Raw genomic sequence first — 57,671 nt, forward strand, 5'->3', positions numbered from 1 at the left:
ACGAAGAAGTTTGCGGCAGCCGCCTTACCACCAACATTGGCCGGATCGGCGGGTTCGAGCGCAACTTTACTCCAACTGCATTCCAGAAACTGGAACGCTTCCTCGCAGAATATCCCGGCGTGCTGAAAGAGTTCGAAAACCTCTTCCAGCGCAACCGTATTTTCATGGAGCGTACACAGGGCAGCGGCGCCATCAGTGCCGACCGCGCACTTAACTACGGGTTCACAGGTCCTAACCTTCGCGCAGCCGGTGTCGACTACGACGTTCGGGTACACAATCCATATAGCTCATACGATGATTTCGAATTCGAGATCCCGGTAGGTTCAACAGGCGACAACTACGATCGCTGGCTGGTTCGTAACGGTGAAATGTGGCAGAGCCTTCGCATCATCGAGCAGGCTTACAACAAGATCAAGGAATTCACCGGTGCTGACGCAGAGATCTATCATGCCGATGTTCCCCAGTATTACCTGCCGGAAAAAAAGGACGTATACACCAAGATGGAAGCGCTCATCTGGCACTTCAAGATCATCATGGGTGAAATCGACCTGCCGAAAGGAGAAGTGTACCAGTCAGTGGAAGGCGGTAACGGTGAACTCGGGTTCTACTTTATCAGCGACGGTGGCCGCGCGCCCTATCGCCTGCATTTCCGTCGGCCCTGTTTCATCTATTACCAGGCATATGAAGAGATCACCAAGGGAGCAATGCTCTCCGACGCGATCATCACGCTGAGCAGCCTCAACCTGATCGCAGGGGAAATGGATGCGTAAGGAAGCCCGACACTTTTAAATTTTGACTTTTAAATTTTGACTTTTAATAATGCTATCCCAGGAGAAACTCAATAAAGTACAGGAAATCATCGCCCGCTACCCGGAAGGAAAGCAGAAAAGCGCGCTGATTCCCGTGCTGCACCTCGCCCAGGATGTGTTCGGCTGGCTGAGTGCGGAAACAATGGACTATGTCGCTTCCCTGCTGAAGCTCGAGCCCATTGAAGTGTACGAAGTGGCGACCTTCTACTCCATGTTCAACCTGAAGCCGGTCGGCAAGTACCTTTTTGAAGTGTGCCAGACCGGTCCATGTATGATCAACGGAAGTGATGACATCATCGAATACATCAAGCAGAAACTGAATATCGGTGTCGGTGAAACAACGCCTGATGGACTGTTCACCCTCAAAACTGTAGAGTGTCTTGGTGCGTGCGGTTATGCCCCGATGATGCAACTCGGAAAACATTACCGTGAGCACCTGACAAAGGCCAAAGTGGATCAGATCATTGAGGAATGCAGGAAAAATGCCGGTATCCTGAACTGATTACAACGCCCTAAAATATAAACATTGAAACGTCCTGCATTTTTATTCCTGCTGCTCTTTGTATCGCTGTCGCTGGCAGCACAACAGGTTGATTCATTTTCGCTCAAGAAAACGGCGATGGACCTGAACGCAGCTATGCTTGCGCAGGACTCTGCAAAAGTGAACCAGCTGCTGCATAAGAAATGCAATTACGGACATTCCAATGGCTGGATAGAAAAGAAGAATGAGCTTATCGCCAACATGTTCAATGGCACGCTGAAATACACCAATATTTCGCAGGGCACCATGACAGCGGTAATTGAAGATAAAACCGGGCTTCTCCGCTCCAACATCGAAGTCGATGTGATCCGGAACGGCCAGCCCGCCCACTTCCGGCTTCACGTCCTCCAGGTCTGGATCTGGAAGAACAAAAAAGGCTGGCAACTGCTAGGCCGGCAGGCAACAAGGCTGCCTGATGAAGGGCAGGAGGGGAATAAATGATCAGGTTGAACGTAAATAGGTCGATAAGTGAAAAGGTGAAAAAGTGAATAGGTGAATAAACCCGTTTGAATTTTGAATTTGAAGCAAATGAGTGTGAAATTATTACTTGAAAAAGCCCACGTTGAAGGAATCCGCAGTTTCGATGTTTATCGTCGGGAAGGCGGCTACCGCAGTGTGGAGAAGGCACTTAAGACGATGAGCCCCGATGCGGTTACTGAAGAAGTGAAGAAAAGCGGACTCCGCGGTCGCGGTGGCGCCGGGTTCCCTTCCGGACTGAAGTGGAGTTTCCTCGCCAAACCAGAAGGCGTACCCCGTCACCTCGTTTGTAATGCAGACGAGTCTGAACCCGGTACGTTCAAGGACAGGTACCTGATGGAATTCATCCCGCACCTGCTTATAGAGGGACTAATCGTTTCTTCCTTCGCATTGGGTTCACATGCTACATACATTTATATCCGCGGCGAATACGCCTGGATCCCTGATATCCTCGAGCAGGCCATCGCAGAAGCGAAGAACAATGGCTTCCTGGGAAAGAACATTTTAGGCAGTGGCTTCGATTGCGAGATCTATGTGCAGCGTGGCGCCGGTGCTTATATCTGCGGCGAAGAAACTGCTCTCATTGAATCACTCGAAGGCAAGCGTGGTAACCCGCGTATCAAACCGCCATTCCCGGCCGTAAAAGGTGTATGGGACCGTCCGACCGTTGTAAACAACGTCGAAACACTCGCAGCAGTAGTACCCATCATCAATATGGGCGGTGAAGAGTACGCCAAGATCGGTGTCGGCAAATCAACCGGTACGAAACTGATTTCTGCCTGTGGTAACATCAACAAGCCGGGAGTATACGAGATAGACATGACCATTTCTGTGGAAGAATTCATCTACAGCGACGAATACTGTGGTGGCATCCCGAATGGGAAAAGGCTCAAGGCCTGTATCCCCGGTGGTTCATCCGTTCCCATCCTTCCCGCCAACCTTCTGCTTAAAACAGCAAAGGGCGAAACGCGTTACATGAACTATGAAAGTCTCGCCGACGGTGGCTTCGCAACTGGTTCCATGATGGGATCAGGCGGCTTCATCATTCTCGACGAAGACCAGTGCGTGGTAAAGAACACTTACACCCTCGCACGATTCTATCGTCATGAAAGCTGCGGACAGTGTTCACCCTGCCGCGAAGGAACCGGCTGGATGGAAAAGATCCTTAAAAACATCGACACGGGAAAAGGAAAGATGAGTGACATCGACCTGCTTTGGGATATCCAGCGCAAGATCGAAGGCAATACCATTTGCCCGCTCGGCGACGCCGCCGCATGGCCCGTTGCAGCCGCCATCCGCCATTTCCGTGACGAGTTCGAATGGCACGTAAACAATCCGCAGGAAAGCCAGACCCGTAATTTCGGTCTCGCTCATTATGCGGACCCTATTTACGTCCCCGCGTAATGTAATTTTTGAATTTGAATCTTGACTTTTTATATGGCCGAAGAAAAGAAAGCTGAAGAAAAGAAACTTTTTAAAGTAACCATCGACAACATCACTGTTGATGTTGAGCCCGGTACAACCATCCTCCATGCCGCCCGCATGGTGGGTGGCGACGTTACTCCACCGGCGATGTGTTATTACAGCAAGCTGAAGGGAAGCGGAGGTAAATGCCGTACCTGCCTGGTGGAAGTTGCCGCCGGTTCAACTGCTGACCCGAGGCCGATGCCTAAGCTCGTTGCGAGCTGCCGTACCACCGTTATGGATGGCATGATCGTGAAGAACATCACCAGCGAAAGAGTGCTCGAAGCGCGTGCGGGAGTAGTGGAACTGCTGCTGATCAACCACCCGCTCGACTGTCCCATCTGCGACCAGGCTGGCGAATGTCACCTGCAGGATCTCAGCTATGAGCATGGCAAGGAAGGTACCCGTTATGAATTCAAGCGCCGGACATTTACCCCACATAACCTGGGTGAATATATCCAGCTGCACATGACGCGCTGCATCCTTTGCTATCGTTGCGTGTATACGGCGAACCAGCTTACCAACAAACGCGAACATGGAATTCTCGACAGGGGAGACCATGCAGAGATCGCAACATATATTGAGAAAGCCCTCGACAACGAATTCATCGGTAACGTGATTGACGTTTGTCCCGTTGGCGCCCTCACTGATAAAACCTTCCGCTTCAAGAACCGTGTATGGTTTACGAAGCCGATGGACGCACACCGCGATTGCCCGACCTGCTCCGGCCAGGTGCAGCTCTGGATGCGTGGTGATGAAGTATATCGCGTAACCGCAAGGAAAGACGAATGGGGTGAAGTAAAGGATACAACAGAAGGCAAACCAGGCTGGATCTGCAACGATTGCCGCTTCCACAAAAAGTCGGTGAAGGATTGGGTAATCGAAGGACCAACCCAGGTGAACCGTCATTCCGTGATCTCGCAGGGACATTACGTGAACACCGTAACGCCCAAAGAGACACTGCCTGAAGTGATGGGAGGCCGCGCACCGAAGCTGTTGATGAACATTCATAAAGTCAGTGATGTGAACCGTCCGGAAATTCAACTGTCGAAAATCGAAGGACCGGCACACAGTGACGACTTTAAACCGCCAACCCCTTAAGAACTGTACATTTTTAAATTTTTACTTTTCACTTTTTAATTTGAATAAAGTGTTTGATCTCGCCTTCATAATCGAAAAAGCCGTTCTCATAGGGGGAATAATTACCGTCTCCCTCCTTATTGCAATGTATTCCACATGGGCAGAAAGGAAAGTTGCAGGTTTCATGCAGGACAGGCTTGGACCGAACCGCGCAGGTTGGGGTGGACTTCTTCAGCCGCTTGCCGATGGTTTGAAGCTTTTTATGAAGGAAGAAATTATCCCTAATGCATCAAACAAGACTCTCTTCATACTCGGCCCGGCACTCGCCATGCTCACAGCAATGATGACAAGCGCTGTAATTCCCTGGGGCGGAAAGATCGAAGTCTTCGGACGCACTGTCGACCTGCAGATTGCAGACATCAACATTGGCATCCTCTACATCTTCGGTGTGGTGAGCATGGGTGTATATGGTATCATGATCGGCGGCTGGGCCTCAAACAACAAATTCTCCCTGCTGGCAGCACTGAGAGGTGCCTCGCAGATGATCTCGTACGAACTGGCGATGGGACTCGCTATCATTGCCCTCCTCATGATCACCGGTTCCCTCAGCCTCAAAACTATCGTAGAACAACAGAGCACAGGCTGGTGGAACTTCTTCCTGCAGCCCGTTGGCTTCCTCATCTTCATGGTGTGCGCATTCGCAGAATGTAACCGTACACCTTTCGACCTTCCTGAAGCGGAGAACGAACTCAACTTCGGTTACCACCAGGAGTACAGCTCCATGAAACTGGGTTTCTATCTCTTTGCAGAATACATCAACATGTTTATCAGCAGCGCACTGATGGCTACACTGTATTTCGGTGGTTATGATATTCCATTCGTGAATGACGCAAATCTTGGCGCAAACATCGGGATCAATGCTCTTGCTGCAATTCAGGGAATTACACTCTTCTTAAAAGTCGCTTTCTTCATATTCTTTTTTATGTGGGTTCGGTGGACTATCCCCCGTTTCCGATACGACCAGCTGATGAACCTTGGCTGGAAAGTACTGATTCCACTGGCATTGCTGAATATGCTGGTGACAGGGGCAGTAATCCTCTGGCTGGGCCATTGATAGGGAGCTGGAAACTTGGAGAGAACGAACAATAGAAATAATTTTACGCCGCAATTATGCAAGCATTAACAAACAGAAATAAAGCAGTTGATCGCAAGCCGATGACCTTGTGGGAGAAGATGTACATTCCTTCCATTATGAAGGGGATGTCTATCACCCTGTCGCACTTCTTCAAAAAGAAGCCGACCATCAGCTACCCCGAAGAGAAGCGCCCGTTCAGCCCGGTATTCCGTGGCCTGCATATCCTGAACCGTGACGAAGAAGGTCGCGAGCGCTGCACTGCCTGCGGATTGTGCGCGGTTGCATGTCCCGCAGAAGCCATCACCATGGAAGCTGCCGAACGCAAGCCGGGTGAAGAGAACCTGTACCGTGAAGAGAAATATGCAGCCCGCTACGAGATCAACATGCTGCGTTGCATCTTCTGCGGACTTTGTGAAGAAGCCTGCCCGAAAGACGCCGTTTACCTCAGTGAAACGTTTACCCCGGCCAATTTTACGCGTGAAACCTTTATCTACAAAAAGCAGGACCTCCTGATCCCTGATCCGAAAACAGAACCGGAACAGTACCAGAAAGCCCTGGGATCACGCGCAAAAAAGAACTGACTAACATGAATATCACACAAATACTTTTCTGGCTCCTTACAGTAATGGCAATTGGTAGTGCACTGATGGTGATCGTCAGCAAGAACCCAGTTTACAGCGTTCTCTTCCTGATCGCCACCTTCTTCGCTATTTCCGGGCATTATATCCTGCTGAATGCACAGTTCCTCGCCATCGTTAACCTGATCGTTTATGCAGGCGCCATCATGGTGTTGTTCCTCTTCGTGATCATGCTCATGAATCTCAACACCGAAACCGAGCCGCAGAAAAACAAGTGGCTCAAATTCGCCGGAACCATTGCCGGCGGCTGTTTGCTCCTGGTCCTGGTAGCCGCCTTGCGCGATGCGGATACCCGCACCAGCACTGCCCTTGTGAAAGAAGGTGATATCGGCCTCATTCAAAACCTTGGAAAGACTTTGTTCAACGAATACGTTATTCCTTTTGAGATCAGTTCCGTGCTCTTCCTCAGCGCCATGGTTGGCGCCGTGGTTCTCGGAAAAAAGGAATAACACTAAAGCTCTTTACGCCTCTGCGATCCTTTGTGCCTATGTGTGAAAATCACAGAGTCGCCCTGGACCCGTTTTGAATGTTGATTTTTAACTTTTGAATTCGAATAGATGCCCATAAATCTTTACATCTTTTTGGCTCTCGCCTTATTCTCGATCGGAGTGATCGGGGTACTGACCAGGAGAAACGCCATTATCATTTTCATGTGCATTGAGTTAATGCTGAACGCAGCTAACCTCTTGCTCGTGGCATTTTCAAAGCTTCACCTGGCTGATAAGGCTAACCCTGCCCTTAACGTCGCAACGAATGGTGCCGACGCACAGTTGTTCGTATTCTTTATCATGGTGGTGGCTGCAGCAGAGGTAACAGTGGGATTGGCCATCATCGTTATGATGTACCGCAATACCCATTCGGTTGACGTGAATTTCCTGAACAGATTGAAAAACTAATATGAATAGTATCATTGACTACGTTTGGCTGGTACCCTTCTTCCCACTGGTGGGTTTCCTGCTGAACGGTTTGCTTCGGAACAGTTTGTCAAAGCCGCTTACAGGTATCATCGGTTGCGGAACCATCCTGGCTTCATTTGTGGTGAGTGTGCTGCTTTTCATTGAAGTGAAGAACGGCCACACCGGAACTGTTACCCTGTTCGATTTTATCAGCTACGATAAAACTTCCATCCCGTTCTCTTTCCTGGTTGACCAGCTGTCGGTATTGTTCCTGCTGATCATCACCGGTGTGGGCTTCCTGATCCACCTGTATTCAACTGCATACATGCACGAAGAAAGCGAAATGCATTTCGCGAGGTATTTTGCTTACCTCAACCTCTTCGTGTTCTCGATGCTGCTGCTCGTGCTGGGATCCAATTACGTGATCATGTTCATCGGCTGGGAAGGTGTAGGACTCTGTTCCTATCTCCTGATCGGTTACTGGTTTAAGAATATCGAGTATGGCAATGCCGCGAAGAAGGCCTTCGTGATGAACAGGATCGGTGACCTCGGTTTCCTGCTGGCGGTTTTCTGGCTGCTCGCGAAGATCGGCACCGTCAACTTCGCTGAAGTATTCGACAATGCAAACCTGGAGCTGCTCACGAAGAACGATTTCACCATCATCACGATGCTGCTATTCGTTGGAGCTACCGGTAAGAGTGCACAGATTCCTTTATACACCTGGCTGCCCGATGCGATGGCCGGCCCCACACCGGTATCCGCCCTCATCCACGCAGCAACGATGGTTACAGCAGGTATCTATATGATCGCGCGCAGCAACATCTTATATACGATGGCCCCGCTTACCATGAACGTGGTGGCGATCATCGGTCTCGCTACTGCATTGCTCGCAGCAACCATTGCCCTCAAACAAAACGATATAAAAAAGGTACTGGCCTACTCAACTGTGAGCCAACTCGGCTATATGTTCCTCGGACTTGGGGTAGGCGCATTCACCGGCGCAGTATTCCATGTAATGACGCACGCCTTCTTTAAAGCACTGCTCTTTCTTGGCGCCGGTTCGGTTATCCATGGCATGCACCATGAGCAGGATATCCGTAATATGGGCGGACTCAAAAAATACATGCGCACCACGCACCTGACCTTTCTTATTGGGTGCCTTGCAATCGCCGGTATTCCGGGCTTCTCCGGTTTCTTCTCGAAAGATGAGATCCTGGCAGCAGCATTTGCAAAGAACCCGATGTTGTATATCCTTGGTGCTGCAGGCGCATTGATGACGGCATTCTATATGTTCCGTCTTTACGCCATGACCTTCCAGGGCAAATTCCGCGGTACGCACGAACAGGAACATCACCTGCATGAATCACCTGCTGCGATTACAATTCCACTGGTGGTGCTGGCCATACTGAGTGCATTCGGTGGACTCATCGGCGTCCCTGAATTTATGGCGCACCACGCACACCAGCTTGGTGATTTCCTGGCGCCGGTGTTTGCAAAATCCACCGCGCTTCAGCCAGCACATGAAATTGACCACAACACTGAATGGATGATGGCAGGTGGCTTATCACTGCTGATTATTATTGTGATCGCACTGGCATGGAGCCGTTTCAGCAAATACCAGAAAACGGAGGAAGAAGCTGGCGGTTTCGGTAAAGTGCTGGAGAACAAATGGTATGTTGATGAACTGTACGAAGCAGTGATCGGTCGCCCGACAAATGCTTTCGGACGGATGATGGAGAAGCTGGATAAATATGGTATTGACTGGATAGTGAACGGGGTAGGAAGGAGTGTGCAGTATGCCAGCAGGCAGGCACGTCTCATCCAGAGCGGACAGGTAGGCAGTTACGTGCTGCTGATGGTCATCGGTATGATTATCCTGTTTGCGATACAGGTATTCCTGAAGAAATAATTAAGAAAGAAAGAGATTCAAATAATGGTACCAGTTTTACTGATATTGATCCCCCTGATAACCGGCCTGGCGTTATTTGCCATCAGGCAGGAAAACACGGCAAAAACAATTGCTTTCCTTGCAAGCATCCTGTCCCTGGCCGTGATGCTTGCTGGAATGAGCATTTGGAATGATGCGGCACACCTCACCTACAACGAACAATGGATTGGCGCCCTTAACAGCCGCTTCCATTTTGATCTCGATGGAATGAGCCAGCTGCTCTGCCTCCTTACCACCTTTTCTTTCCCGCTGATCATTTATGGTACATGGGGAAACCGATATGTTGATGCGAACCGTTTCTTCGGCTTGCTGATGTTGTCTCAGGCCGGACTCCTCGGGGTGTTTATGTCCATGGACGCATTGCTTTTCTATTTCTTCTGGGAACTGGCACTGATCCCACTTTACTTCCTTTGCAGCCGCTGGGGCGGTGAAAGAAGGATCGCAGTAACCTTCAAATTCTTCGTATATACATTCCTCGGATCGCTGTTCATGCTGATCGCGATGATCATGTTGTATTTCAAGGCAGGAAACTCATTCGCCTGGGCAGATTTTGTGAAGACTGCGCAGACACATGCAAGTTCCGGCTCTTCGCAAGAGCTGGCCATTTTCCTGATGCTGATGCTGGCTTTCGCCATCAAAATGCCTTTGTTCCCTTTCCATACCTGGCAGCCCGACACTTACGAGCAAACACCAAACGCAGGTACCATGATACTGAGTGCTATCATGGCGAAAATGGGTGTATATGGATTGCTGCGCTGGCTGGTGCCTGTTGTACCTGCTGCGACCTTCCAGTATGGAGATAATATCGCGACCCTGGCCGTAGTGGGAATGCTATATGCAAGTTTCATTGCAATGCAGCAGGACGACCTGAAACGCCTGGTTGCTTATTCATCCATCGCACACATCGGCCTGATGATCCTCGCCATTTTTGTACCGAGCTATAGTGGACTGCAGGGTGTGATGATCCAGATGTTCAACCACGGTATCAATATCCTCGGAATGTGGTTGGTAGTGAATGCGATCGAGCAGCAGTTCGGTACGCGCAAAATCAGCGAACTCGGTGGTATCGCGCAGAAAGCGCCTGTGCTTACGATTTTGCTGGTAGTGGTTGCACTTGCGAATGTATCGTTGCCATTAACGAATGCTTTCATCGGTGAATTCATGATGTTCAATGGAGTACTGGGCTCCACGGCATCGCAGTACAGTGTGATATATGCAGTGGCTGCCGGTCTCACCATTATCCTTGGAGCAGTGTATACGTTGCGAATGATCCAGCGGGTCTTTTATGGTGAGCTGAACACGCTGACCATGAACACGCGCGAAGTTTCCGGTTATGTGCAGGTGGTGCTGTCGATAATTGTGGTAGCGATCCTGGTTATCGGTATTTACCCGAAGCCGCTTTTAACGCTTACGAGTGATGTATCGCAGCAGATCCTGAACAAGATGATTTTAAAATAAGGTAAACGAATCCGAATCTAACGACCTCGATAAATAGTTATGAACGCAATAATACTTTCCGCGATTCTTGGTGTTGTGCTGATGTTCAGTGGCATCATGTTCAAGAATGGCAATACGGTGCGGAATATCGCCATTGCCGGCATGCTGATCCTGCTGTTCGCCAACCTGGCGGAGATGAAAGGCTACCATTTTTTCGATATCAACACGAAGAACCTTCTGTCTTTTACAAGGTTCGGATTGTTGTTTAATAGCATCGCGATCGGCGCTACGCTGATGTACATGCTGGTGTCTTCCCGGGATATCGTGAATGTTGGTATAAATGTGGCCGAGTATTTTGCATTGATCTTTTTCGTGTTGTGTGGTATCGCCGTGATCACTGCGTTCCAGTCATTGTTGATGTTGTTCCTTGGCATAGAAATCGTTTCTATTCCGCTGTATATTCTTACTGGGGCAGACAAGCGTAACCTGAAGAGCAATGAAGCAGCGTTGAAATACTTCCTGATGGGTTCATTCTCCACCGGTATCATGCTGATGGGAATTGTACTGGTATATGGTGCCAAGGCAACCTTCAACATCGAGCTGATGGGCGCCGACGTGAATCCCGGCAGGAATGCCTGGTACCTGTCAGGTTTGTTGCTGCTCCTGATCAGTATGGCCTTCAAAGTCTCAGCTGCGCCCTTCCATTTCTGGACACCCGACGTTTACGATGGAGCGCCCACTGTATTCACTTCTTTCATGGCTACGATTGTAAAGGCAGGTGTGTTCATCGGTTTTGTACGCCTGTTCGAAGGCACATTCGCTAATTCCGGATACCAGTGGCAGCTGATCCTCGCGATCATTACTGCGGCCACTTTGTTCATCGGCAACGTAACGGCTGTTTTCCAGCAGAGTGTGAAGCGGATGCTGGCATATTCCTCTATTGCACAAGCCGGCTTCATGTTGTTTGCACTCTTCAGCTTTAACTCATTGTCGCGCGAAGGCATCATCCTCTATTCGCTCGGCTATTGCCTTGCTACTGTGGGTATTTTCGCTGTGCTGATCCGCATGAAGGATTATACGTTCGAAGGCTTCAACGGTCTCGCACGTTCTCAGCCTGTGCTCGCCGCCACTACTACAATCTTCCTGTTGTCTCTTGCGGGCATTCCACTGACGATCGGTTTCTTCGCCAAATACTTTATGCTTGCTTCAGCAATTAAGAACGGTGCGCATCTCTGGCTCGTATTCTTCGCGATCCTCTGTGCCGTTGTGAGCGTGTACTATTATTTCCGTGTCATCCAGGCCATGTATTTCCGCGACGGTCATGCTGCCATTGAGCCCACGACCCCCGGCTTCCGCTGGATCCTCGTGTTCATGGCCGCCCTCGTGATCCTGCTCGGCATCTTCCCCAACCTGGTGCTGCAGTATCTCTACTTCTAAATTGCAGGTGCGGCAATGCGTAGCATTCGCCCGATCTCAATAATATTTTTATAAGGTTTACGTCAATCGTAAACCTTTTTTTATGCCTGCCGGTTTTGACATGTGAATGGTGGTTATTGACATTTCCCACAGCCCACGGATAATGCAATTTTGCGTCTTCGTTAATCAGAATTTGTAGTTTAAACCAGTATGATATGCGTGAGGAATTAACAAAGCATTGCCGGAAGATCTATCACATTCTTAAGTATCCAACACACACTTTAGCCCATAGACTGAAAGAAATTACCATTGAGGTCTGCATTATTATTTTCGCGGTTTCGCTTTCCATTTGGTTTCACAGCTGGTCCGAATACGGGCATGAGAAAGATGCCGCCAATGCGTTTCTCCGGGGATTGAAAGATGACCTTAGCAATGACCTCGAAATAATTGAGAAGAATAAAAGCCTGGTAACAACCTTGTGCAGGCATTATGAATCCATCCTGAATGTTAAAAAGGATAATCCTGCCGGCAACAAGTACCAGGATTCCGTCATCTCCCGGAATTTCAAATTCGAGATAGTCATGACCCATCCAAATATCGGGAGGTATGAAGGTTTTAAGTCAAGCGGAAAGATAGGCACGATCCAGGACGGGCAGCTTAAAGAACAAATTTTGGCCTACTACCAGCAAACCAACCCAAACCTGGCATTTGGTGAGAACTATATCAATTCGTTACAGCAAAAAATCATGTACCTGGCGGTTGATGGAATTGATAATAAGTCAGTAAGCGATCTCGCCAGGACCCGTAAAATGCAGATCCTGTTCAGGCTTGCCTTACAAAACTTTGCCCTCAACCTTGAGGCCTACTCCGGTGCATCTCACCAGATCAGGTCAATTATTGACGGAATTGATGGACAAAGTTGAAGGCACATCTCGCCCGCGGAGTCATCTTTTTTGTATTTTCAGCCTATGAAAATCACCGATACGCTTTCCTTGTCCTTTCGCACTATCCGCTCCAATAAGCTGCGCACGGGCATTACCGTTGCCATCATTGCATTGGGAATTGCGGCACTTATCGGGATTAACACGGCTATCCAGGCCATTTCACAGAAGTTTATGGAGAGCTTCTCCAGCATGGGAGCAAATGGATTCACCATCCGTTACCGTTCTGCCTTCCGCTTCGACCGGGGAGAACTGAAAAAGGAGAAAAAGGATGGCAAGAAGCTGAAAAAGTCGAACGTCAATAAGCCGATCACCCGCGAGCAGGCAGAAGCCTTCAAACAGCGGTACAACTACCCTGCAAAAGTGAGTTTATCACTGGGCGGTGGCAACAATAATACAGCTGCTTTTGGCAATAAAAAGACTAACCCTACTGTTTGGGTGAATGGCGGCGATGAAAACTACCTGGATCTGAATGGTTACACCATCGCAGCAGGCCGCAACCTGAACGAGCTTGATGTAAGTTCCGGCCGCAATGTTTGCATTATCGGTAAAGATGTGGCAGAAAAGCTTTTCGGCGCCAACACCAATCTTGAACAGCCACTGGAGAAGATCATCAAGGTCAACAGTATTCCATTCCGCGTTATTGGCGTACTGCAGCCGCGCGGTTCCACTTTTGGCCGCAGTCTCGATAACAACATTATCACTTCCTTTAACAGTGTCCGCAGGTTTTTTGCCAACTCAGCTTCCTCATCATTTTCAATAGGGGTGAAGTCGCCTGATATCATCAATATTGAAACTGCAATCGGTGAGGCCGAAGGTGTTTTTCGCGTGATCCGGAAAAATGAGATCAAGGAAGAAAGCAATTTCCTGATCGATAAAAGTGACGCCTTTGCGGAAATGGCCATGCGGCAGATCGGCTGGCTCACTGCCTCCGCCGTTGTGATCGGGTTCATCACACTTATGGGAGCTGCTATTGGTCTCATGAACATCATGCTCGTAGCAGTGACTGAACGCACCAAGGAGGTGGGCCTCATCAAGGCAATCGGCGGGAAGCAGCGCAATGTCCGCTGGCAATTCCTTTATGAATCCATCCTGATCAGCCTGATGGGCGCAGTAATTGGTATTGTTATCGGCATACTTCTCGGCAACATTGTCAGCATGCTCATGAGCACTGGTTTCGTGGTGCCCTGGATCTGGGTTTTCATGGGCGTAATCATCTGCACCATTGTTGGACTTGCCGCCGGCGTTTACCCGGCCTACAAAGCGTCGAAACTTAACCCCATCGAAGCCCTGCGATACGAATAAAGAACAACGAATAAACTAACTTTATAGCCTATTCATTTAACTGCATGAATAGGCTTCTTTCCATACTCTTTGTGTTAGCCACTTCACCTTTGCTGGAAGCACAGGTGACCCCGTCAGTCAATGTAAGTTTCGACTGGGTGAAACAGATGGGTGGCCGCTCCAATGGTAACTTCGGTAATTACGGCACCGACATTGCAATTGATTATTCCGGCAACATTTACACCATCGGCGACTTTACCGCAACAGCAGATTTTGATCCCGGCCCCGGTGTGGTTAACCTCAGTATTCCGCCAGGTAATGACGAAAAACTTAACGTTTATATCCTGAAACTTACTGCAGCCGGTGAGTTTGCGTGGGCCAAACAAATAGGCGGCACAGGTGGTGGCGGCAATCGCGTCTTCAGCAGTACCATTTCACTGGACAATGCGGGCAACGTTTATCTTTCCGGCACATTCAGCGGTACCAACGATTTCGATCCAGGCCAGGGATCATACACCCTTACCTCATTTGGTGACAGGGATATTTTTGTAGTTAAGCTTAACGAAGCAGGCAACTTCGTTTGGGCTAAACAACTGGGTGGTAACGGCGACGAGCAGCCCGGAGTCGCAACCCGTATCGATGGCAACGGCAATATCTACCTCACTGGCGGCTTTCCTGGAACAGTCGATTTCGATCCCGGGCCCGGCATTTTCAATTTAGCCTCCGCAGGCAGCTGGGATATTTTTTTTGTCAAGCTCGATACCGACGGTGATCTGGTTTGGGCCAGGCAGGCTGGTGGCACAAATGAAGATGTCGGGGTCGGCCTCGATATCGACATCGGCGGAAATGTGTACGTCACCGGCGTGTTTCACCAGGACGCCGATTTTGATCCCGGTCCATCCACCTTCACCCTTAGCGCATCAGGTGCAAGCGACATTTTCGTGTGTAAGCTTAACACTGCCGGTAATTTCGCCTGGGCAAAACAAATTGGTGGAACAGAACCGGCTGACTCAGTCGAATCCCCGTACTCACTTACAGTCGATGCCGACGGAAATGCCATAGTAACGGGAAGTTTCGCCAGCACCATCACCATCGATCCCGGTTCTTCCAACTACCGTCTGACCAGCCTGGGCAGCTTCGACATCTTCCTTGCTAAATATAACGCCGCGGGAAACCTCACCTGGGCCAGGCAAATAGGTGGAGCTTCGGAAGATGCCATCTTCGAATTGACAACAGATGCGTCCGGAAATATCTTTGCCATAGGGCAGTTCCGGGACAGGATAGACATTGACCCTGGCCTATGCAAGCTCGAAATGCAGGCGAGCGGTACGGATGTTTTCATCGCACGTTTCAATGTCAGCGGCAACCTCAGCTGGGGTAAACAACTTGGGCGATCTGATAAACCAGATGCAGGCACAGGTGTCAGCGGCTCATCAATTGCCGTAGATGCCACAGGCAATGTGCTTAGCACAGGTGGATTTGGTGGTACTGTCGATTTTGATCCCGGTTCAGGAATCGTATACCAGACAGCACCCGTCCAGGGTGATGTGTTCATTCATAAAATGAGGCCATGTACAGGCAGTACTGCGTCAAATCTTTCCATCGCTGCCTGCAGCCCGTTTACACTTAACTGTCAGACCTATATTACCGGGGGCGTATACACGCAGGTAATCGAAAACACTTCGGGCTGCGACAGCACCATAACATTGCAACTTACTATCCGTAATCAAAACGCTTCAGGCGAAATCAATATCAATGCCTGCTCAAACTACGAATGGAACGGCTATGTACTCACTTCAACCGGCAGCTACACCGATACCTTTCCTTCAGCAAATGGTTGCGACAGTATCATCACCCTTCACCTTACCATCAACTCGCCGGTTTATACAACAGAATTCAAATCCATCTGCCAGGGCCAGCAATTTGAGGGGCATTCAACGGCTGGCACTTATATCGACACGATGGTAACGCGCAATGGTTGTGACAGTATCCGACAGCTTGAGCTCGAAATACTGCAATCACCGGCTCCTTCGCTTGGTCCGGATAAAGTATTGTGCACCGGCGATTCCATAACTCTCACTCCGGGCAGGTTCGACTCTTACAGGTGGCCGGACGGTTCTGCCAACAGCTCTTTTGTTGCCCGCCTTCCAGGAACCTATGGGGTTACTGTCACTAATCTCTGCGGTTCCGCAACCGACCAGGTTGTTGTCGTTGAAGGACAATGTGAAGTCCGTTTCCCTACCGCCTTCTCGCCCAACAATGACGGGATCAATGAATCCTTCAAAGTCCTCGGAAATCATCGCTTCATCATTTTTCAACTCCAGGTCTACAATCGATGGGGCCAGAAAATCTTTGAAAGCACCGAACCCGACGGTGCATGGAATGGTAAGTGTAACGGCAGGGACCAGGCGCCAGGTTTGTACACCTGGACCTGCACGTACACAGATAACACAAACACCTATCCTAAAAAGCTTATGGGCACAATCCTCCTGGTCAGGTAAACCTGTCACTGCTTCCGTTTATTGCAGGCAGGAAACGCCTGTAATGAACCAACTCCATTTCATCTTCACCTGTGATTTACGAGGGCAAAATACATTCTTGAAAGGCTGTTTGTCAAGGGTGTTTTCACCCTTTATGAAAATTAAAATGCAAGTGCAGTCATAAACCACACTTGCAATATTTTTATAGCGCAACTCAGAACGCTAAAGTCCGAACCGCGCAGACCCGCTACTTACTTCTCAACCTTCAACCCCTCTGCAATGCGATCCATCAGGTCCTGCAGGTGATAACGGCTCGCCACATCAGAATAAAAAGGCAACGCAGTCCTGATCTCCGATTGCAGCGCACGCAACGTGCCTTTTGCAAATGACACAGCATCACTGTTACGACCAACAGTTGGCACCAGCGTAATCACAATTCCAGGCTGCGCAGCCGTCGCGCCACCAGTAGCAGGGCGTACAATCCCAAGCAGTCGCTCGACCACTGACTTCTGCAGGTTGCGGCGATAGATATCTATCGGTTTGTGCAATACCACTTCACTGAATGTGTACCGCTTAAGGTCCGACATCAGGTCATTCAAGGTATAGGTGGCACTGCCTTCCGTCGCTTCGGCAGTAAGCAACCTGTTTATCACACCGGCAGACAAAATCCGTGATAATGCCATCTCCTGCATCCGCGAAGTGATCGTTACCCCGCTCAGCCCTATCTTGCTATAGATGTCCTTGTTTAGCAGCCATGTGGGTGTAGTGAACACCTGGCGATTCAGGAACTCCATCGCCTCCCGCTGTGTTTCCTTCGGCACCGTTTCAAACACGGCACCAGGCTGGTCAACAGTCTTGGGTGTTTCCATCAGTCCGCCAATATTCTTCGTCACATGCCCGACATACCGGCCAAACTGGGTAACCACCTCATTATATAAAGTGTTCAGGCTATGATAATCGTGATCAGGCTCGCGGGTCCACGCCTCGAGGTTGGGAATGATGCGCTGTAGGTTCCTGATCCCGTAAGTCCCGGCCTTCATCGCGTTGTCACCCAGGTCCTCGTTCTGCGACCGCGGGTCATCAGGGTTTGTTTCCCGCCCAAACCACAGCCGTTTATTCTTCATCCGCTCCACCGTCATCTTGTTCAGTATCACCTTTTCATCTTCAGCATCCTTAGCATCGGGATACCAGCGATAGCCCCACTCAATAGCCCAGATATCATAGTCCCCGATCCTTGGAAAGATCCCCTTCTCCGAGATCTTGTCCTCCGGCTGGGCCACATAGTTGAACCGCGCATAGTCCATGATCGAAGGGGTGTGCCCATGCTCTTCCACCCATTTCTTATCCCGCAGCTTTTCTACCGGTACCGTGGAAGACGCTCCATAATTGTGGCGCAATCCTAATGTATGGCCCACTTCGTGCGATGACACAAACCGGATCAGCTGTCCCATCAGTTCATCATCAAACCTTGTCGTACGCGCCCGCGGGTCATTGGGCGAGGCCTGTACGAAGTACCAGTTTCGCAGCAACTCCATCACATTATGGTACCAGTTGATATGGCTCTCCAGGATCTCACCGCTCCGCGGGTCATGTACATGCGGACCGCTTGCATTGGGAATATCGGATGGCTTGTATACGATCGCCGAATACCGGGAGTCTTCAAGACTCCAGTTCGGATCATTCGCGGGAGCCTCCTTCGCCATGATCGCATTCTTAAAGCCTGCCTTCTCAAAAGCCACCTGCCAGTCGTTCACGCCCTGGATCAGGTAAGGCACCCACTTCTTCGGGGTAGCGGGGTCGATATAAAATATGATAGGCTTCCGGGGCTCTACCAAAATCCCTCTTTTGTACTTCTCCACGTCCTCAGGCCGCGGCTCCAGCCGCCAACGTGTAATCGTCCTGATATTCTCGATCCCCTGCGGATTGGCATCGAAATCAACATACTCCCTGCTGAAGTATCCCACGCGGTCGTCATAATACCTCGCTTTCATCTGCTCACTCGGCAACAGCAGCATCGAGCTGTTGATCTCCACGGTAAAGGCACCGGAAGATGCTCCGCCCGACATCGTAGCAGGGGAACCCGTTACAGTGCCACCACTCCGCGTATAGGTCTTCACCGTCTTGATCTCCGTATTCATCGGGTACGATTTCACTGAGTTCACATATGACTTGTCCGACTGTAGCGAACCTACGCGGAACAACCGCTTCTGGTTCGCCTCGAAATTCAGGATCTCGTTGTCACTGTTCAGGAAGGAAGTGATCTCCACCACGGCACCGGTGGAGTCATGTCCCGGGGCCGCAATATCAAAGGCCTGCACTATAGGCTGGATATTCGAGTTTGCAACTGCTTTGTACATAGGGTAGGTGCTGTCACGCGAGATCTCATCAAAGGAAATGTTCCGGATAAACACCTTGTTATTCGGTCCCTTGTCGAAGCGGATCACGTTCTCGCCTATAAAATCGCCGGCATAACCAAAGAAGAGGTTACGCATGCCGGCAGCCGCCTTCGACAGCCGGTTCACCACCAGGATGTCGCGCCCGAACAGGGAGTCAGGGATCTCGAGGTAGTACTTGTCCTCCACCCTGTGAACGATGAACAGGCCACTGTCGGTTACGGCCTTCGAGGTAATGACGTCGGTATATGCCTTGGGACCAGGGTGCGTCCATGCGCTTTTGGCGGGACCCAGGGCAGGAGTGATGCCGATCGAATTGGTTACGGATGGCGGTTTGGTTTGGGCTAACAGGGAACCTGTGCTGACCATGAGGAGTAACAACCCGGTCAACGGCACAAACTTTCCCTTCAGGGGAGTTGTTCTCATGTCAAATTCTGTTTAAATTGGTTGCGATAAGGCAAAGTGAACGATTATAACACCCGAACCGGCACAAATGATGGGCCTGGTACAAATTTAAGAAAATGCTGTAAGTGGCTTGCCATGCGGCTTTCAAAAGGGTACCAAGCTAATTTTTTTAATTTGTAGCGCTTTCGGATATTTATTGTGGCAATTTGTACTTTTTATTCTTTTTTTATTTAGACTTGTGTCCCCAAAAAAGACCTAGGGTCAATTCAAGAACAATTAATACCTGTTTTACAAAAAAACTAAAAACAAACGATTATGGCAGAGACTAAACCAACTGCAACCGCGAAGGCAGCATCAACATCTGTTCAGGCGAAAAAAAGAAGCAACGCTATTTCCTGGATTGCCCCATTGTTGTGTGTGATTGGTGGATACCTGATCTGGAGATTTGTAGCCGGTGCAGACAGCGGTTTTACAAACCCCGATCCTAACGGCGGATTCTGGCCTAACCACCAGGGACCCAAAGGCGCATTCAACAAAATGTATGAAGGTGGTATCGTTGTACCGATCCTGATTGCTAACCTCCTGGTTGTACTGGTGTTCGTTATTGAAAGGCTCCTTACTATCAGCAAAGCTGCTGGAACAGGTAACAACGACGAATTCATCCGCAAAGTACAGTATCATCTTGCTAACAAAAATGTAGACGCAGCCCTCGCTGAGTGCGACAAACAGAAAGGCTCTGTAGGAAACGTAATGAAGGCTGGTCTCCGTAAGTACAAAGAGATGATCACTAACACTGAACTGGACACTGAACAAAAAGTAATCGCTATCCAGAAAGAAGTGGAAGAAGCTACATCCCTCGAACTGCCGATGCTTGAGAAGAACCTCGTGTTCCTGTCAACCATCGCTTCAGTAGCTACCCTCCTCGGTCTGTTCGGTACGGTACTCGGAATGATCCGTTCCTTCTCTAAACTCGGTGACGAAGGTGGTGGTGACGCTGCCCGCGAACTGTCAAAAGGTATCTCTGAAGCCCTTTACAACACGGCCCTCGGTATCGGTACTTCTGCAGTTGCGATCATCATGTATAACGTATTTACAACAAAGATCGACGGTATCACTTACGGAATCGATGAGTCTGGCTTCACGCTGACACAAAGCTTCGCTTCACTGTACAAGTAAGCGCAGCAGCCGGACTTTTTAACAGATCTCTATTTGTGGAAAATCACGGCAAGTGAATCTAAATGTGAATCAGATCAAAAATTAAGTCATGCCAAAAGTTAAACTTCCCAGGAAGAGCACCAATATTGATATGACCGCCATGTGCGATGTGGCTTTCCTCCTGTTGTCATTCTTCATCCTGACAACAAAGTTCAAGCCCTCCGAAACACTGACGGTTGTTACCCCCAACTCGGTGGCTTCTAAAGTAGCTCCCCAGAAGGACGTGGCTATGGTAACCATCGACAAGGAGGGAAAAGTTTTCCTTTCTTTCTCGGAAGATGCACCCAAACAGGAAGTAATTGAAGCCTTGAATACCAATAAGAACCTTGGTCTAACCGATGCTGAGATTGCCAACTTCAAAAAAGGTCCCTTCATCGGTGTTCCCATCAGCCAGCTGAAGTCACTCCTGCAGCAACCTGCAGAAACCTGGCCACAGCTGAAATACACCGGCATCCCGGTGACCGACACCCTGAACAATGAACTGGTTGAATGGATGCGCGCCGTTAAAACCGCCTTCCAGGGAATTAAAATGAACCTGCTCGTTAAAGGTGATAACGCTTCACGTTATCCTTCTTTCAAAGGTGTTATCGATGCCTTCAAAAAGAATGATGAACTGAAGTTCCAGATGGTAACCAACCCCGAAGGTGTTCCACCCGGTACAGAACTGTATAACACGAACCTGAAAAGGGGTTCCGGAGAAACACCTGCTGAAGAGTAAATAATATTATAAAAAACAAATTTTTGCACAATGGCAGAAATGGATACCTCGTCAGGTGGGGGACACAAAAAAGGACCTGGCGTTAAAAAAGGGAAAAAACTCTCCACCCGTGTGGACCTTACCCCAATGGTGGACCTCGGCTTTCTGCTGATCACTTTCTTCATCTTTACCACTACCATGAGCCAGCCAACCGCCATGCGGTTGTTCCTGCCCAAGGACACGGAAAAGCCGGAAGAACAGAACAAGGCAAAGGAATCCGGTGCTTTGACAATCATGCTCTCCAAGAATGATGTCGTGTATTACTATGAAGGGATCTTGGCTCCTGATGCATCTAACTTCAAGACAACCAATTTCAAAGAAGTACGCGATATTATCCTGAACAAGAAAAAGAATACCAAGCCCGAAGATTTCGTCGTGGTGATCAAGCCCAATGCAGAAAGCAGCTACAAAAACGTGGTTGATATGCTGGACGAAATGACTATCAACGAAGTAAAGCGTTATGCACTGGTTGACATCAGCCCGGTTGAAGACCAGCTGATCCGCGTAACTGAAGGCGGCGCTGCACCTGCTGCGGCTCCTGCAACCAAGTAAGGCGTATGGAATTTATTAAGTTTTGCATCTAATATTAAAACCGGAAAAATGGAAGCAAATAAAATACTGAACTCAGACTTACTGGACATCATTTTTGATGGCCGTAACAAAGAGTACGGTGCATATGAGCTGCGCAAGACCTACAATAAGCGCATGACCGTGGCACTGATAGTTACGACTGCGCTTCTGTTACTCATCCTGCTTGGAAATGTATTGGCTAATTCATTGAAGAAGAAGGACGATAAAACAGAAATGATCGTGCAGGACGTACAGCTGGAGGAAGTGAAACGCGAGGAGCCAAAGAACGAGCCCCCACCGCCGCCGCCTCCACCAAAGCCAGAACCACCAAAAGTGGAAATGGCTAAATTCACTCCTCCCAAGATCGTAAAGGATGAGGAAGTGAAAGAAGATGAAAAACCACCAGAAGTTGAAAAGCTGGAGGAAACCAAGATCGGTACAATTAACCAGGAAGGTATCAAGGATGAGGGTATCGTTGCTCCCCCCGCTTCTGACGAAGGAAAGGGTGTAGTTGAAGCCCCCAAAAAAGTGGAAGAAGACTGGGACAAAACCTTTACAAAGGTGGAGATCGAGTCTGAATACCCAGGTGGTACCTCCGCATGGCAGCGTTACCTGAACAAGAGCCTCCGCTACCCGCAGGAAGCCCAGGATAACGAGATCCAGGGTACTGTAGTGATCCAGTTCATCGTGGACAAAGAAGGTAACGTTTCCGAAGTGGAAGCTATCTCCGGTCCTAACGAACTCCGCGAAGAAGCTGTCCGCGTAATCAAGAAGTCCGGTAAATGGACTCCCGCGGTTCAGAACGGTCGCCAGGTTAAATCCTACAAGAAGCAGCCGATCACCTTCCGTTTGGAGACAGAATAAGTTTCATTGCATATGCCGAAGCTTTAGTGTAGGCATACGAATAAGGCGCAAAGGAAATATCTTTTGCGCCTTATTATTTCCTCCCTGCGCCATTCTTCCTCCTCCCTGCAGCATTACGCTTCTTCGGGACTTTGTGGGAATTTTCTTTAACTTAAAAGAATAATCCCCGCACACATGAGATCCTCGCGTTTTGCAGTCCTGGTATCCGGCCTCTGCCTTACGACTGCCACGATTGCCCAGTTGCCCTACCGCACTATTCAACAAAAGGGCAGTACACTCTGTTACTCACTCTCATCCGGGGTTCAACTCATCAAACAGGATGGCTTCTCGTTCAAGGACCTGAATAAGAACGGGAAACTTGATAAATACGAAGACTGGCGACTTCCGGCTGAAGAGCGCGCCAAAGACCTGGCGACAAAAATGTCAATTGAACAGATTGCCGGGCTTATGCTCTATAGTGCCCACCAGTCCATCCCCGGCCGGGATGCCGGCTTTGGAAAAGGAACCTACAACGGCAAATCCCTAAAGGAAAGCGGCGCAAAATCTTCAGACCTCTCCGACGAGCAAAAAGAATTCCTGACCAGGGATCACCTACGGCATGTACTGATCACATCTGTGGAGAGTCCCGAAGTTGCTGCCACGTGGAATAACAACGCCCAGTCATTCGCAGAAGGTACCGGCCTCGGAATTCCCGTGAACACAAGCTCTGACCCGCGGCATATTGCCGTGGCATCCACCGAATACAATGCCGGTAGCGGAGGCAGGATCTCGATGTGGCCCGATGCCCTCGGGCTCGCTGCCAGCTTTGACCCGGCACTCGTAGAAGAGTTCGGGTCCATCGCGGCAAAAGAATACCGCGCACTGGGCATTACCACTGCACTCTCGCCGCAGGTAGACCTCGGAACAGAACCACGCTGGAACCGGATCAACGGAACATTTGGCGAAGATCCCTGGTTATCTGCCGACCTCGGACGCGCATACATCGACGGTTTCCAGACCTCGAAGGGAAAGGATGAAATCAAAGATGGCTGGGGATACTCCAGCGTGAATGCTATGGTAAAACACTGGCCCGGAGGGGGACCCGAAGAGGGTGGGAGGGATGGTCATTTCGCTTATGGAAAGTTTGCCGTTTACCCTGGCAATAACTTCAAAGCGCACCTGGTGCCATTCACGGAAGGTGCTTTCAAACTTAAAGGGAAAACAGCCATGGCTTCCGCAGTAATGCCTTACTATACCGTATCATTCGGCATTGATTCCGTGAACAATGAGAATGTCGGGAATGCTTATTCGAAGTTCATCATCACCGACCTGTTGCGTAGCCAATACCACTATGATGGCGTCGTATGTACAGACTGGGGCATTACCCGCAACGAAGGACAGTACGTCGATGAATTTCGGGGAAAACCGTGGGGCGTGGAAAAACTAACAGAAGCACAGCGACACTACAAAGTGATCATGGCAGGTGTAGACCAGTTTGGCGGAAACAATGTGGCCGGCCCGATCATCGAAGCATACCAACTGGGTGTCGCAGAACACGGCGAAGCTTTTATGCGTCAGCGCTTTGAAGCCTCCGCAGTAAGGTTGTTGAAAAATATTTTCCGCACCGGGCTCTTCGAAAATCCTTACCTCGATCCGGCTAACTCAAAATCCGTTGTTGGTAAACCGGCATACATGAAGGCCGGTTACGATGCACAACTGAAATCACTCGTGCTGCTCAAAAACAAATCCAATGTGCTACCGCTTAAAGGTAAACCTAAAGTATATGTGCCAAAACGCACATCACCCGCAGCGCGCGACTGGTTTGGCAATGTGACTCCCGAAAAAGTGCAGGACCCTGTGAGCATTGACTTACTGAATAAATATGTCACTTTCACCAACGATGCCGCAGCCGCCGATTATGCGATAGTGTTTGTCAATAGTCCGACGGGCAGTACCGGCTACGACCGCAACGACCGTCTGAAGGGCAGCAATGGCTATATTCCCATCAGCCTGCAGTACGGTCCTTACACCGCGGCTGAAGCCCGGGCGCAAAGCATTGCTGCGGGCGATCCCGTACTTGATTCAACTGTCAGCAACAGGTCATACAAAGACAAAGCAATCACGGCCACAAACATTACCGACTTGCAATCCATCCTCGATACAAAAAAGCTCATGGGCAACAAACCCGTGATAGTTGTGATCAATGCAGCTTCGCCCATGGTCTTTAGTGAATTTGAAAGCCAGGCAGATGGTATCCTGCTTTCCTTCGGCGTGCAGCACCAGGCCATTCTCGACATGCTGAGCGGTAAAACAGAGCCCTCTGGTTTACTCCCCGTGACCATGCCCGCGAGCATGGAAATAGTAGAAAAGCAGTTTGAAGATGTTCCTCACGATATGCAGCCGCACCTCGACAGCCAGGGCAATTCCTACAAATTCGGTTACGGCCTCAACTGGAAAGGAGTGATCACGGATGCACGCACCACTCGCTATAACATGCAAACCGCAAAGCGATGAATGCCAAACCCAAATGGACAACCGAAGAACTCGGCGCCATCTCAACTGCCGATGACCTCAAAATCTCGCCCCTGCGTGATGATGGTAAAACCTACGGAACTCCCACCTGGATCTGGAACGTGGCAGTAAAAGGCGAATTATATGTCCGTGGATATCACGGGGTAAAATCGCGCTGGTACCAGGCCGCACTGAAGCACCCCAACGGTCGCATCCACGCAGCCGGACTGGTTAAAGATGTGATCTTCGAACCCGTGTCCCCTGGTACCATACAAGACCTGGTCAACAAAGCCTATCAAACCAAGTATAAAACCAATCCCTTTGTTCCCGCCATGATCAGCGAAAAGGCCCAGGCCGCCACGATTCGCATCCTCCCCGCATTTTAATGCAAACGTTTGTGTGTCCCTCTTCAGGTCACGCAGCCTTACCTTCAATTCCGAATAGACGGTTCCCGCTTGCATGCCATATAACTGCTTACATAATGATGAAGCGCTGCTTTCCGCAATGGCGGCAGACGATCAACAGGCATTCACCTGCCTTTACCGCAGGTACTGGAAAGAATTGTTCCTGACTGCAGCCAAAGCACTGCGCGACAATGATGCAGCAGCAGATATTGTACAGGATGTTTTCCTGTCACTTTGGAATCGACGGACTGAATTGCAACTGGAAGGTTCTCTTGCCGCCTACCTTCATACAAGCGTCCGCTATAAAGCCATCCACTTTATTGAAAAGAATATTGTCCGCAGGGATTATGCTGCCCTGCTGACTGTTCTCGCATCCGACTACCTGCCCGCATCTGCTGAAGAGCGCCTTCAACTGAAAGAAGCGCAATTCATCATCCATGAAACCGTAGCTAAAATGCCACCAAAAATGCAGGAAGTTTACAGGCTGAGCAGGGAAGAACACCTTAGCCACAAAGAGATCTCCGACAAAATGGGTATCTCCGCCGAGACTACTAAAAAACATATCCAGCATGCGCTGAAGCTGATCAAACTCGCTTTGGGACAAACGGCAGGTTCAGTCTCCCTGCTGCTCATTTCCCTCCTGCTAAAAAAATAATAATTTCTTTTACCCCCTCGGATCTCCTGGCCGGACTTATTAGTATAAAAGCCAGCAAATGGACTTCAACCAGGCCAGGGAACTATTACAGCGGTACAGGAACGGGAAATGCTCACAGGAAGAAATTCAACTGATCGAACAGTGGTACGATCAACTGGTGGAAAGTGGTGAGGCCCAGATCGACGGGCAGCAGGCCGAAGAACTGCAACAGGCTGGCGAAAATCGATTACTGGAACAGATTAACGCGCAACAGGATTCTGCGCCTGCCAGCATTCGCCAGTTCCGGCCGATTCGATGGGCGGCCGCAGCGGCTATAATCTTCGCATTGGGAACCGGCTCCTACTTCCTGCTTCATAAAACGAAGTCCCCGACCATAGAAACTGCTCCTGCCGTCGCAGCCGTTACCGACATTAAAGCACCTGAATCCAATCGTGCAACGATCACACTGGCAAATGGTCAGCAGGTTTACCTCGATGAATCAGGCGACGGCGAACTGGCCACGCAAGGCAATGTAAAAATTCTTAGATCAGCCAACGGCGACATCAGTTACCAGGCTTCCCGCCATTCAAATGAAATTCACTACAATACGCTGAACAATCCGCGCGGAAGCAAAGTTGCGTCGATCACCCTGGCTGACGGCACACGGGTCTGGCTGAACTCCGGTTCCACACTGACTTTTCCGGCTGCATTTACAGGCAGGGAAAGAAAGGTGTCCGTCACTGGCGAAGCCTATTTCGAAGTGGCAAAAGATAAATACAAGCCCTTCTTCGTAACGAAAGATGCTGTTACTATCCAGGTACTTGGAACACATTTCAATGTAAATGCCTACGATGACGAATCAACCAACAGCATCACTTTATTGGAAGGAAAAGTCAAGGTGAGTCATGGAGCTAAAGATCTTTTACTCGAACCCGGCCAACAGGCGCAGGTGTCGGCGAACAGCAGCAAGGTTATAAACGACGCTGACCTCAACGAAGTAATGGCCTGGAAAGACGGGTTGTTCATTTTTAAAGGTGAAGACATCCAAACCATTATGCGGCAGCTTGCCCGCTGGTATAACGTAGACGTAGAGTTTGAAAAAGAAGTGAAAGAAAAATTTTATGTAAAAATGGATCGCAACACCAACGTTTCCAACGTATTCAAAATCCTGGAAACAACCGGTGGTGTGCATTTTAAAATCAATGGAAACAAGATCATGGTGAAACCGTAATTGACGCGGTTGGCCTAAATGAAAGCTGGAAGCGCTTGCAACACTCCCAGCAGGTAGTTTGGGTTAACCCATTAAAATAAAGTCCCGCAAGACTGCTTATTGTGTAACCCAAACAAATCAAAGGTATGGATTTAACCAAAACACTGCGGATCATGAAGATCACCGCCATGCTACTGCTTGCCTGCTGCCTGCAGGTCAGCGCCAATAGCTATTCCCAAAAAATTACGCTCTCCGAAAGGAACGCGGCGCTCGAAGACATTCTCAATAAAATTGAGAAACAGAGCGGCTACACTTTTGCCTACACGCATTCGTTGATGAAGAATGCAAAAAGAAGCACCATTAAGGTAAAAGATGTTTCCCTGGAGCATGCACTTAATTTATGTTTCAGCGAACAACCATTTACCTATATCATCATTGAAAAAACCATCGTAGTTCAACCCCATAAACAGGAAGCACCAAAGAAAGAAGAATTGCCTGTTCCCATTGAAATCAAAGGCACCGTCGCAACTGAAAACGGTTCTCCCCTGGCAGGTGCTTCAGTGAAACTGAAGGGTAGCGACAAGGGTACCGTCACAGATCTTAACGGCAACTTCGTATTGCAGATCCCGGAAGAAGGCGGGCGACTGCAAATCTCATATATAGGTCACGAAACAACCGAACTGTACGTAACACAAGCCGGCAGCGTAAAGGTTGTACTGAAACTGGCAGAATCAAAAGTGGAGGAAGTAGTGATTGTTGGTTACGGTACGCAGAAGAAACTTAATCTTACCGGTTCACTATCCTCTGTTGGTTCCAAGGCAATCGAAGACAGGCCGGTGACGAATACAGTGAACGCCTTACAGGGCACCATGGCGGGAGTAACCGTGACTACCACCAACGGTCAGCCCGGTCGCGATAATGGCACAATCCGCATCCGTGGTATAGGCACACTGAGCAACAGCGACCCAATGGTAGTTGTTGACGGGGTCATTGCATCCATCAATGAAGTGAACCCAAACGATGTTGAGAACGTAACAGTGTTGAAAGATGCAGCTTCTGCCGCCATCTACGGTTCGCGGGCTGCCAATGGCGTGATCCTTATCACCACCAAACGTGGGAAGAAAGGCCAGTTACAGGTCAACTACAGTGGTTATATCGGTAAGCAGGATGTGCACCGCCTGCCTGACTTCCTGCCCTCATGGCAGCAGGCTCAACTATATAACGAAGCACTTGCAAACGAAGGGAAGTCGCCTAAATGGACAGATGACGACATTCAGAAATTCAAAAACGGCTCAGATCCCACGCACCCCAACACTGATTGGTTAGACCTGTTTTACACGGAGCCTGGCTACCAGCAGAATCATTACATGAGCGTTGGTGGCGGCGACGGAAAGACACAATACATGTTTTCACTGGGGTATTTCGACCAGGACGGAAACGTGAAAGGCACCAATTATAAAAAATACTCCACCCGTTTTAATATCAATTCAAAAATCAGTGAAAAGTTCACCGTCACTGCAAACCTGGCATACCGTCACGCTCCATTCAGCGAACCAGTAAGTACCTACGCCACAGGTTTCTCCCAAATCGTTCGCATGATCAACCGTGTTTCTAACACGGTTCCCTACAAATACCCGAATGGCGCTTATGGTTACGTGGCAGACGGTAGCCCCATGGCCTGGCTCGAAGCTGGTTCCTTCAACAAAACAAAAGGCGATATACTTACCACTAATTTCGGGGCTGACTGGGAGATCATCAAAGGCCTTCACTTCAGGCCCGCGATCGCCTACCGTGCCAACAGCAGCCGCCGCCAGCAGTTCGTAAAAGATATTCAATACTATAGCGGAACAACCGGCGAACCTACCAAATACCAGGGTCCGAACAACCTCATTGAAAGCTCCGATAAAACCAGCTATACCAACCTGCAGGCAATTTTGGAATACCAGAAGAACATCGCCAGGAACCATCACGTTGGAATCCTTGTTGGTGCAACGCAGGAACACGAGATCTATAATTATCTCTATGCCTATCGCCAGGGCTTTTTGAATAATACCCTCACAGAACTCAACGCCGCGCCTAAAGATGGACAGCAAAACGAAGGCTACTCCAGGGAATGGGCATTGCAGTCTTACTTCGGCAGGTTGAACTACGACTACAAAGGTCGTTACCTGTTCGAAGCGGATCTTCGTCGCGATGGCTCATCCCGCTTCGCGCCGGAAAACAGGTGGGCTGTGTTCCCGTCCTTCTCAGCAGGTTGGAATATTTCAAAAGAGAAATTCTTCGACAGGTTATTGCCAGCCGTAAATAGCATGAAGCTGCGCGGGTCATGGGGACAACTTGGCAACCAGAATGTGGTTGGCTATTACCCCACATTTTCCAGCATCTCCCCGGGCGTAAACTATTCCTTTAACCAGACACTCGCTTCCGGGATCGCTCCTAAAAATGGCGCCAACGCAGATATCCAATGGGAGGCAACAACAACCACCGGCATCGGTCTTGACGCCGCTTTCCTGCAAAACAGGCTGGAGTTTACTGCTGATTACTTTCAACGGAAAACCACAGACATTCTCCTGAACCTGCCTGTTGGTGCAGTTTATGGGTTAACAGCTCCTTACCAGAATGCCGGTTCAGTTTCCAACAGGGGATGGGAATTCTCTTCACGTTACCGTAACAACTACAAATCACTTTCCTATGATGTGTCTGCCAATGTCTCCTTTATCAAAAATGAAGTCACTGACCTGAAAGGAAGCGGTCCATACATTTCCGGCGGAACATTCACAGAAGTTGGCTACCCGATCAATTCACTGTACGGGTATATCTCTGATGGGATCTTCCAGACACAGGAAGAAATTGACAATCATGCCACACAAAGCGGTGGTAAAATTGAGCCTGGTGACCTGAAATACCGTGATATCAGCGGTCCGCAGGGCAAGCCAGATGGTGTTATCGATGGCAATGACCGGACTTATCTCGGCACTTATTTTCCTGAAGTCACTTATGGATTCACGTTAGGTGCACAGTGGAAGGGCTTCGATCTTTCTATCTTCTTCCAGGGTGCAGGCGGCGTGAAAGTTGCCAGTGGTAACCTTGTTGGGGAAGTAGGTCCGGATGTCAACAAACCTACTTCGGTTTACCTCGACAGGTGGACACCCGACAACCCCTCGGCATCATTCCCCCGACTGTCATATGGATACAAACAAAACAGCCCGACCAGCAACCCATCATCATTCTGGGTGAAGAACGCTTCATATCTCCGCCTGAAAAACCTCATGTTGGGATACAATCTGCCAACCTCACTCATCAGCAAGGCAGGATTAAAGAATGTGAAGATCTACTACAGTGGTCAGAATATTTTAACGCTCACTAATTTTTACAAATGGATAGATCCGGAGATCGGTTCCACAGGAAGCATCAACAGCTATCCGCAGGTCGTGGTAAATACACTGGGCATAAACGTTAGTTTCTAAAAACACCAACAATCATGAAAAAAATATATTCTCTTGCCTGCTTTGCTACCTTGTTGCTGGGCAGCTGCAAAAAAGATTTTCTCGATAGAAGTCCGATGGATGTGTACAGCAATAGTTCGCTGTGGACATCGAAGCAGGATGTTACCGCAGCCCTGAACGGCTGCTACAGCGGATGGGAGTATGGCGACAATGTCGTATACAACGATTGCATGACCGACAACGGTTTTGATCAGTTCCCATGGGAAGGTTATGAGACCCTGGCATCTGGTTATGCAACCCCGAACGACTATGGAATTGGAAGATGGGACTTCACCACTGTTCAGAAATGTAACTGGTTCCTGGACAACGTAGACAAGACTCCTTCAACAGCAATTTCTGATGAACTGAAAGCGAGAATGAAAGGCGAAGCCCGCTTCCTGAGAGCTTACCAGTATTTCATCATGAGCCAGAACTATGGAGACGTGCCCCTGGTCCTGCACGAACTGAAACCTGCAGAAGCAAACACGGTTTCCCGTACTCCCAAGGCAGAGGTAATCCAATTTATTCTGGCTGAACTGGCAGCTGTCGCACCAGATCTCCCGGTATCCTATGAAGGAACAGAAGTTGGTCGCATTACAAGGGGCGCTGCACTAGGACTCAAAGCCAGGGTGGAACTGTTCAATGAAAAATGGAGCGAATGTATCGCCACTACACAGCAATTGATGTCGGCGCCATTTAACTACAGCCTATATCCTGATTATGCGGAACTTTTCCGTCCCGGAAATGCAAATAACCAGGAAGTGATGCTGGATGTGCAATACCTGAAAGACGATAATTCTGCGTGGGTACTGATAGCAGTTGCACCCAATTCACAGGGAGGATGGAGTTCTATTTCACCGACCCAGCAATTGATTGATGCCTACGAAACAATTAATGGCAAGACCATTGTTGCAGATCCTGCTTACGATCCGGCGCAACCTTACAAAAACCGCGACCCCCGCCTGGATGCTACTATCATTCGCCCGGGTTTATTGTACGAAGGGACTTACTTCGATCCGTATGCAGGAACAGACTATTATAAGAACAACAACTGTTCCCCAACCGGCTATAACGTGAAGAAATTCATCCAGGACATCGACGATTTCCGGAATACGGAATATGGTACCGATATCGACAATACCGGCCTGAATTTTATCGTGATGCGTTATGCTGAGATCCTGCTTACCTATGCGGAGGCTAAGATCGAAGCCGGACAGATTGATGCATCTGTTTATAGTGCCATCGATGCCGTGAGAAAAAGAGCAGGCATGCCCGCAGTTGACCAGCTTGTGTATAATGATCAGTCCTCACTCCGTACCCTCGTTCGCAGGGAACGCCGTGTGGAACTCGCAATGGAAGGTCTCCGCTGGTACGATATCCAACGCTGGAAGATAGGCGAAGAAGTTATGCCCGGAACAGTAACCGGCGCCCTGCTCGGAACTGTTGATGCAAACAACGGTAACCTCACGCTCACGCCTGAACGCATCAGCCCTGTTTCCGAACGTATTTTCAATTCAAAAAATTACTTGTTCCCGATACCTCAAAAGGAAATCGACTTGAATAAAAACCTTTCGCAGAACCAGGGTTATTGATTTCGTTTTTTGTAAAGCAGTTACGTTCTATGAAAAAACGCGGGGGGTATTAATTTACCCCTCGCTCATTTAAACACAGACATAAGCAATGATTAGGATCATACTCACTCTTCAATGCATTATAATACTGCATTGTTATAACCTTAATGCGCAATGGACGCCCGACAACGGGAACGGCACATTCAAAAATCCATTGCTGTGGGGCGACTGGCCTGACCCTGATTTCATCAGGGTAGGCGATGAGTTTTACTTTGTATCCACCAGCATGCACTATGTGCCAGGCTGTCCCATTCTGAAGTCGAAGGACCTGGTGAATTGGGAAATGGCAGGTTATGCAGTAGATAAATACGACGAAGATCCGCGTTACAACCTGCAAGGGGGCCAGATGTATCTCCGCGGCTCCTGGGCCGCAACCATCAGGCATCACAAGGGATTGTTTTATGTAGGCTTTTGCACTCCGCAGTGGGATAAAGAGAAAGGGCAGTTCTCCATCTGTACGGCAAAAGATATAAAAGGCCCCTGGAAGCGTACCATCTTTCCCGAGTACCTGTATGATCCAGGGTTATTTTTCGATGACGATGGTAAGGTATATGTCGTACATGGACAGGGTAAATTGTATGTGACTGAGTTGGCGGCTGATGCATTGTCAGTTATTGGAAAACCCCGGGAGATCTGGAATAGATCAATTGAAAAGCCTGCCGGCTCTACTGCTCCATATAATGCATATGGCATGGAAGGATCGCATGTGTATAAGATCAATGGCTACTACTATATCACTTGTCCTGCCGGCGGAACAGAAGGATGGCAGGTCTGCCTGCGAAGCAAAAACATCTACGGCCCTTATGAAAGCAAAATAATTGTACAGGACGAAAGCTCTTACCCCAACAACGGTCTGCACCAGGGCGGAATGGTGCAATTAAAGGATGGCACCTGGTGGTTCATTATCATGCAGGACAGGGGACCAATCGGCAGGGTGCCTCATTTGGTACCCGTGCAGTGGATCGACAACTGGCCCATGCTTGGTAAAAATGGAAATGGCAAAGGCGTAGTCAATCATCAAAAGCCAATACCCGGCAATCGTAATTCAGTGCCTGCTACATCGGACGAATTCAATGCCAAGGTCCTGGGCTTGCAATGGCAATGGAACCATAATCCCGATGATTCAAAATGGTCGCTGAAGGAAAAGCCAGGATTCATGCGTTTGCGTTCGTCACTTGCAAACGACCTCACCACTGCCCGCAATACCCTCACGCAAAGAGTCCAGGGACCCACTTCTACAGGAACAGTAGAGCTTGATGTGTCCCAGTTGAAGGATGGAAATATCGCCGGCTTTGGCATCTTCCAGTCGCCTTACGCATATATAGCGATCAGGAAAGAAGGCAATAGAAATTCGCTGGTGATGGTAAACAATGGTAAAGTGGTAGACAGCATTCAACATGTTACACAAAACAGGATTTGGATCAGGGTCTCAGCAACGCACATTGACTTTACCGCCAGCTTTTCCTACAGCTTCGATAACGCCAGGTTCATTCCACTCGGAAATCAGTTAAAGATGGGGTTGGGTTACGACTGGACCGCCAACCGTTTTGCCCTTTTCAACTTCAGCACAAAAAGAGAGGGCGCTGGTGGTTATGCTGATTTCAACTGGTTCCGGTTTACTGATGGAGATATGGACGTTGCAGGCAAAGTCGCGCATGTTGCAGAACCCACTTTTACAGGCCGGTGGACAGCCTGGTCAGGGAAACCCGCTAGCGCCTGGCAGGATGCATTTGTGACTGGTAACGGCCGTCATGGTACCATGGTCACAGGATCGGCAGGGAATACCCGCCTGGTCAATGTGCATGAAGAGCTATTTCTCCGCGCCTGGGACCGTCGCAAGATTGCGGTAGCCAATATTGCAGGCTTGCTTCCTGAAGTCAGGAAGCTGTGTGACTCAGGACAATTCACTGCCGCTGCAGACCTCGCCTGCAAAACGGCCCGCACGCAATTAACTGCCATGGGTGCGCCACAGGCGTGGCCCAATTCGCCGCATCCTGCTTTTGATTTGAATGTAAAACTGGAAACAGCAGGAAATATTTCTGGTTACAGGCGTCAGTTAAACCTGGAAACAGGGGAGTCGCAGGTCCGCTGGAATGATAACAATGGCGGTGTGCAGGAAAGCGTCTTTTCGTCAAGGGCAAACAATGTAAACGTCTGGCATGCCCGAAGGCTGAATGGGAAAAAACTAACTGCCAGGCTGCGTCTTGACGAAACACCGGGACGAACCGGAAAAATAGATGGCGTTGATGTCTCAAAAGCATTTCGTTCCATAACAACGAAAGCCGAAGCCTCCGGATGGTTGAGTTATCATGCTCAATATGCAAACGATTCGGGAGGTTATGAAGGATTGGCTCGTATCACAACAAAAGGAGGAAAGATCATTGCCTCAGGCAATGAGTTACAAATAAAAGATGCAGATGAAATAGTGGTGGTGATAAGAATAACACCACTTGAATTTGGCAGTACCACAGAACAGGCGTTTACCCGGAATGAATTGTCACGGTTTCCGACCGATTATGAAAGTCTCGTTGCGCCGCATGCAAAATTGCATGGTGAAATGTTCCGCCGCCTGGTATTGGATCTCGGATGCGCAGAACAATGGACAAACAATCCAACAGAAAAAATCCTTGCGGAGGCACACGAAAAAGGGCCAACCGCGGTATTCCTTGAACAGATGCATGCAATGGGAAGATACCTGTTGATTTCTTCATCAGGTAAATATCCGCCGCCTTTACAGGGCATCTGGGGTGGGGGCTGGACTCCCGCCTGGAATGGTGGTTTTGTTTTCGATTCAAATGTCAATCTCGCCATTTCTGCCATTTCACAAGGCGACCTTCCGGAATGTGCGGAGTCGTATTTCGGTTACGTGGAACGGTTATTACCAGCCTGGCGCCTGAATGCCCGTAATTACCTCGGATGTCGCGGTTTCCTGGTGCCTCACTACAGCGATCCGGAAGCGGGCTATCTCAACCATTTCGACACCGGGTTTCCATGGATGTATTGGCCCTCAGGTGCGGGATGGAACCTGATGCCATTTTATGAGCATGGCATGATAACAGGTGATACTGCCTTTTTGCGCAACCGCGTGTTGCCCCTTTACATTGAGATGGCAGAATTTTATGAGGATTACCTGGTTAAGGAGAAAGACGGTTACTACCATATTTCACCAGGCATTTCACCGGAAAACAATTTACAGGGTCATGAAACTACCCTTGCAAAGGATGCAACCATCGATATCGCGGTTGCCCGCGAAGTATTTGATCATCTGTTGAAGCTGGGAAAATTATTTGGGTTGGATCCAGGTGAGATGTCAAAATGGAAATCTTATCACGATAATTTGATTCCTTATCGCATTAATGAAGATGGTGCGTTGGCTGAATGGATTCCAAATCAATATCGCGACAACTATAACCACCGGCATAACTCCCACCTGTATCCCGTGTTTCCGGGAACCGAGTTCCTGCAGCAGGGAACCAGGCCAGAATTGTTGAATGCAGCCCGTGAGGCGTTGACAAAACGATTTAAGTACGATACTGAATCAGCACATGGGTTGATCCATATTGCGCTTATGGCTGCCCGTCTTCACGACACAACAAAGGTTTCCACCAACCTCGATCGTTTTGCACGTCGTAATTATGTTTACAATGGCCTCGTTACATCCCATAACCCGGAGCACGAGATTTACAACCTCGACGCTGTGTTGAGTTTACCCCGGCTGCTGTATGACCTGTTAGTGTTTTCGCAACCTGGCCGGCTCGAATTATTGCCCGCCTGCCCCAAAGATTTTCCTGCCGGAAAATTATCAGGCATGCGCATTCATAATGGCCATAAACTCGACATTTCATGGAAAGATGGTCAACTGGTTTCTGCAACCATTTATCCCGCAAAGAATGATAAAGTTGAAATTGTACTTGGCAACCGTGTTAAAACAATCGAAGTAAGTTCAGGAGTCGCTTATACTATAGTGGCGCCTTTCCCTTTTTGAATTGTTCACAGAACGATATTATTCTTCGGCTGCAGTGCTTCCGGTATTTCCCTCTCGCCCAACATTTCCCTTATATCTATTTCCGTGGCACGACTCAACTGCGAAATGGGAACATCATTCGCACTGCCTTCGAAGGGGTTCTCCGTGCTTTCGCCGATCTGGTCAAGCGATGTATAGATCCAGGAGAGCAATAAACTGAAAGGGACAACAAACCATACCATGTGACCCTTAAGCACACCGGTTACTTCATCGTTAAGCTCATTGAATTCGCCCAGCAGGGCAAAGGGAAGAAGGATACAGAATAGCTTCACCAATAAAGAATTGATCGTAGCATATTGCCGGGGGTAAGGGAAGTTTTTGATCCTTTCGCTCTTGCCCTGGTGCTCACAAAATTCACGGAGCGCCCCATGCAATGTCAGGTAGTTGAAGTGTTCAAGTGATCCGTCGTTATACAGTTTTGTGAGTGCGGAACCCTGCAGGCTCAATAACTGGTATGCCGGATTCTTTTTGGATAATACCATTTCCAGCTCGCCCTTTGAAATGTATTTCGCCAGTTCCTCTTTCAACGGCGTTTCTTTTTCAGGAATGGAATAGTACTGCATGTACTCTTTGAAGTAAGATTTGTTTGATGCTTCCCAGGAACGCTCTGCCCTGAGCTGGTAGCGCAATGCCGTCATCCAGCCAAGGTGCCGGTAAACAAGTTCCCTTGACCTGCTGTCATCAATCAGGTCGCGGCACAGGATCGCCCATGATTTGCTGGCTCCCATTGCAGCGCCCCAGATCTGCCTTGCTTCCCAGGTACGGCCATATGTGGATGCATTCTTGAAACCTACCATAAAAGCCGTAGCGGTACCCAGCAGGGCCACAACGGCAAAGGGTAGTGTCAGCCATTTCAACCCGAATCCTTCGTACAATATCGTAGGAATAATGGCCGTCAGCAGGAGCCAGTAGATGTTTCTCCTGGTCCATAGCAGCAATTCCCGAAGCTTGTATGTTTGACCGGTATGCAATGAAATGTCAAAAGTAAAAATTCAAAAGGTAAAAAAGGTGCAAGTTTCGCGTGTAACGGTTACATATTCCCGGGTGATCCGGTTTGCTTCGATGGCAGTATAATTCTAAAGGTCGCACCCTGGCCTTTTGCTGAAATGGCTTCAATTTTTCCGTGGTGGTTCTCGGCGATCTTCTTGCAGATGGCCAGGCCTATGCCCGTGCCTTCATATTCGGTGCGGCCATGCAGGCGCTGGAAGATGTTGAAGATCTGCTCGGCGTGCTCAATGCTGAAACCGATGCCATTATCACTGAATTCAATCTGTACATGACCGCTCCCGGCGGCAAGTCCTTCTGCCAGAACTTCCGCTTCATTCAGCTTTTTCCAGGTAACGCGGATAAAAGGATTTTTGTCCCGGGGAATAAACTTCAGTGAATTCGACAGCAGGTTATTGAACAGCTGGCTCATCTGGATCGGGATGGCCTCGATGACCGGTAGTTCAGGGTAATCGAAGATGGCCTGCTTTTCCTCGATCAGCAGTTCATGGTCATTTTTTACTGATGCGAAGATCTCGTTGAGGTTGACGGGTTCGAAATCCTGTTTGCCATTGCTGATTGTTGAAAACGCAAGCACGTCCCTGATCAGGCTAAGCATCCGGGTTGATGATTTCTCTATCTTATCCAGGTAAGTGCCTGACCGCGGGTCAACCCTGTCGCCCAGGCTTTTCCGGAGCATCTCGGTAAAGGTTGCGATCTTCCTTGCCGGCTCCTGCAGGTCGTGAGAAGTGATATAAGCGAACTGCGACAGGTCGGCATTTGTTTTGCGCAGGCTTTCCGTTCGCTCCTTAACGATCTCTTCGATCTTTTGCCGCGCAAGCACCTGTGCGGTTACATCTATCGTTACCGCAGTCACGCCAAGGATATTGCCATTGGGATCGCGGTATGGCTCATAAACAAAATTTTGGTAAATGGTTTCCACCTTATCATCGCGGTATAGGTCAACCGGCTGCTCATTGGCAACAAACAGTTCTCCAGTTTCGTAAACCTTTTTGATGATCTCTTCCAGTCCCTGCCCACGTGCATCCGGCAATCCCATAAAGATTGGCTTGTTCATTACCTGTTCTTCCGGTTTTCCCCAAAGCCTGATCATTTCATCACTGGCAACCGTAACCACGTGTTCAGGTCCCATCAAAATGCACATGGCGACTGGCGCCGTTTGAACGAGGTTGCGGAAATTCCCTTCGCTCCGTTCCACTCTTTGCCTGGCAAGTTCAAGATCGGTAACATCTGCCGCCGTATTCAACACGCCATAAATCTTACCTGTCGAATCACGCAATGGAATGTAGCTGTAGTTAAAATAGTATTGGCGAAGTGCCCTGTCAACCTCAATATCTACCCGCTGGTTACGTGCATGGTAAGGAACACCGGTTGTGAATACGCTGTCCAGGATGTCGAATACGCCCTGGTTTTTCATTTCTGGCAAAACTTCATAAAATGTTTTCCCGATAAGATCGCTGCCTTTTCCCCATGCATCAATGATCGATTGATTAAGGATCGACAACCGCATTTCCCTGCCTTCGTAAAGTCCCATCGGGAAAGGCGCATTTTCGATCAGGTTGCGGGCTTTATTTTCACTCTCCTCTAATTTTTTCCAGGCAGTTATTTCGAGTGTTACATCAATGGCAACCACCATTACCCCGGTTATTGATCCATCTTCACCGCGGAAAGGCTCATAAACAAAATGGATATATACCAGCTGAGGTTGCCCCTCGTTATACAGGGTCACTGGCGCGCCGTATGCAGAGTAGGTTTCACCTGTTTCCAGGACCTTATCCAGCAGTGCTTCAAATCCTTCGTAACGTGCCTCTGTAAGTTCATTGAACACAGGATAACCAATCATTTTTTCCTTTGGCTTTCCCCAGAGTCTTAAGATGCGGTCGTTGGCGATCTCGACAATATGGTCTGAGCCTTTCAGGATACACATGGCTACAGGAGCCTGGAGGATGATGCTTCGCAGGTTCGACTCGCTTTGCTGGATTCTTTTCTGGGCTTTTTCAATCAACGTCCGCGAGTTCACCGTTTCAGTCGTCTCATTACAGACTACCAGCACGCCATCGATATTCCCTGTTTCGCCAATCACTGCGCTATAACTGAATGTCCAGTACACATCTTCGATCTGGCCGTTTCGGTAGATTGGCACCAGCATATCTTCGAAATAAACAGATTCGTTGTTCGTTTTCACCTTCATGATCAGGGGATAAATTATATCCCAGATCTCCGGCCAGCAGTCAACTGCATCCTGTCCAAGCGCTGTCGGGTGCTTGCCTTCGTTCCCCAGGCTTGGCCTGTAGGCATCATTATAAAACTGGATCATATTATCACCCCACCAGAGAAACATGGGGAAGTTGGAGCGAAGGATGATACCCACGGTGGCCTTTAGGGTCTCCGGCCATTGGTCAACCGGTCCCACTGAAGTAGAAGCCCAGTCATATGCACGCGTCAAAGCGCCCATCTCACCACCCCCTTCCAGGAAACTTCTCTTTAATGTATTGCCGGTGATCATTTCGTTCAGGGTATCAGTATTGTCAGGGTTCTTTAAATATGCTGTTGATCATGGCTTTCCAGCCGGATAGTTTATCGGGTTTTGTATAGAAGTCTTTCGCGCCAAGGCCTTTTGTTTCCTCTATTGTATAATTGTCCGAACTAGTGGATACTACCACAACAGGAATGCCAGCCAGGTCGGGATTCTTATTAACGGCCCTTAAAAATTGCCTGCCATTCATCAAGGGCATGTTCAGGTCAAGGATCATTACATCCGGCCGGTATGACTTCAGCTGATCAAGTGCATCCTGGCCGTTAACAGCAATATTGCAAACTACGTGCGGAAAATTTTCGCCAAGTACCTCGAGCATAAACTCGCGGTCATCTTCATCATCATCAATGAGTAGAATTTTTTCAAACATGGGGGAGCCCCAAGATAGGAAATTTACGATGGTTGAATTTGGGTAAAATATTCTACATGGCATGATCCTCCTAACCTCAATCCCTAATCGCAATATTTTCGTCCGTCTTATGGAATCAGATGAACGCAGAATCTAATAGTCAAACCTTTGACCATGGAACCCAACAAAATCCTCCACGCAGATCTGCTTGACATTCTCTTCGACGGACGCAACAAATCCTACGGCGCATACGACCTGCGCAAAACTTACAACAAGCGCATGACTATGGCGCTGGCAGGCGCTGCTGCATTACTGCTAGTCGTCTTCGTGGGAAATGTGCTTGCGAATTCAATGAAAAAAAATAACGGCCCAATTGTAATGAATGTAAAGGATCTTCAGCTCGATAAGGTAAAACCCGTCGAGCCACTGGTAGAAACGCCTCCGCCAGCACCTCCACCGAAACAGGAGCCACCCAGGGTAGAGATCAGGCGATTTAATACACCACAGATCATTCCTGACGACCAGGTAAAGGATGACGAAAAACCACCGGCAATGGATGAGCTGGAGGATACTAAAATCGGCAACATCAACCAGGAAGGCATTAAAGACGATGGCATTGTTGCCCCACCTGAATCCGACGGCGGCAAAGGAGTGGTAGTGGCCCCGGTAAGAGAAGAGACAGCTGTAGACAGTGTCTTTACCAAAGTGGAGTTGGAATCAGACTATCCCGGCGGTGCGGGTGCATGGGCCCGTTACCTCAACAAAAATCTTCGCTACCCGCAGGACGCCGCCGACAACGAGATCCAGGGAATGATAGTAGTTCAGTTTATCGTCGACAGGGAAGGAGCCGTTTCCGATGTGGAAGCTATTTCCGGTCCTTCGGAGCTCCGTGACGAAGCCGTCCGCGTGATCAAAAAATCCGGCAAATGGACACCCGCGATCCAGAACGGCCGGCAGGTAAAGAGCTACAAAAAGCAGCCGATCACTTTCAAATTGTTAAATGAATGAGTTATTCTGGTTATTAGCATACAGCAGCCCCCTCCGAGCAATCGCAGGGGGCATTTTATTACTTTTTACTATTTACTTTTGACTTTCCATGAAATATACCTCCCCTCAATGGGATGATACAATAGTTGCACTCGCTACGCCCCCGGGAATCGGCGCTATCGGGGTTATCCGGCTTTCAGGACCAAAAGCAATCGACATTGCAGATGAACTGTTCCCGTCAAAAAACCTGCAGGACCAGCCCACGCATACTGCCCATGTAGGTTTGCTGAAGGAAAACGGTACTGCAATCGATGAAGTGGTAATTACCCTCTTCAAAGGCCCGAAATCCTACACCGGTGAAAATGTAGTGGAAATCTCGGGTCACGGGTCACCATATGTGCTGCAGCAGATGATCGATGCCTTCATCCGTACCGGCGCACGTCTTGCCCGCCCGGGCGAGTTCACCCAGCGCGCTTTCCTGAATGGCAAGCTCGACCTTACCCAGGCCGAAGCCGTTGCCGATATGATCGCTGCCAATACAGCCGCTTCCCAAAAGAACGCATTGAACAATATCCGCGGTGGCTTTTCAACTGAGTTAAAAGCCCTGCGCGAGCAGCTGATCACTTTCTCTGCGCTCATCGAACTGGAACTCGATTTCAGCCAGGAGGACGTTGAATTCGCCGACCGTTCGCAACTTCACAACCTCGTGTCCGCCGCTATCGACCGGGTTAGTAAATTGTCGCACAGCTTCCAGCTCGGCAACGTCATTAAGAATGGGGTAAGTGTTGCCATCGTCGGTAGACCCAATGCCGGCAAGAGCACACTGCTCAATACCCTGTTGAATGAGAACCGCGCTATCGTGAGTGAGATCGCCGGCACCACCCGCGACACCATCGAAGAAGTGATGAATATCGACGGCATCCTCTTCCGCTTCATTGATACCGCGGGCATCCGCGAACACACCAGCGACCAGATCGAAAGCATAGGAGTGGAACGCAGTCTTGAAAAGATGCGGCAGGCCGACGTGGTACTTTACCTCTTCGATGCCAACTCGATGCCCATAAATGAACTCGTCGCCAACAAGGAAGAATTTGAGCTTAACGGTTTCCGCTACCTGCTCGTCGGTAACCAGGTCGACAAGGGAAATGAAACGGACATGCGCAGCCGCTTTGCCGCCGCCACGCCCATTCTGTTCATTTCTGCCAAGCACGGCCATCACATAGAGGCGCTGAAGGAGCGGTTGGTCGACATGGTGCTTCAGGGCCAGGTCCAGACCGAAGACAGCGTCGTAACCAATGCCCGCCACTTCCATGCCCTGCAGCAGATGCTGCAGTCGCTGAACGATATCCGCGCCGGCCTCGACAACCGCATTCCTGGTGACCTGCTGGCCCTCGACATCCGCCGGGCGCTGCATTATGTTGGTGAGATTACAGGTGAAGTGAGCAATGAGGATCTGCTGGATTATATCTTTAGCAAGTTCTGCATCGGGAAGTGATGTCTCTGCAGTTAAAACCATCTGCCATGAAACTAACGATCATCGCCCTATTGTTATTCGCGAGCTCCATTGTCTATTCTCAGCATAAGCAGGATAAAATCATTTTTGAGAACAGCATAATGGATTCTCACTATTACTATAGTAAGGCTGAATACTCATCGGGCTGTTGGATCAAAAACACACAGGGCAAACTTCCGGTATCCGGCCAGCAATATTTTACACCGGGCAATTCGCTTGAGCTTCAATACAGGTCTGCGGATGATGGCCAATGGAAAGCAACTGTTCTCTATAATGAGATCCGCGGTATTGATTCTTTCAATGAAGCAAGTCATCTTTCTTTCTGGTTGTATGTAACCGATAGTACTGAAAAAGAATCCCTGCCCGCTGTCAATTTGTTGTTAGCGGATAAAAAAGAATCGGGATCTGCAAGCCTGGTCGATTACCTCGGTTCGTTTAAAATGAATTCCTGGGTCCCGGTCAAAATACCATTATCAGTCTTTAACAAAGACAGCCACCTGCCTGCCGGGCAAATTAAAGGTGTGCAGTTTTCAAACAAAACTCCATCTAAAAAGGAAGGCCACTTGTTCATCGACCAGGTTGAACTTCTTTCAACGGCAAAAGCATCTGGAACCGTTTCCGTCGCCCCTCAATTCCTTTCTGCTAAAGGATATGAGCAGCACATCGACCTCGCCTGGAAAAAAGAATCAAATCCCGCTATAAAATATATCAAGGTATACCGGGCAACAGATGGAAAAACGTTCCGGCCTGTTGCCATCCAGTCGCCGCAGGTTGCCGGGTACAGCGACTTTATAGGATCTCAAAAAGGAACCATCAGGTATAAGCTGACTTATGTCGATAACAATTACCGTGAAACAGGATTTTCGAATTCAATCGCCGCTTCTACAAGATCCATGTCCGATGAAGAACTCCTGGATATGATCCAGGAATCCAGCTTCAGGTATTACTGGGAGGGTGCTGAACCCCACAGTGGATTGGCGCTGGAGAATATCCCGGGTGATCCATCGATGGTCGCCACTGGTGCTTCCGGTTTCGGAATCATGGCTATTATAAGCGCAGTTAAAAGAGGCTTCATTACCCGACAGCAAGCTGCACAGCGAATGATAAATATTACTGGTTTCCTGTTAAAGGCAGATCGCTTTCATGGGGTGTTTCCCCATTTTCTTGACGGGGCCAATGGAAGAACAGTTCCTTTCTTTGGCTCTAAGGATAATGGTGGTGACCTGGTTGAAATGTCCTTCCTGGTGCAGGGATTGTTAACCGCCAGGCAATTCTTTAATAGCGTTGATAAAAACGAAACCCAGGTCAGGAATTCAATTAACAAGCTCTGGAAAGAAACAGAGTGGGATTGGTACCGGCGTTACCCTGGCTCGGATTTCCTGTACTGGCATTGGTCACCGGACCAGGAGTGGGTAATTAATCATAGTCTTATCGGCTGGAATGAAGTAATGATTACTTATTTCCTCGCCATTGCTTCACCCACCCACGGTGTTCCGGTATCCATGTATTACAGCGGCTGGGCAAGTCAGTCGGAAAAAGCTGTAAAGTATCGCGCGGGTTGGGGACAAACAACCGCGGGGTCTGCCTATTCGAACGGAAATTCCTATTTCGGGATTCCCCTTCCGGTGGGAGTGTCCAATGGAGGTCCCTTGTTCTTTATTCATTATTCCTTCCTGGGTTTAAATCCCCACCTGGTTACCGATAAGTATACCAACTATTTCGAGAACAACAGGAACATCGCGCAAATCAATCTCAGGTATTGTATCGAAAATCCGAAGAACCACAGGGGCTACGGCGATGACTTCTGGGGTTTGACCGCAAGTGACGGACCAGAGCACTATTCAGCCAATGAACCCAATGTGAAAAATGACGAAGGAAAAATGACGCCGACAGGTGCTTTGGCATCTTTCCCCTACACTCCCGAAGCATCCATGCGGGCGCTCAGGAATTATTACCGGAACTATGGAAAATACTTATACGGCTACTACGGATTTCGGGATGCAATTGACCTGGACAGGAACTGGTGCTCTTCCATTTATATGGGATTGAACCAGGCCCCTGTGGTTGTAATGATTGAGAACTACCGGACAAAACTCTTATGGGATTTATTTATGTCAGCACCTGAAGTAGAGGCTGCAAGACAGCGCACATTCACCCCTTAGTGTGAAACCGATTTCAATCCAATGATTGAACCAATCAGGGTTGTCAGGAAGAAGATCCTCCAGAAACCGGCCGGCTCCTTAAATACGAAGATCCCCATCAGGGTAATGCCAACCGCGCCAACGCCCGTCCACACGGCATAAGCCGTTCCAATCGGAAGGGTTTGTATCGCCCTGGATAGTAAATACATGCTTATACACAACGTAACCAGGAAAGCACCATACCATGCATACACAGCATTGCCAGTAGCTTCCTTAACTTTTCCCAGGCAAAAAGCAAATGCGACTTCAAAGAGTCCAGCAACTATTAAAATAATCCAGTTCATGGCCGTCAAATTAGGGTGCAAAGGTCCTGCATCCGGCGGAGGAAAATTTTTGCAAATGGTAAAAAAGAAAGCTTATTTAAGTCCTGACCTGATCCTGCTCAGGCTGGCCTGCGTAACGCCCAGGTAAGATGCGATGTAACCTAATGACACTCTTTGCAATAAGTCGGGATGCTCATTCAGCAAGCCTTCATATCGTTGCGAAGCCGTCTGAAAGAGTTGGGAAATAAGTCGTTCTTCCGTTTTGATCAGTTCGCCCTCCGCAAGCCTACGTCCCCAGTTAGCTATTTCAATGTCACTGGAAAACAGGCCCTGCAGATCACGGGATTTTATTTCATAAAACTCACAGTCTTCCAGCAGCTCGATGTTCTCGTAGCTCTTCTGGTTCTCCACATAACTTTTCATGGAAATAGCTGTATCACCTTCTTTGCCAAACCAGAAAGTGATTTCCCGGTCTTCTGATTCTGCATAAGCTCGCACCAGGCCTTTTTTAATAAAGTAGATGCTTGTCTCGATCCTGTCTGCCCGGAAAAGGATATGTCCTTTGGAAAGCTGTACTTCTGTCACATAATTTTCCAGCATCAACTTTGAGGTTTCTGCAAGTGGATAAATGTTGTTGATAAGTTCCCCGATACTCATTCGCTAATATACAGAGATCGGCATTTAACAAATTCCCCTGTTTTGATTTTCTTAACTTTGTTTAATGCCCAATAAACGTGCAAGGCAGGTTTCCGAATTCAACAGCGAACTAAAGCTGAAAGGTTTCAATGTGTACCAGATTGAGGCAGACAGTAATGCAACCCGCATTTACAGCCGTAAAGACTTCTATAAAATCTGCCTTACAACAGGGAAAAGCATAATCCATTATGCCGACCGAAGTTTTGAACAGGAAGGCACTGTTTTGTTTTTCGGTAATCCTCATATTCCCTACTCCTGGGAAACCATTTCAACCACCTATATAGGTTATACTGTACTTTTTTCCGAAGACTTTTTCAATGCTGCTGAGCGCGGCGGGAGCTTGCAGCAGTCACCTTTGTTCAAAATTGGTGGCACTCCCATCTTAAAGATTACGGAACCACAACGTCATTTTCTGAATACCATTTTTCAAAAAATGATCGAAGAACAGCAGAGTGATTACGCCTATAAGGATGACCTTATCCGCAACTATATTAACCTCATCATTCATGAGGCTTTGAAGCTGCAACCTACTGAACACGTTGACCAGCCTAAGAATGCAGCTTCCCGCCTTACCGCCGTATTCTTTGAACTTTTAGAAAGACAGTTTCCGGTAGAAAGCACTGAACGTTCCCTTCAGCTTAAAACGGCACAGGATTATGCAAACCATCTGAATGTGCACGTCAATTACCTGAATCGTGCAGTGAAAGAGGTGACCGGAAAGCCGACCACCGCGCATATCAGCGAACGCATCATCAGTGAAGCCAGGTCCCTGCTGCAACATACCGACTGGAACATTGCTGATATTGCCTATGCCCTTGGTTTTGAATATCCGACCTACTTTAACAATTACTTCAAGCGAATGACCGGCACCAACCCCAAATCACATCGGCGGCTGGAAGTTTGAAATTCTTAATTATTGGTTTGATTGTCATTATTTCACCGGGTAGTAGCAGGGATACCTTTGTCTCATGAAAAAGACAACAGTATTGGCAATTGTATCAGTCCTGTTATTCGGACAGGCTTTTGCACGAACAGGAGATCCGGGTCACTATACTTTCCCGTTGAGTGAAAAAGTGACAAGGCAAAAGGTAACTTTCAAAAACCGGTATGGAATTAAATTAACGGGTGATTTATATCTTCCGAAAAATCGCGGCAGCGAACCTTTGGCCGCCCTCGCGATCAGTGGTCCCTTTGGTGCGGTAAAAGAACAATCTTCCGGCCTGTATGCGAACGCGATGGCAGAACGTGGTTTTATTACGCTTGCCTTTGACCCATCTTATACCGGTGAAAGCAGTGGCGAACCAAGAAATGTAGCTTCTCCGGACATTAACACCGAGGACTTCAGCGCAGCTGTGGATTTCCTGGGAATACAACCTTCTGTCGACCGTAACCGGATAGGAATCATTGGCATTTGCGGCTTTGGCGGCATGGCTTTGAACGCTGCTGCCATCGACAAACGGGTGACGGCGGTTGCTACCACCAGTATGTATGATATGTCACGGGTGATGGCAAAAGGTTATTACGATAAACTGACGACGGAGGAACGTACAAAGATGCTTGAACAAATGGGTGACCAACGGTGGAAAGATGCTGATGCAGGAACCACTGCTCCCGGACCCCGTATCCTACCTGAAAAGCTGGCAGGCAACGAACCTCAGTTTGTGGTTGATTATTTTAACTACTATCGTACTCCAAGAGGCTTCCATAAAAATTCACCCAACTCCAATGGAGCATGGACAGCAACAAATGCCTTATCTTTTATGAACATGCCGTTGTTGACCTACATCAAAGAAATTGCCCCGCGCCCCATTCTTTTAATTGCGGGTGAAAAAGCACATTCCCGGTATTTCACCGAAGACATCTATAAAATGGCCAGCGGACAGAAGGAGTTGGCTATTATTCCAAATGCAGTTCATGTTGACTTATATGATAAGGTCAATATCATTCCATTTGATAAGATGACCTCATTCTTTGCCCAAAATTTAAAATAAGATCTGGCTTATGAAATTCCTCACTACCATTTTCTTTATTTTTCCATTGCTAGTGGGAGGCCAGGTAAGCAGAAATGAAAAAACCGGCAAGGTGAACAAGGAGTTTATTATTACGGTCAATAAACGTAAATTCTCAGCAACCCTGGAGAATAGCGCCACTGCAAACGCATTCAGGGAACTGCTACCCCTTACACTTAAGATGACGGAACTTAACGGCAACGAGAAGTATTTTGAACTGCCGAAAGATTTACCTGCGAAAGCTGCAAGGCCGGGCACAATCATTGCGGGAGATTTAATGCTTTGGGGATCAAATACACTGGTACTTTTTTACGAGACTTTTTCTACTTCATACAGCTACACAAAAATTGGAAAAATTAATGACCCGGGTGGTCTGTCGACTGCATTAGGTGCAGGCAGTGCAACAGTTGTTTTCGAAGACCAGCCATAAACAAATCTTATATGGAAGCAGTTAGAACCACAGCCGAAGGCGCAACCAGGATAAAGACAAAAGAAGTTAAGGCTTTCGGCACCCAGGCAGCGGATGCCGACCTCGGACAAATGAACATCCAGCGGAGAACGCCTACTCCTCATGATGTAGAAATCGAAATCCTTTATTGCGGAGTCTGTCACTCAGACCTCCATACGGCAAGAAATGAATGGCATGGTACGATTTATCCCTGCGTACCCGGACATGAGATCGTTGGCAGGATTGTAAATGTCGGCAGTCACGTTAAGAAATTCAAAGTCGGCGACTCTGCCGCTGTAGGTTGCATGGTTGACAGCTGTCGCGAATGCCAGTATTGTAAGGAAGGATTGGAACAGTATTGCGAGCAGGGAAATATTCAAACCTATAACTCGCCTGATAAACACCTTGGTACCCAGACCTATGGCGGCTATTCTGAAAGCGTGGTAGTGCACGAAGACTTTGTGCTGCGCGTACCTGAAAATCTTGATCTCGCCGCAACTGCCCCGTTGCTTTGTGCCGGCATTACCACCTATTCGCCACTCAAACACTGGAATGTAGGCGCAGGTAAAAAAGTGGGAATTGTGGGACTTGGTGGACTGGGACATATGGGTGTGAAACTGGCAAAAGCTATGGGTGCTGAAGTGATTGTATTCACGACATCCACATCAAAAGTAGAAGATGCAAAACGCCTGGGTGCTGACGATGTCGTACTATCTAAGGACCCGGACCAGATGAATCGCTATGCAGGCAAGCTTCACTTTGTCCTCGACGCTGTTTCTGCGAAACACGACATCAACGAATACTTAAACCTCTTACGTGTCGATGGTTCCCTCGCCTTAGTTGGCGCGCCTGAACATCCGCTTCCGGTTGCGGCGTTCAGCCTGATCCCGATGCGAAGAAGTTTTGCTGGTTCCATGATCGGGGGTATTCCTGAAACCCAGGAAATGCTTGATTTCTGCGGCAGGCACAACATCGTTTCCGATATCGAAATGATCGGCATCCAGCAAATTAATGAAGCCTACGATCGGCTGTTGAAAGGCGATGTGAAATACCGGTTTGTGATCGACATGGCTTCATTGAAAAAATAATAGGATGGAAATAACAAGAACAGGGTCTCAACCATCTGCCAAAGGTCCCGATGACTGGTTCACCGGTTCTGTCCGCGTTGATCCTTTATTCCAGCCGAATGAACACCGTCGTGCTGCGGCTGCAACTGTCACGTTTGAACCAGGTGCCCGTACCGCCTGGCATACCCACCCACTGGGCCAAACACTGATCGTGACCGCCGGCCTTGGATGGGTTCAAAAGGAAGGCGGACCGGTTGAAGAAATTCATCCCGGAGACTTAGTCTGGTTCGCCGCAAACGAAAAACATTGGCATGGTGCTTCTCCATCCGTTGCTATGACACACATCGCGATCCAGGAACAGTTAGATGGAAAGGTCGTGGATTGGATGGAAAAGGTAACGGATCAACAATACAAAAAATGAAATGGACATCTTCGATAGGATGAAGGCAGGTGAATTATTCCGCCTCGATGATCCCGAATATTCAAAAGTGCAGGAGGTCGTTACGCGCACAATCAGGTTGTCGGCGGCATTAAATGCGTCTACAGATGTTGATGAGGTGAGAGAAAAATTAAGCGGGATAATCGGTGCCCGGATCGATCCCAGTACAACAGTTTTTCCCCCTTTTCACACCAATTTTGGGCGCTTCATCAGCATTGGTAAAAACGTCTTTATCAACCATGCCTGCAGCTGTCTCGACATGGGCGGCATTACTATTGAAGACGATGTGATGATAGGTCCACGCGTGACTCTTGTTACAGAAAATCACCCGCTGGATCCGGCCAACCGGAAAGCACTTTTTGCAAAGCCGATCCTTATCCGGCGAAATGCCTGGATCGGTGCGGGCGTTTCGATCCTGCCTGGCGTTACGATCGGTGAAAATGCCATCGTTGCCGCGGGAGCCGTCGTTTCAAAAGATGTGGAAGACAATACCATCGTGGGCGGTGTGCCTGCTAAATTCATCAGGTCAATCAGTTAGTTGCCCCGTTACCTTCGCGCCCCGCAGGCGTATTTTCGTTCTGCTTTGCTTTTGCCGGGAACCGGAAAATTATTTTTGACCAAAGCGACCATAATAAACTAAGCACGCTGTGCTTTATAATGGAGTCAATTGTAAGGTTTCCCTTAACAGCATATTCAACCAAAAGTGACAATGAGAAGAAGCCAAAGAATTCAAGTAAGAATCTTTTCACAGGGTTTAGTTCAAAACGTAAAGCCGGCCACGAAGCAATTCACTCCGCGGCCGACCTGCACTTAATTATTTCTTCAACTTCGCAATCTCGGCAGGCTTGATCTCAGCCCCTTTATTCCCCCAGGAATTGCGAACGTAATTCAATACATCAGCTGCCTCCTGGTCGCTCAGGTGAGGCAATGGAGTCATCTCCATATTGAATTCTTTTCCTTTCACTTTGATCGGACCACTCAGCCCGTTATAAATGATCTTCACCAGCCGCGCTTTATCGCCAAGCCTGCCTGTACCGGCAAGGGGAGGGAAAGCACCCTCCAATCCTTCACCTTCCGTCATATGGCACGACATACAAGTTGATTCGTAAACAGTCTTCCCGCGTTCCACGCTTTCCTTCAGGGTTCCTGCCTGCATAAAACTCACAAGCATAACTGAAGCAGCACCAATCAAGCCTAATATTATTGTCTTTTTCATAGAGTTATTTCTTTCCGATACGATACAGTTTACCCTGGTCTGTAATGGCATACAACGCACCATCAGTTCCCTGCGTAATATCCCTGAAACGCTGGTTCTCACCTGGCAACAGTCTCTCTTCACCGGTCACCTTATTATTCTCGATCACCAACCTGCAAATGTGCATTCCACTCAATGCAGAAATGAATAGGTTATTCTTCCATTCAGGAATCGCGTCACCGCTATAGAAGGTAATACCGCTGGGCGAAATCACCGGGTCCCAGTAATACACCGGCTGTTCCATGCCTTCTTTCTGCTGGATCGCACTACCGACTTTGTCGCCGCTATACTCAATTCCATATGTAATTGTCGGCCAGCCATAATTCTTGCCCGGCTCTACACGGTTCACTTCATCGCCACCACGTGGTCCGAATTCCGCATCCCACAAATCGCCGGTTGCAGGATTGATCGCAATCCCCTGCACATTCCTGTGACCGTAAGAATAGAGTTCCGGTCTTGGGCCGGCTATTCCTACGAAGGGATTTCCCTGCGCCGGCTTACCATCAACAGTTATGCGAATGATCTTGCCAAGCCCCGATTTAAGGTCCTGGGCCTGTGGACGCGTTTCGATATCAGAGCGTTCGCCGGTCGACAAAAACAGCGTTCCGTCTTTTGCAAACAATACGCGGCCACCGTAGTGCAGCGTTCCTTTGTATTCAGGAGTTGCGCGGTAAATTACCACAACGTTTTCGAGGCTTTTTTCATCGGCAGACAACTTCCCTTTGGCAACGGAAGTAAGGGTGCCGCCCGGGCGGGGCTCGGAGAAAGCCCAGTATACCATCCTGCTGCTTTTGAAATCCGGGGCGAGCGTGATCCCCAGCAATCCGCCCTGTCCACCACTGGCCACCTTTGGCACGCCGTTGATTGCTTCTCCCACTTCACCGGAAGCAGTTACGATCTTCATCGCACCATCTTTCTCGGTAACAAGGAACCTGCCGTCAGGCATCGCTGTAATACCCCAGGGGCGCTTCAGCGAAGAGGTGATCACTTTCCCTTCGTAAGGGGTCTCAGTCTTAACCGCTCCAATCCGCGTCTGACCTGCGAACGCAGGCTTATAATCGGCATTGGGCTTCTTCGTTTCTACAGAATTTGATTGCTGTGCACTTGAATCACAGGCAGCCAGTACCACGACTGCCGCACTGATCATTATTAGACGTACTTTATCCATTGCTGATAGTCAATTGTTTTAGAGTCTCCAAATATAGTGTACCATCAGGAGATCTGCCGGCAACAATCAAGCCATCAGCATATTTTTTCAGGGTCACCCGTCCGCCATGGTTATTTTAAGGGCTGGGCATCAGGAAATTTCCAGCTGCCATCAAGGATCTCCTTCCGCGGACGATAAAGCCGCACCCAATAATTCCAGCCTGGCATTATGGGTATACAATTCGGTATCCTGCCATCGCAACCACCGAACTGGATGGTCACCGAACTGTCGGCATCCATTTTCGCAGTAACATTATTGAGAGAATAGGCATTCAGGTCGTTCTTCTGGAAATAGCCTTCCTTATTGTACACGCTCACAGACCAAAACCCATTTACCGGTACCTTCTTTACTTTGAGGCTATAAACGGTGCCATTATTCTCAGATGGAATCGAGCTGATGTACAACGCATCTTTTTCCGCATTTCCGCCCCAGCCAGTGGCAGTACCAATCATGTGGCGTTCGGAATCCACCTCCTGCTTTGTACCGAACATTTCCCGCGTGTCTGTAAATTTCTTGCTTGCCTCTATCAGGGAGTCGTGAATCCGTTTCTGACTCACCTGATCCCAGTTTGGAATTTCAAAACTCCCTTTGTTTTCCTGGTCAATTTTAACAGCATCCTGTAATGCCTTCACGCGCGCCAGGTCTTTTTCGTCATTCGGATCAATGAAAGTGCGAAGTGCAAACATCACATATCGCGTTCCCACTTTGCCTTTATTGAAAGTGAAAGTGCCTGGTGCATATACGGTTTTAGCATAATGGTCTTCATCGATGATCATCATCGACATGAATCTTTTGCCGGGATCAGGCAGTGTGATAGTAACCGGGGATGCATCAAGATCAAAAACGCCTGAAGAATATAATACATCGCGATTTGCCCTGATCACTGACTGGTTGTCTATCGACATCAGCTCGTGGCGATGGAAGAATTTGCCGGTACCGCCGGCGTCCTTCACTGCAGTGGAAAAGTACATGTCCGTTTCCGCGCGGACGAAATTATCGGCATTCACCGTGACCAAATCCTTTGAACTGTCCGCTATTACTGACTGGATTTCAGTTTTAGGGATCTGCGCCAGGGGCTCTGCGTGCTGCGAATTTTCTCCGCAAGCTGACAGTAACACCGCCAGTGCAAATGCAAAGGATATTTTGTTCATTTTCGGTGAGTTTAGCTGGTATGGAAAAGACACCAGGCAATCACTTCAGCCACCACTGGATGTGATGATTTATTTGGCGTTTTATGCAAAAGCTTTTCGGACGAATTGGATTAAAGTCTCTACAGCCTGAAAGGCTTCGCTGGTATTCTTTTTGATCATATTTTGGAAGAATGATAACTTAAAAATGGAAAGAGTATGAGCGACGATCTATCAAATACAGGTAAACGGGACGACATTCGGATCAGCGGTAGCCAGGAGCATGAAATCCGCTATTGGTCTGAAAAATGGGGCGTATCTACCTCGATCTTAAAACAGGCAGTAATCGAAGCTGGTCCACTCGTAAAAAATGTAGAATCCTGGCTCCGGGAAAATAATCACCTGAAATCCTGATAATTCATTCGGGCGGTGAAGTCGGAGTGGCTAGGTTGTCCTGACAATGTATGTAATGTTTGTCCGAAATTTACCGGCATGAAAAATCTACTTTTTGCATTTTTTGCAATAATCTTAGGCAACAGTCTTTCCGCCCAGGAGCAGAACAAACAGATTGTGCGGCTTGCAAAGCTGGTGATCGACTCTGCACAACTGCAGCGTTATAACGAATTCCTGAAAGAAGGAGTTGAAACCTCTGTCAGGCTTGAGCCAGGCGTCCTCACCTTGTTTGCGGTTGCTGAAAAAGAAAGACCCACGCACATTACGATCCTGGAGATCTATGCCAACGCCGAAGCATATAAACAGCACCTCCAGACAACCCACTTCCTGAAATATAAAAATGGTACGAAGGATATGGTCAAGTCACTCGAACTCGTTGAGACGATTCCATTGGTACCGGGAATGAAAATAAAGTGAGACCAGTTGGCTATGTAGCCTGCCCTGTTTCTCCCGGGTTCAGTTCACCATTGTATAGGAAACCAAGCGCGCCCGAAGGGCACCTGTGCACCTGCTCTTTAATCCTGTCTGCCGGCGCTCCATTGGGATCGATCCACTTGCGCTCTGAAGGTTTAAATACCGTCGGCAACTGCGTCCAGCAACGGGTGGAATGCTGGCACAATTCCGGCTTCCATACCACAGTGATCTCTTCGTTCGCATAGTTGATCGTCTTCGTCTCCTCGTCCCGGAAGACGAATACCCGCACTTTCACCTCACCCTGCACGATCTTTGAAATCGGGCATTTCTTTGCGATCTCCAACAACTTCGTTTTCTGTTCCGCGCTTACCGGGCTCAGGAAAAGAATATCGCAGTCGATGACTGTCGTCAACGATCCGTCTTTCGTTTCGTGGTACAGGTTTGAACTGATCGCGATCTGATCAATTTCCCAACCCTTCCTGTCAATATACATCCGCAACGTAATCAGCTTGCACGATGAAAGGGAAGATAGCAACAGCGTATAAGGATCAGGCCCCGAATCTTCACCGCCAACTGATGGCGGTTCGTCCGCAATAAACTTCCCGTTGCGCCATTCGATGGTGCACTGGTATTTTTTCGTTGTTATCCCGGCGTGAACCGGTTGCTCTAATTTGTATCTCATGGTAAACCTGTTGAAGCGGGCAGGAAAAGTGTTGATAGGGCAGGAGCCTGAAGATAAATTTACCGAAACTATCTACAGAGTTGTAATAAATCGTTGGACCAGCTCCGCGGTTTCTGCTGACGCTTCCTTGTGCGGTGTATGACCAATGCCAGGCATGATTACCACCTCTGCGCGCCCGCCCACCCGTCTCGCAATTCCTTCCACCTGTTGAAGGGTTCCGAATTCATCCTTGTCGCCCTGGATAATAAGGGCAGGACAAACCACCCCCGGTAAAAAGCCCGTGATATCCCAGCTCCTGAATGCTTCACTAAGCCAGGTGTCCGTCCATGCATGAAATATTGCGTCCGTTTTTTCGCCGTGATATTTTGCAAGACGGCTTTCCAGGTCAGTTTCTTCATAGCTCTTCACAGCTGCTTCAATTCCATCAAGGGTTTCCTGTTGAACGAAAATGTGGGCTGCTTCCGAAACCAATGCTTTGACCCGCTCCGGGTATTTTGCTGCCGCGATCAATGCAATGGAACCACCATCGCTATGGCCAAACAAAATAGCGGATGAAATCTCCAATTGCGCCAACAGGCTGTTCAACGTATCCGCTTCATCTTCCAGGTATTTGTTGGTTCGTTTAATGGGGGAAAACGGATCCGAACTGCCATAACCTTTCCTGTCATAAACCAGCAGGTTGCAGTTCGTTGCTTCCGCGAGCATAAACGGGAAGTCGCGCCACAACGCCACACAGCCCAACGAATCATGCAGGAATACGATCGTGGGTTGAGCCTGATCCTTTTCAACAAACCGTATGTACAACCGGTCACCATTGACATCGACCAGTGAATCTAAATTGCGCATGCATTGAAATTACGTGACCGTATTCTTCCGGCAGGTGATAAAATAGAAGGGGAATTTCTCGTTGACCTCTTTGATCTCAGCCAATCCTGCTTCACCAAACTCTTCCCTGATCGACTCCTCGTCATAGAAGAACATCTTAACGCCGTCGAAGATCTCATACCGGTCTTTGCTTATCATTTTTCCCTGTCCATAAGTGTGAGCTTTTTTTGAGATCATCGTGAATACCATGTTACCGCCCTCGGCCAATTGATTGTAGCAATCGCGGACAAGTTTCTTTCGTTCGTTGTTGTCCAGCAGGTGTATCAGTGCATAACAAAATACGCCATCATACATCCGCTCATCGAACGGCATGTCCGTCACGGAACCGTGGTGAATGACCATGTCCGGGCCATAATGTTTTGCCGCCATTTCAATGGCTGTATTTGAAATTTCAATCCCGGTCACCGCAATTCCTGATTCCCGGAATACCTGTGCATTCCGCCCGTAACCAATGCCGGGAATCAGAATATTCTTTATAGATTTTTCAACAAAGAGATCTTTCGCCAGGATAGCAGACTGCGCCGGTTCAAAACCCCACATTTCTTTCTTTTCAGCAAAGTTCGATTCCCAGAATTCTGTCATGCTTTATAGTTTGCGCGCAAAGATTGCGCATTTTAACCGATTCCTATACCTGTAAGCAATTATAGTTCCTGTCAAAAACACGATGAACATCCACAGGTGCGCGAGGGCAATTACAAATTCGATAAAGTAATGCCATCCATTATTGAATGCATTCAGCAGTCGGGTTCCGACAGGTAAATTATACCGGTCAATGTTGTAGTTGGCCACGACTTCCTGTCGCACCACATCATTCTGGAAGACAAACATGTCAACTGTGCTGTACCTTACGTCTGCATCTATATAGCGATTGCCGATCTGCTGGTCAATCGCTTCATCATTCAGTAACACTGAATAATAATTTTGCTCATACTTTTTTACCTGCTTCGAAGCACGTGATAAAACTTCTTTCCGCGCCTTTTCTTTCAGGTTATTCTGAAGGTATGCAAGACTCCTGTCATCGATATGCAAACTGCTGTTGCTGGTGAAATAGCCCAGGTCAGCAATATTGTTCAGGAAGGTTTCCAGGTGTTCTGATGGAATTCGTGCTGTGATGTTTACCCCGGGCCTTAGGGTAGTAAAAACAAGGAGTGAATCATTGCCGAGTCTTAGTTCTTTCCTTCCCGTCTCCACGGCTTCCAGCTGCTGATCGAAGATCATCCCGCCCATATTCCTGGCAATTTCGGATACCGATCTCGCACTTTTCTCCACATCACGTACCTTGAATTGGATTGAAGCTTTGCGAACAAGTTTCACTGAGTCGCCGGACAAGCCGGTAACCGAAACGGAATCACTTATCGCGGCGAGTTCGCCTTTGTATTCCCCTGAATTATTATAACATCCCTGGATGAAAAGAACTGTAACGAAGCACAGCAGGCAGGCAATATATTTCATAACGGTTGGTTTCCCATTGATACGTCCGTCCATCAATTGGTAACCTCCAAAAAAT

At 48.6% G+C, this 57,671-nt stretch carries 51 protein-coding genes; 37 read left to right on the forward strand and 14 right to left on the reverse strand.

From position 1 onward, the window contains the following. The 15 genes from OI18_RS03080 to OI18_RS03150 all read left to right on the forward strand — a co-directional run. Positions 1 to 770, forward strand: a 770-nt coding sequence (locus OI18_RS03080; RefSeq protein ID WP_039137142.1) for an NADH-quinone oxidoreductase subunit D-related protein, incomplete at its 5' end; no start/stop codon positions are given. Positions 771 to 819: 49 nt separating this feature from the next. Further along, positions 820 to 1,311 (forward strand): NADH-quinone oxidoreductase subunit NuoE, encoded by a 492-nt coding sequence (gene nuoE / locus OI18_RS03085; RefSeq protein WP_039137144.1) that lies wholly within the window; start codon positions 820 to 822, stop codon positions 1,309 to 1,311. Between the two features lie 24 nt (positions 1,312 to 1,335). Next, entirely contained in the window at positions 1,336 to 1,791 is a 456-nt protein-coding gene (locus tag OI18_RS03090) for a nuclear transport factor 2 family protein (protein ID WP_039137145.1), read from the forward strand. Positions 1,792 to 1,878: 87 nt separating this feature from the next. After that, a complete protein-coding gene (gene nuoF, locus OI18_RS03095; protein WP_039137147.1) occupies positions 1,879 to 3,231 on the forward strand; it encodes an NADH-quinone oxidoreductase subunit NuoF in 1,353 nt (450 codons plus the stop codon). A gap of 33 nt (positions 3,232 to 3,264) precedes the next feature. Next, on the forward strand, positions 3,265 to 4,392 hold the full coding sequence (locus OI18_RS03100; RefSeq protein ID WP_039137149.1) for an NADH-quinone oxidoreductase subunit G: 1,128 nt from the start codon (positions 3,265 to 3,267) through the stop codon (positions 4,390 to 4,392). A 40-nt stretch (positions 4,393 to 4,432) separates the two neighbouring features. After that, complete coding sequence (gene nuoH / locus OI18_RS03105; protein ID WP_052272823.1) at positions 4,433 to 5,485, forward strand: NADH-quinone oxidoreductase subunit NuoH; 1,053 nt, start codon at positions 4,433 to 4,435, stop codon at positions 5,483 to 5,485. Between the two features lie 56 nt (positions 5,486 to 5,541). After that, positions 5,542 to 6,087, forward strand: coding sequence for an NADH-quinone oxidoreductase subunit NuoI (gene nuoI, locus OI18_RS03110; protein WP_039137151.1), 546 nt, complete (start codon positions 5,542 to 5,544; stop codon positions 6,085 to 6,087). A 5-nt stretch (positions 6,088 to 6,092) separates the two neighbouring features. Beyond that, positions 6,093 to 6,593, forward strand: a complete 501-nt coding sequence (locus OI18_RS03115; RefSeq protein ID WP_039137154.1) for an NADH-quinone oxidoreductase subunit J family protein — start codon at positions 6,093 to 6,095, stop codon at positions 6,591 to 6,593. Positions 6,594 to 6,701: 108 nt separating this feature from the next. Beyond that, positions 6,702 to 7,040 carry an NADH-quinone oxidoreductase subunit NuoK gene (nuoK, locus tag OI18_RS03120; RefSeq protein ID WP_039137157.1) on the forward strand — a complete coding sequence of 113 codons (339 nt, stop codon included), beginning with the start codon at positions 6,702 to 6,704 and terminating at the stop codon, positions 7,038 to 7,040. 1 nt (position 7,041) lies between these two features. After that, positions 7,042 to 8,949, forward strand: coding sequence for an NADH-quinone oxidoreductase subunit L (gene nuoL, locus OI18_RS03125; RefSeq protein WP_205409974.1), 1,908 nt, complete (start codon positions 7,042 to 7,044; stop codon positions 8,947 to 8,949). 24 nt (positions 8,950 to 8,973) lie between these two features. Then, positions 8,974 to 10,446, forward strand: a complete 1,473-nt coding sequence (locus tag OI18_RS03130; RefSeq protein ID WP_039137159.1) for a complex I subunit 4 family protein — start codon at positions 8,974 to 8,976, stop codon at positions 10,444 to 10,446. Between the two features lie 39 nt (positions 10,447 to 10,485). Continuing rightward, positions 10,486 to 11,862: an NADH-quinone oxidoreductase subunit N gene (locus tag OI18_RS03135; protein WP_039137161.1), complete on the forward strand. Its 1,377-nt coding sequence runs from the start codon at positions 10,486 to 10,488 to the stop codon at positions 11,860 to 11,862. Between the two features lie 194 nt (positions 11,863 to 12,056). Continuing rightward, complete coding sequence (locus OI18_RS03140; protein ID WP_039137164.1) at positions 12,057 to 12,764, forward strand: DUF6090 family protein; 708 nt, start codon at positions 12,057 to 12,059, stop codon at positions 12,762 to 12,764. Between the two features lie 45 nt (positions 12,765 to 12,809). Then, positions 12,810 to 14,087, forward strand: coding sequence for an ABC transporter permease (locus OI18_RS03145; RefSeq protein WP_039137166.1), 1,278 nt, complete (start codon positions 12,810 to 12,812; stop codon positions 14,085 to 14,087). A 44-nt stretch (positions 14,088 to 14,131) separates the two neighbouring features. Continuing rightward, entirely contained in the window at positions 14,132 to 16,567 is a 2,436-nt protein-coding gene (locus OI18_RS03150; protein ID WP_039137168.1) for a T9SS type B sorting domain-containing protein, read from the forward strand. A gap of 230 nt (positions 16,568 to 16,797) precedes the next feature. On the opposite strand, the gene OI18_RS03155 is transcribed toward OI18_RS03150, so the two are convergent. Next, positions 16,798 to 19,365 carry a zinc-dependent metalloprotease gene (locus tag OI18_RS03155; protein ID WP_052272824.1) on the reverse strand — a complete coding sequence of 856 codons (2,568 nt, stop codon included), beginning with the start codon at positions 19,363 to 19,365 and terminating at the stop codon, positions 16,798 to 16,800. Between the two features lie 294 nt (positions 19,366 to 19,659). On the opposite strand from OI18_RS03155, the gene OI18_RS03160 reads away from it, so the two are divergent. From OI18_RS03160 to OI18_RS24625, 11 genes are all read left to right on the forward strand, one after another. Next, positions 19,660 to 20,520 carry a MotA/TolQ/ExbB proton channel family protein gene (locus OI18_RS03160; protein WP_039137169.1) on the forward strand — a complete coding sequence of 287 codons (861 nt, stop codon included), beginning with the start codon at positions 19,660 to 19,662 and terminating at the stop codon, positions 20,518 to 20,520. Positions 20,521 to 20,608: 88 nt separating this feature from the next. Further along, positions 20,609 to 21,277 carry an ExbD/TolR family protein gene (locus tag OI18_RS03165; protein ID WP_039137171.1) on the forward strand — a complete coding sequence of 223 codons (669 nt, stop codon included), beginning with the start codon at positions 20,609 to 20,611 and terminating at the stop codon, positions 21,275 to 21,277. 30 nt (positions 21,278 to 21,307) lie between these two features. Further along, positions 21,308 to 21,868 carry an ExbD/TolR family protein gene (locus OI18_RS03170; RefSeq protein ID WP_039137172.1) on the forward strand — a complete coding sequence of 187 codons (561 nt, stop codon included), beginning with the start codon at positions 21,308 to 21,310 and terminating at the stop codon, positions 21,866 to 21,868. A 48-nt stretch (positions 21,869 to 21,916) separates the two neighbouring features. After that, positions 21,917 to 22,750: an energy transducer TonB gene (locus OI18_RS03175; protein ID WP_039137173.1), complete on the forward strand. Its 834-nt coding sequence runs from the start codon at positions 21,917 to 21,919 to the stop codon at positions 22,748 to 22,750. A 174-nt stretch (positions 22,751 to 22,924) separates the two neighbouring features. Then, the gene (locus OI18_RS03180; RefSeq protein WP_039137175.1) at positions 22,925 to 25,243 is read left to right on the forward strand and encodes a glycoside hydrolase family 3 protein; all 2,319 of its coding nucleotides are present in this window, start codon (positions 22,925 to 22,927) and stop codon (positions 25,241 to 25,243) included. Continuing rightward, positions 25,240 to 25,626, forward strand: a complete 387-nt coding sequence (locus OI18_RS03185; RefSeq protein WP_039137176.1) for a DUF2255 family protein — start codon at positions 25,240 to 25,242, stop codon at positions 25,624 to 25,626. The genes OI18_RS03180 and OI18_RS03185 overlap by 4 nt, the downstream gene beginning before the upstream one ends. Positions 25,627 to 25,699: 73 nt before the next feature. After that, complete coding sequence (locus OI18_RS03190) at positions 25,700 to 26,299, forward strand: RNA polymerase sigma-70 factor (protein WP_039137178.1); 600 nt, start codon at positions 25,700 to 25,702, stop codon at positions 26,297 to 26,299. Between the two features lie 58 nt (positions 26,300 to 26,357). Next, positions 26,358 to 27,509, forward strand: a complete 1,152-nt coding sequence (locus tag OI18_RS03195) for a FecR family protein (RefSeq protein ID WP_039137180.1) — start codon at positions 26,358 to 26,360, stop codon at positions 27,507 to 27,509. A gap of 125 nt (positions 27,510 to 27,634) precedes the next feature. After that, positions 27,635 to 30,955, forward strand: a complete 3,321-nt coding sequence (locus OI18_RS03200) for a TonB-dependent receptor (RefSeq protein WP_052272825.1) — start codon at positions 27,635 to 27,637, stop codon at positions 30,953 to 30,955. 14 nt (positions 30,956 to 30,969) lie between these two features. Then, positions 30,970 to 32,565: a RagB/SusD family nutrient uptake outer membrane protein gene (locus OI18_RS03205; protein WP_039137182.1), complete on the forward strand. Its 1,596-nt coding sequence runs from the start codon at positions 30,970 to 30,972 to the stop codon at positions 32,563 to 32,565. An 88-nt stretch (positions 32,566 to 32,653) separates the two neighbouring features. After that, complete coding sequence (locus tag OI18_RS24625) at positions 32,654 to 36,589, forward strand: glycosyl hydrolase family 95 catalytic domain-containing protein (protein WP_072038944.1); 3,936 nt, start codon at positions 32,654 to 32,656, stop codon at positions 36,587 to 36,589. Positions 36,590 to 36,594: 5 nt separating this feature from the next. On the opposite strand, the gene OI18_RS03220 is transcribed toward OI18_RS24625, so the two are convergent. The 3 genes from OI18_RS03220 to OI18_RS03230 are packed head-to-tail and all read right to left on the reverse strand — an operon-like array spanning position 36,595 to position 40,539. Further along, positions 36,595 to 37,599: a bestrophin family protein gene (locus OI18_RS03220; RefSeq protein WP_039137184.1), complete on the reverse strand. Its 1,005-nt coding sequence runs from the start codon at positions 37,597 to 37,599 to the stop codon at positions 36,595 to 36,597. Positions 37,600 to 37,658: 59 nt separating this feature from the next. Continuing rightward, entirely contained in the window at positions 37,659 to 40,139 is a 2,481-nt protein-coding gene (locus OI18_RS03225) for a PAS domain-containing sensor histidine kinase (protein ID WP_039137186.1), read from the reverse strand. A 22-nt stretch (positions 40,140 to 40,161) separates the two neighbouring features. Beyond that, entirely contained in the window at positions 40,162 to 40,539 is a 378-nt protein-coding gene (locus OI18_RS03230; RefSeq protein ID WP_039137187.1) for a response regulator, read from the reverse strand. A gap of 153 nt (positions 40,540 to 40,692) precedes the next feature. On the opposite strand from OI18_RS03230, the gene OI18_RS03235 reads away from it, so the two are divergent. The 3 genes from OI18_RS03235 (at position 40,693) to OI18_RS03245 (ending at position 45,180) form a co-directional block, all read left to right on the forward strand. After that, complete coding sequence (locus OI18_RS03235) at positions 40,693 to 41,526, forward strand: energy transducer TonB (protein WP_039137189.1); 834 nt, start codon at positions 40,693 to 40,695, stop codon at positions 41,524 to 41,526. A gap of 88 nt (positions 41,527 to 41,614) precedes the next feature. After that, a complete protein-coding gene (gene mnmE / locus OI18_RS03240; RefSeq protein WP_039137192.1) occupies positions 41,615 to 43,000 on the forward strand; it encodes a tRNA uridine-5-carboxymethylaminomethyl(34) synthesis GTPase MnmE in 1,386 nt (461 codons plus the stop codon). 26 nt (positions 43,001 to 43,026) lie between these two features. Beyond that, positions 43,027 to 45,180: a glucoamylase family protein gene (locus OI18_RS03245; protein ID WP_039137324.1), complete on the forward strand. Its 2,154-nt coding sequence runs from the start codon at positions 43,027 to 43,029 to the stop codon at positions 45,178 to 45,180. On the opposite strand, the gene OI18_RS03250 is transcribed toward OI18_RS03245, so the two are convergent. Together OI18_RS03250 and OI18_RS03255 are read right to left on the reverse strand one after the other, a co-directional pair. Further along, positions 45,177 to 45,503 (reverse strand): DMT family transporter, encoded by a 327-nt coding sequence (locus tag OI18_RS03250; protein ID WP_039137194.1) that lies wholly within the window; start codon positions 45,501 to 45,503, stop codon positions 45,177 to 45,179. The genes OI18_RS03245 and OI18_RS03250 overlap by 4 nt on opposite strands. Positions 45,504 to 45,575: 72 nt before the next feature. Further along, positions 45,576 to 46,139, reverse strand: a complete 564-nt coding sequence (locus tag OI18_RS03255) for a Crp/Fnr family transcriptional regulator (RefSeq protein WP_039137196.1) — start codon at positions 46,137 to 46,139, stop codon at positions 45,576 to 45,578. Positions 46,140 to 46,203: 64 nt separating this feature from the next. Here OI18_RS03255 and OI18_RS03260 point away from each other — a divergent pair, with 64 nt between their 5' ends. From OI18_RS03260 to OI18_RS03285, 6 genes are all read left to right on the forward strand, one after another. Continuing rightward, the gene (locus OI18_RS03260; RefSeq protein ID WP_039137198.1) at positions 46,204 to 47,082 is read left to right on the forward strand and encodes a helix-turn-helix domain-containing protein; all 879 of its coding nucleotides are present in this window, start codon (positions 46,204 to 46,206) and stop codon (positions 47,080 to 47,082) included. Between the two features lie 64 nt (positions 47,083 to 47,146). Beyond that, positions 47,147 to 48,169: an alpha/beta hydrolase gene (locus OI18_RS03265; RefSeq protein ID WP_039137201.1), complete on the forward strand. Its 1,023-nt coding sequence runs from the start codon at positions 47,147 to 47,149 to the stop codon at positions 48,167 to 48,169. Positions 48,170 to 48,179: 10 nt separating this feature from the next. Beyond that, positions 48,180 to 48,617, forward strand: coding sequence for a cyclophilin-like fold protein (locus tag OI18_RS03270; RefSeq protein WP_039137205.1), 438 nt, complete (start codon positions 48,180 to 48,182; stop codon positions 48,615 to 48,617). Between the two features lie 11 nt (positions 48,618 to 48,628). After that, on the forward strand, positions 48,629 to 49,723 hold the full coding sequence (locus OI18_RS03275; protein ID WP_205409975.1) for an NAD(P)-dependent alcohol dehydrogenase: 1,095 nt from the start codon (positions 48,629 to 48,631) through the stop codon (positions 49,721 to 49,723). A gap of 4 nt (positions 49,724 to 49,727) precedes the next feature. Continuing rightward, the gene (locus OI18_RS03280) at positions 49,728 to 50,123 is read left to right on the forward strand and encodes a (R)-mandelonitrile lyase (RefSeq protein WP_039137209.1); all 396 of its coding nucleotides are present in this window, start codon (positions 49,728 to 49,730) and stop codon (positions 50,121 to 50,123) included. A 1-nt stretch (position 50,124) separates the two neighbouring features. Continuing rightward, positions 50,125 to 50,679 (forward strand): sugar O-acetyltransferase, encoded by a 555-nt coding sequence (locus OI18_RS03285; protein WP_039137213.1) that lies wholly within the window; start codon positions 50,125 to 50,127, stop codon positions 50,677 to 50,679. Here OI18_RS03285 and OI18_RS24495 read toward each other — a convergent pair. From OI18_RS24495 to OI18_RS03300, 4 genes are all read right to left on the reverse strand, one after another. Then, positions 50,672 to 50,890: a hypothetical protein gene (locus OI18_RS24495; RefSeq protein WP_152616710.1), complete on the reverse strand. Its 219-nt coding sequence runs from the start codon at positions 50,888 to 50,890 to the stop codon at positions 50,672 to 50,674. The genes OI18_RS03285 and OI18_RS24495 overlap by 8 nt on opposite strands. Positions 50,891 to 50,955: 65 nt before the next feature. Continuing rightward, entirely contained in the window at positions 50,956 to 51,357 is a 402-nt protein-coding gene (locus OI18_RS03290; protein ID WP_039137216.1) for a c-type cytochrome, read from the reverse strand. 4 nt (positions 51,358 to 51,361) lie between these two features. Then, entirely contained in the window at positions 51,362 to 52,564 is a 1,203-nt protein-coding gene (locus tag OI18_RS03295) for a PQQ-dependent sugar dehydrogenase (RefSeq protein WP_039137219.1), read from the reverse strand. Between the two features lie 110 nt (positions 52,565 to 52,674). Beyond that, positions 52,675 to 53,754 carry a DUF1254 domain-containing protein gene (locus OI18_RS03300; RefSeq protein WP_039137222.1) on the reverse strand — a complete coding sequence of 360 codons (1,080 nt, stop codon included), beginning with the start codon at positions 53,752 to 53,754 and terminating at the stop codon, positions 52,675 to 52,677. Between the two features lie 195 nt (positions 53,755 to 53,949). On the opposite strand from OI18_RS03300, the gene OI18_RS03305 reads away from it, so the two are divergent. Together OI18_RS03305 and OI18_RS03310 are read left to right on the forward strand one after the other, a co-directional pair. Next, positions 53,950 to 54,144 (forward strand): DUF3606 domain-containing protein, encoded by a 195-nt coding sequence (locus OI18_RS03305; protein WP_039137225.1) that lies wholly within the window; start codon positions 53,950 to 53,952, stop codon positions 54,142 to 54,144. A gap of 78 nt (positions 54,145 to 54,222) precedes the next feature. After that, positions 54,223 to 54,600: a putative quinol monooxygenase gene (locus tag OI18_RS03310; protein ID WP_039137228.1), complete on the forward strand. Its 378-nt coding sequence runs from the start codon at positions 54,223 to 54,225 to the stop codon at positions 54,598 to 54,600. Between the two features lie 10 nt (positions 54,601 to 54,610). Here the strand turns inward: OI18_RS03310 and OI18_RS03315 are convergent, their stop codons facing one another. The 4 genes from OI18_RS03315 to OI18_RS03330 all read right to left on the reverse strand — a co-directional run bounded on the left by OI18_RS03315 (position 54,611) and on the right by OI18_RS03330 (position 57,616). Beyond that, entirely contained in the window at positions 54,611 to 55,279 is a 669-nt protein-coding gene (locus tag OI18_RS03315; protein ID WP_039137230.1) for a (4Fe-4S)-binding protein, read from the reverse strand. 72 nt (positions 55,280 to 55,351) lie between these two features. Beyond that, entirely contained in the window at positions 55,352 to 56,125 is a 774-nt protein-coding gene (locus OI18_RS03320; protein ID WP_039137232.1) for an alpha/beta fold hydrolase, read from the reverse strand. Between the two features lie 9 nt (positions 56,126 to 56,134). Then, a complete protein-coding gene (locus tag OI18_RS03325; protein ID WP_039137235.1) occupies positions 56,135 to 56,746 on the reverse strand; it encodes a class I SAM-dependent methyltransferase in 612 nt (203 codons plus the stop codon). A 3-nt stretch (positions 56,747 to 56,749) separates the two neighbouring features. Further along, positions 56,750 to 57,616, reverse strand: a complete 867-nt coding sequence (locus tag OI18_RS03330) for a DUF4349 domain-containing protein (RefSeq protein ID WP_160290185.1) — start codon at positions 57,614 to 57,616, stop codon at positions 56,750 to 56,752. Between the last annotated feature and the right edge of the window lie 55 nt (positions 57,617 to 57,671).

The organism is Flavihumibacter solisilvae, assembly GCF_000814475.1.
In the GTDB taxonomy this organism is placed as follows: domain Bacteria; phylum Bacteroidota; class Bacteroidia; order Chitinophagales; family Chitinophagaceae; genus Flavihumibacter; species Flavihumibacter solisilvae.

Bases quoted from the DNA above. Each gene is read 5' to 3' on its own strand.
- OI18_RS03115 (WP_039137154.1), top strand. From the start codon at position 6,093: ATGAATATCACACAAATACTTTTCTGGCTCCTTACAGTAATGGCAATT.
- OI18_RS03145 (WP_039137166.1), top strand. From the start codon at position 12,810: ATGAAAATCACCGATACGCTTTCCTTGTCCTTTCGCACTATCCGCTCC.
- OI18_RS03305 (WP_039137225.1), top strand. From the start codon at position 53,950: ATGAGCGACGATCTATCAAATACAGGTAAACGGGACGACATTCGGATC.
- nuoK (WP_039137157.1), top strand. From the start codon at position 6,702: ATGCCCATAAATCTTTACATCTTTTTGGCTCTCGCCTTATTCTCGATC.
- OI18_RS03165 (WP_039137171.1), top strand. From the start codon at position 20,609: ATGCCAAAAGTTAAACTTCCCAGGAAGAGCACCAATATTGATATGACC.
- OI18_RS03185 (WP_039137176.1), top strand. From the start codon at position 25,240: ATGAATGCCAAACCCAAATGGACAACCGAAGAACTCGGCGCCATCTCA.
- OI18_RS03325 (WP_039137235.1), bottom strand. From the start codon at position 56,746: ATGACAGAATTCTGGGAATCGAACTTTGCTGAAAAGAAAGAAATGTGG.
- OI18_RS03290 (WP_039137216.1), bottom strand. From the start codon at position 51,357: ATGAAAAAGACAATAATATTAGGCTTGATTGGTGCTGCTTCAGTTATG.
- OI18_RS03265 (WP_039137201.1), top strand. From the start codon at position 47,147: ATGAAAAAGACAACAGTATTGGCAATTGTATCAGTCCTGTTATTCGGA.
- OI18_RS03100 (WP_039137149.1), top strand. From the start codon at position 3,265: ATGGCCGAAGAAAAGAAAGCTGAAGAAAAGAAACTTTTTAAAGTAACC.
- OI18_RS03285 (WP_039137213.1), top strand. From the start codon at position 50,125: ATGGACATCTTCGATAGGATGAAGGCAGGTGAATTATTCCGCCTCGAT.
- nuoE (WP_039137144.1), top strand. From the start codon at position 820: ATGCTATCCCAGGAGAAACTCAATAAAGTACAGGAAATCATCGCCCGC.
- OI18_RS03330 (WP_160290185.1), bottom strand. From the start codon at position 57,616: ATGAAATATATTGCCTGCCTGCTGTGCTTCGTTACAGTTCTTTTCATC.
- OI18_RS03190 (WP_039137178.1), top strand. From the start codon at position 25,700: ATGCCATATAACTGCTTACATAATGATGAAGCGCTGCTTTCCGCAATG.
- OI18_RS03205 (WP_039137182.1), top strand. From the start codon at position 30,970: ATGAAAAAAATATATTCTCTTGCCTGCTTTGCTACCTTGTTGCTGGGC.
- OI18_RS03140 (WP_039137164.1), top strand. From the start codon at position 12,057: ATGCGTGAGGAATTAACAAAGCATTGCCGGAAGATCTATCACATTCTT.
- OI18_RS03250 (WP_039137194.1), bottom strand. From the start codon at position 45,503: ATGAACTGGATTATTTTAATAGTTGCTGGACTCTTTGAAGTCGCATTT.
- OI18_RS03170 (WP_039137172.1), top strand. From the start codon at position 21,308: ATGGCAGAAATGGATACCTCGTCAGGTGGGGGACACAAAAAAGGACCT.
- OI18_RS03295 (WP_039137219.1), bottom strand. From the start codon at position 52,564: ATGGATAAAGTACGTCTAATAATGATCAGTGCGGCAGTCGTGGTACTG.
- OI18_RS03270 (WP_039137205.1), top strand. From the start codon at position 48,180: ATGAAATTCCTCACTACCATTTTCTTTATTTTTCCATTGCTAGTGGGA.
- nuoI (WP_039137151.1), top strand. From the start codon at position 5,542: ATGCAAGCATTAACAAACAGAAATAAAGCAGTTGATCGCAAGCCGATG.
- OI18_RS03315 (WP_039137230.1), bottom strand. From the start codon at position 55,279: ATGAGATACAAATTAGAGCAACCGGTTCACGCCGGGATAACAACGAAA.
- OI18_RS03155 (WP_052272824.1), bottom strand. From the start codon at position 19,365: ATGAGAACAACTCCCCTGAAGGGAAAGTTTGTGCCGTTGACCGGGTTG.
- nuoF (WP_039137147.1), top strand. From the start codon at position 1,879: ATGAGTGTGAAATTATTACTTGAAAAAGCCCACGTTGAAGGAATCCGC.
- OI18_RS03230 (WP_039137187.1), bottom strand. From the start codon at position 40,539: ATGTTTGAAAAAATTCTACTCATTGATGATGATGAAGATGACCGCGAG.
- OI18_RS03160 (WP_039137169.1), top strand. From the start codon at position 19,660: ATGGCAGAGACTAAACCAACTGCAACCGCGAAGGCAGCATCAACATCT.
- OI18_RS03310 (WP_039137228.1), top strand. From the start codon at position 54,223: ATGAAAAATCTACTTTTTGCATTTTTTGCAATAATCTTAGGCAACAGT.
- OI18_RS03275 (WP_205409975.1), top strand. From the start codon at position 48,629: ATGGAAGCAGTTAGAACCACAGCCGAAGGCGCAACCAGGATAAAGACA.
- OI18_RS24625 (WP_072038944.1), top strand. From the start codon at position 32,654: ATGATTAGGATCATACTCACTCTTCAATGCATTATAATACTGCATTGT.
- OI18_RS03255 (WP_039137196.1), bottom strand. From the start codon at position 46,139: ATGAGTATCGGGGAACTTATCAACAACATTTATCCACTTGCAGAAACC.
- OI18_RS03260 (WP_039137198.1), top strand. From the start codon at position 46,204: ATGCCCAATAAACGTGCAAGGCAGGTTTCCGAATTCAACAGCGAACTA.
- OI18_RS03235 (WP_039137189.1), top strand. From the start codon at position 40,693: ATGGAACCCAACAAAATCCTCCACGCAGATCTGCTTGACATTCTCTTC.
- OI18_RS03200 (WP_052272825.1), top strand. From the start codon at position 27,635: ATGGATTTAACCAAAACACTGCGGATCATGAAGATCACCGCCATGCTA.
- OI18_RS03320 (WP_039137232.1), bottom strand. From the start codon at position 56,125: ATGCGCAATTTAGATTCACTGGTCGATGTCAATGGTGACCGGTTGTAC.
- OI18_RS03130 (WP_039137159.1), top strand. From the start codon at position 8,974: ATGGTACCAGTTTTACTGATATTGATCCCCCTGATAACCGGCCTGGCG.
- OI18_RS03245 (WP_039137324.1), top strand. From the start codon at position 43,027: ATGAAACTAACGATCATCGCCCTATTGTTATTCGCGAGCTCCATTGTC.
- OI18_RS03280 (WP_039137209.1), top strand. From the start codon at position 49,728: ATGGAAATAACAAGAACAGGGTCTCAACCATCTGCCAAAGGTCCCGAT.
- nuoL (WP_205409974.1), top strand. From the start codon at position 7,042: ATGAATAGTATCATTGACTACGTTTGGCTGGTACCCTTCTTCCCACTG.
- OI18_RS03135 (WP_039137161.1), top strand. From the start codon at position 10,486: ATGAACGCAATAATACTTTCCGCGATTCTTGGTGTTGTGCTGATGTTC.
- mnmE (WP_039137192.1), top strand. From the start codon at position 41,615: ATGAAATATACCTCCCCTCAATGGGATGATACAATAGTTGCACTCGCT.
- OI18_RS03175 (WP_039137173.1), top strand. From the start codon at position 21,917: ATGGAAGCAAATAAAATACTGAACTCAGACTTACTGGACATCATTTTT.
- OI18_RS03300 (WP_039137222.1), bottom strand. From the start codon at position 53,754: ATGAACAAAATATCCTTTGCATTTGCACTGGCGGTGTTACTGTCAGCT.
- OI18_RS03225 (WP_039137186.1), bottom strand. From the start codon at position 40,139: ATGATCACCGGCAATACATTAAAGAGAAGTTTCCTGGAAGGGGGTGGT.
- OI18_RS03195 (WP_039137180.1), top strand. From the start codon at position 26,358: ATGGACTTCAACCAGGCCAGGGAACTATTACAGCGGTACAGGAACGGG.
- OI18_RS03180 (WP_039137175.1), top strand. From the start codon at position 22,925: ATGAGATCCTCGCGTTTTGCAGTCCTGGTATCCGGCCTCTGCCTTACG.
- OI18_RS03150 (WP_039137168.1), top strand. From the start codon at position 14,132: ATGAATAGGCTTCTTTCCATACTCTTTGTGTTAGCCACTTCACCTTTG.